Below are 57,144 nucleotides of genomic sequence, written 5' to 3' on the forward strand. Positions count from 1 at the left end.
TACTCCTAGGCGGGGTGGGAGTATCGGACTACATGGCACTGGCGCCGGGAGGCCGAAGACGCACGGTCGCATGCTGTTCAACGCGCGCCTGCCGTATTCGGCTGCAGCCTCTTCCCGGCATCGGTTGCCTGACTTAATATACTCTCCAGTACAAATATTGAATGTGCCCTCCGCGAAAGGATTCATCATGTTGCGCCATGCCTTGTCCATCGCTCTGTCCGCCGCTGCCGTGCTGTTGCTGGTGGCGTGCGGCCAGGAAGCCGCCCCACCTGCTGCGCCGCGCCCGGCGCTGGTGGTGCAGCCGCAGCCGGCCGAAGCCGCTGCCGACAGTTACCCCGGCGAAGTGCGGGCGCGCTTCGAGCCGGAACTGGCTTTCCGCATTGGCGGCAAGGTCAGCAAGCGCCTGGTCGAGGAAGGGCAGCGGGTCAAGGCCGACCAGCCGCTGGCCGAGCTGGACCCGCAGGATGTGCGCCTGCAACTGGAAGCCAACCGTGCCCAGCTGGCGGCCGCCGAGGCCAACCTGTCGCTGGTGCGCGCCGAGCGCGATCGCTACCAGAAGCTGCTGGACCGGCAGATGGTCAGCCATTCCCAGTTCGATAACGCCGAAAACCTCTACCGCGCCGGCCTGGCCCGGCTGAAACAGGCCAAGGCCGAGTTCGACGTGGCTGGCAACCAGGCTGAATATGCTGTGCTGCGCGCACCCCAGGCCGGGGTGATCGCCAAGCGCCAGGTGGAAGTGGGCCAGGTGGTCGCCGCAGGGCAGACCGTGTTCACCCTGGCCGCCGATGGCGAGCGGGAAGTGGCCATCGGCCTGCCGGAGCAGCAGTTCGCCCGCTTCGCCGTGGGCCAGCCGGTGAGCGTGGAGCTGTGGTCGCACCCGCAAGAGCGCTTCCAGGGGCGTATCCGCGAGTTGTCACCGGCCGCCGACCCGCGTTCGCGCACCTTCGCTGCCCGCATCGCCTTTACCACGGCCGCCACGCCGGCGGAGCTGGGCCAGAGCGCCCGGGTGTTCATCGCCCACGAAGGGCTGATCCCGCTGGCGGTGCCGCTGTCGGCAGTCACTGCGGAAAACGGCCAGGCCTACGTCTGGCGGGTCAACAAGGACAGCCGCCTGGAGCGGGCAGTGGTGCGCCTGGGGCCCTACGGCGCCGACAGCGTGCCCGTGCTCGAAGGCCTCGCCCCCGGCGACTGGGTTGTCGCCGCAGGTGGCCATGTATTGCGCGAGGGCCAGGAGATACGCCCCGTGGACCGTACCAACCGCGTAGTGAACCTGACGGCCAAGGAGTAAGTCCCGATGGGTTTCAACCTTTCTGCCTGGGCGCTGCGCAACCGCCAGATCGTCCTGTTCCTGATGATCCTGCTGGCGGCCATTGGCGCCATGTCCTACACCAAGCTCGGCCAGAGCGAGGACCCGCCGTTCACCTTCAAGGCCATGGTCATCCGTACCCTGTGGCCCGGTGCCACTGCCGAGGAAGTGTCGCGCCAGGTCACCGAGCGCATCGAGAAGAAGCTGATGGAAACCGGCGAGTACGAGCGGATCGTCTCGTTCTCCCGCCCGGGCGAATCGCAGGTCACCTTCATGGCCCGCGACTCGCTGCATTCCAAGGACATCCCCGAGCTGTGGTACCAGATCCGCAAGAAGGTCGCGGACATCCGCCACACCTTGCCGCCGGAAATCCAGGGCCCGTTCTTCAATGACGAGTTCGGCACCACCTTCGGCAATATCTATGCGCTGACGGGTGAGGGCTTCGACTACGCGGTGCTCAAGGACTATGCCGACCGTATCCAGATCCAGTTGCAGCGGGTCAAGGACGTGGGCAAGGTCGAGCTGATCGGCCTGCAGGACGAGAAAATCTGGATCGAGCTGTCCAACCTCAAGCTGGCCACCCTCGGCGTGCCGCTGGAGGCCGTGCAGCAGGCCCTGCAGGAGCAGAATGCGGTCAGCACCGCCGGCTTCTTCGAAACGCCCAGCGAGCGCCTGCAACTGCGGGTGAGCGGGCGCTTCGACAGCGTCGAGCAGATTCGCCAGTTCCCCATCCGCGTGGGGGACCGCACCTTCCGTATCGGCGATGTGGCCGAGGTGCACCGCGGTTTCAACGACCCACCCGCACCGCGCATGCGCTTCATGGGCGAGGATGCCATTGGCCTGGCGGTGTCGATGAAGGACGGCGGCGACATTCTGGTGCTGGGCAAGGCATTGGAAAGCAAGTTCGAACGCCTGGCGCGCAGCCTGCCGGCCGGCATGGAGCTGCGCAAGGTCTCGGACCAGCCGGCGGCGGTCAAGGCTGGCGTGGGCGAGTTTGTCCAGGTGCTGGTCGAGGCGCTGGTCATCGTGCTGCTGGTGAGCTTCTTCTCGCTGGGCCTGCGCACGGGGTTGGTGGTGGCGCTGGCCATCCCGCTGGTGCTGGCCATGACCTTCGCCGCCATGCACTACTTCGGCATCGGCCTGCACAAGATCTCCCTTGGCGCGCTGGTGCTGGCCCTGGGCTTGTTGGTCGATGACGCGATCATTGCCGTGGAGATGATGGCGATCAAGATGGAGCAGGGCTACGACCGCCTCAAGGCGGCCAGCTACGCCTGGAGCAGCACCGCCTTCCCGATGCTCACCGGCACCCTGATCACGGCGGCGGGCTTCCTGCCCATCGCCACGGCAGCCTCCAGTACGGGCGAATATACCCGTTCGATCTTCCAGGTGGTGACCATTGCCTTGCTGACCTCCTGGGTGGCCGCAGTGGTATTCGTGCCTTACCTGGGCGAGCGCCTGCTGCCGGACCTGGCCAAGCTGCATGCCTCCCGTCATGGCAAGGACGGCCATGCGCCAGACCCTTACGCCACACCGTTCTACCAGCGTGTACGGCGTGTGGTGGAGTGGTGCGTGCGGCGGCGCAAGACGGTGATCCTGCTGACCATTGCCGCCTTTGTCGGCAGTATCCTGCTGTTCCGTTTCGTGCCCCAGCAGTTCTTCCCGGCCTCAGGGCGCCCGGAGTTGATGGTCGACCTGAAACTGGCCGAGGGTGCCTCGCTGGCCAACACTGCCGAGCGGGTCAAGCAACTGGAGGCGTTGCTCAAGCAGCAGGAAGGTATCGACAATTACGTGGCCTACGTGGGCACCGGTTCGCCGCGTTTCTACCTGCCACTGGACCAGCAGCTGCCGGCGGCCAGCTTCGCCCAGTTCGTGGTACTGGCCAAGTCGATGGAAGACCGCGAGCGCCTTCGCAGCTGGCTGATCAGCACCATGGACCAGCAGTTCCCCGACCTGCGTGCCCGGGTCACCCGCCTGGAAAACGGCCCGCCCGTGGGTTACCCGGTGCAGTTCCGGGTGACTGGCGAGCACATCGAGAAGGCCCGTGCGCTGGCCCGTGAAGTGGCCGACAAGGTGCGCCAGAACCCGCATGTGGTGAACGTGCACCTGGACTGGGAAGAGCCGAGCAAGGCGGTGTTCCTCGAGATCGACCAGGACCGCGCCCGCGCCCTGGGCGTGAGCACCGCTCACCTGTCGAGCTTCCTGCAAAGCTCGCTGACCGGCACCACGGTCAGCCAGTATCGCGAGGACAACGAGTTGATCGAGATCCTGCTGCGCGGCACCCGGCAGGAACGCAGCGAGCTGGGCAACCTCGGCAGCCTGGCACTGCCGACCGACAATGGCCAGAGCGTGGCGTTGTCGCAGGTCGCGACTCTGGAGTACGGCTTCGAGGAGGGCATCATCTGGCACCGTAACCGCTTGCCGACGGTGACCGTGCGCGCCGATATCTACGACAAGGAGCAGCCGGCGACGCTGGTGAAACAGATAGAACCGACCCTGCGTGACATTCGTGCCAAGCTGCCGGATGGATATTTGCTGGAAGTGGGCGGCACGGTCGAGGACTCCGAGCGCGGGCAGAAGTCGGTGAATGCCGGCATGCCGCTGTTCGTGGTGGTGGTGCTGAGCTTGCTGATGATCCAGCTGCGCAGCTTCTCGCGCACGGTGATGGTGTTCCTCACTGCGCCGCTGGGGCTGATTGGCGTGACCTTGTTCTTGCTGGTATTCCGCCAGCCGTTCGGCTTTGTCGCCATGCTTGGCACCATTGCCCTGGCGGGGATGATCATGCGCAACTCGGTGATCCTGGTGGACCAGATCGAGCAGGACATCGCGGCGGGGCTGGATCGCTGGCAGGCGATCATCGAAGCCACGGTGCGGCGCTTCCGCCCGATCGTGTTGACCGCACTGGCAGCGGTGCTGGCGATGATTCCTTTGTCGCGCAGTGTGTTCTACGGGCCGATGGCGGTGGCGATCATGGGCGGGTTGATCGTGGCCACGGTGCTGACCCTGCTGTTCTTGCCGGCGTTGTATGCGGCTTGGTTCAGGGTGAAGAAGGGCTGAACGTCGCAGGGGAGGGCTTCGCCCTCGAATCGCCGGCAAGCCAGCTCCCACAGAACTGCACATAACTCATTAGCAGGGACACTGTGGGAGCGGCTTTAGCCGCGAACACCGGCGCAGCCGGTGCCATACACCGCGTTGGATTCTTCGCGGCTAAAGCCGCTCCCACCTCGACCGCATTGTCCTCAAGCCATGCGCTATCTCTGTGGGAGCTGGCTTGCCGGCGATGGGCTGCAAAGCAGCCCCCAGGGCCATCACAGGGCGCCGAAGACCTTCTTGGCCAGGCTTGTAGCCGCTTCGGCCGGGTTCTGGCGAATGCTCTGCTCCTGCTTGGCAATCATTTCGAACAGGCCATCCAGTGCCTTTTCAGTCACGTAGTTCTCGATGCTGGCGCTCTTGGCATCGACCACACCCAACGCCACGGCCTGCCCGGCAAAGTTGTTGTACTGCTGAGCCAGGCCAACCTTGTCGGTAGCCTGCTTGACGATCGGCAGGAACTTGGCGCGGATCTGCTCGCGGCTGCTCTTGTTCAGGTACTGGGTGGCCGAGTCGTCACCGCCGCTGAGGATGCCCTTGGCATCGGTCACGCTCATGTTCTTCACGGCATCTACCAGAATCGCCTGGGCCTGCGGCACGGCAGCCTCGGCGGCCTTGTTCATGCTGGTTTCCAGGGCTTCGACCTGTTCACCCTTGCCGAACATCTTCATCGCCTTGGCGGCCTTGCCCAGGTTGCCAGGCAGTTCGATGCGCACGTCGGGGTTGTCGCTGAAGCCGCCCGGGGTGCTCAGCTGCTTGACGGCCAATTGTGCGCCTTGGGTCAGGGCATCCTTCAGGCCGCCGGTGGCGTCTTTCTGGGTCAGGTCGCCCAGCGACAGGGCCAGGGCACTGGCCGACAGCAGCAGGCCGGCGCACAGGGTGGTGAAACGCAGGGAAGTGCGGATCATGAAGCTTTCCTTGTAGACAGATGAATACGGGTATCAGCGAACCGGATCGACCTTGATCCGCACGGGCTGTGGGTCACTGCCGTCGAGCATGACGCCGTGGTGTTCGGTGTTGATGAACAGCAGCTTGCCGTCCAGCTCGATGCGCGCGCTTACCGCATAGCGGTGGCCGGGCTTGACCTGGGCCGGGTCGTAGGTGAGGTGAAACGGCAGCGGTACGTTGCCTTTGACTGGGCCGGCCTGGCGGGCCAGGGTCATCGCCGGGGCGTCCATCAGCGAGACGTCCTGCAGTTCCACGCTGAGGGTGGCGGCAGGTGGCAGGGCGCTGCGCTGCAGGTAGAAGACTTCGCCATCCAGGCTGGCCTGGTTGGACGGGGTGTGGCTGGAACAGGCTGCGAGCAAGGATGCGCAACACAGCATAAAGAGCTTTTTCATGGTATCTCCGAAGTCCTTGGCGTTGGCTTTTGGCCAACCCCAGGGACTTTAGCGGATTTTCCCGGCTGATAAAGCCTCAGATGGTGGAAGTTTCCAGCCCGTCTTCACGGTGCAATGCCACCTGGCGGATCGACAGGCGCAGTTCCGCCGACAGCACGCGCTTGGCCACGCCTTCGGCCAGCTCGCCGAGCTTGTCGTGATAACCCAGCTTGCCCTGGGCATCTGCATGCAGCACGCCTTGCTCGAGCAGGGTCTGGATGAAGTGGCGGAACAGGGTCTTGTCGAAGAACTCCGGGGCGTTCAGGCCGTGCAGGATCGACAGGCGCTGGGCCATCATCACGCACAGGTCTTCCAGTTCTTCGGCGCTGAGGCTGTTCTGGCCGCTGTTCAGCAGCAGCGAGGTGGCCATGTAGAAGCGCTGCAGGGTCTGGGTGATGGTGCGGGCGAGCAGGGTCAGCAACACGAACTGCCGCGAGCTGGGTGCCGGGCGAATGTAGGTGTCGTTGTCCTGGCGCAGCAGCCCTTGCTCGACCAGTGCGGTCAGCCACTGGTCGATCACCGCATCCAGTTGCTCCGGCGTCCAGCGCAGGAACAGTTCGGCCTGCAGGTAGGGGTACAGCGCGTGCACATACTGGCCCAGCAGTTCGCGGCTCATGCGCGAACTGCTGAGGAAGAAGCTGGCCAGCAGCGCCGGCAGGGCGAAGATGTGCAGCACGTTGTTGCGGTAATAGGTCATCAGTACCGCGTTGCCTTCATCCAGGTACAGGATGCGGCCCAGGGCGTCCTTCTGCTCGGCCACCAGGTTCATCCCGCGCACGTGTTCGATCAGCGCCTGGCCGTCGCCGTCCGGCAGGGTGGTGTGCGGTGAGTAGGGCACCTGGCGTAGCAAGGCCAGGTACAGGTCGAGCACGCGGGTCAGGGCGCGCTCGTCCAGGGCCAGGCGGCTGGTGGACAGCAGCGCCAGGGCCACCAGGTTGACCGGGTTGATCGCGGCCGCCTCGTTGAGGTGGCGGGCCACGGTTTCACCCAGGCGGGTGGTAGTGGCGTTGAGCCAGGCCGGGCGGTACTGCGGGCCGTGGTCCTGTTCACGCCAGCCGGGCTGTTGCTGGTCGAGGAAGCCGGCCAGGCGGATCGGCTCACCGAAGTTCACGTATACCTGGCCAAAGCGCTGCTTGAGCGCGCCGAACACCTTGAAGATATCGAAGATCGACTCTTTCTTCTTGCTGGCACCGCGCAGCTCGCCCAGGTAGGTGCGGCCTTCGAGCACGCGCTCGTAGCCGATGTACACCGGCACGAACACGATCGGCGTGCGCGACGAACGCAGGAAGCTGCGCAGGGTAATGGCCAGCATCCCGGTGCGCGGCTGCAGCATGCGCCCGGTGCGCGAGCGGCCGCCTTCGACGAAGTACTCGACCGGGAAGCCCTTGGTGTACAGGGTGTGCAGGTACTCGTTGAACACCGCGGTGTACAGCGGGTTGCCCTTGAACGTGCGGCGCATGAAGAAGGCACCGCCACGGCGCAGCAGGTTACCCACCAGCGGCATGTTGAGGTTGATGCCCGCGGCCACGTGCGGCGGTGTCAGGCCGTTGCGGAACAGCAGGTACGACAGCAGCAGGTAGTCGATATGGCTGCGGTGGCACGGCACATAGATCACTTCGTGGCCGGGGGCGATGCCTTGTACCTGCTCGATGTGGTTGACCTTGATGCCGTCGTAGATCTTGTTCCAGAACCAGCTCAGCACCACTTCGAGGAAGCGGATGGCGGTGTAGGTGTAGTCCGAGGCAATTTCGTTGCCATAGCGCAGAGCCAGGGCTTCGGCCTTGGCCAGCGGCAGGTTTTCGCGCTGCGCCTCATCGACGATGGCCTGGCGCACCTGGGGCGCGTGGATCAGGCCCTTGACCAGGTTGCGCCGGTGCGAGATGTCCGGGCCGATGACGGCGGTCTTGAGGTTGCGAAAGTGCACGCGCATCAGGCGCTGGGCCATGCGCACGGTGCGCTCGTGGCCCTTGTTGTGCTGTACCAGTTCGCGCAGGTGGATGGGCGCGGAGAACTGCACCCGGGTCTTGCGCCCGAGGATCAGCACGGTCAGCAGCCGGCGCAGGCGCCCGGTAACCGCCCAGCTGTCGGCGAACAGCAACTTCCACGGGCTGGATTCACTCGCCGGGGTCTGGCCCCAGAACACACTGACCGGAATGATCTGCGCATCCTCTTCGGCGTGCTGGCTGACGGCGGCGACCAGGCGCTCCAGGGTAGGCGGGGCGCCGCGCTTGTCATGGCGGCCGAGCCAGTCCGGGTCCGGGGTCAGGTAGAAGAACGCCGCCGGTTCCTGCAGCGGGCCAACCGCCACCGGCAGCACCGGGCGCGGCAGGCCTGCCTTGGTGCATTCATGGTCGAGCACGGCCAGGTCGGTGAGCGCGGGCGAGGGCAGGGCATAGAACACCGGGCGGCTGCGGTCGAGCTTGAGGGTGAGGGAGGACTGGTTGATGGTCTCGGAGCGCACCCACAGGTACAACAGGCGACGCAGGGCGCCGAAGATCAGGCGGCGCAGGGGGGAACGGGTCATGGGGTGTGTGCCCTGGGTGTGATTTTCAGGTGGGTATCCAGCCAATTAGTCTGCCGTATCCGCGCAAGTTCAGCAAAAATCGCCGAACGGCGCGACGGTCATCAAATTTTTTTGTTCTGTGTCATATACTCGGCCTGCCACTTGCAAGATATTTGCGCAAGCGGCGTCGACACAGGGAGGGACTCTGTGTCTGCAAGGCGATCTTCACAATAAAAATCCGGAGTAGTTCAGATGTCGTCTCGTGAGACTGGGAATGTAAAGTGGTTCAACGATGCCAAGGGTTATGGCTTCATTCAGCGCGAAGGTGGTGCGGATGTATTCGTCCACTATCGGGCGATCCGCGGTGAGGGGCATCGTACCCTGGTCGAAGGACAGCGGGTGGAATACGCCTGCGTGCAGGGCCAGAAAGGCCTGCAAGCCGAGGACGTGGTAGGCCTCTGAGCCTCTGCTGTAATGGCCGGCTGACGCGGCCTGTGTAGGAGCGGCCTTGTGTCGCGAAAGGGCTGCGTAGCGGCCCCGGCAACAGGTGCCGTGCCGCCATTGTCAGGGGGCCGCTTTGCGGCCCTTCGCGACACAAGGCCGCTCCTACAGGAATCAACCTCCGGTGCGCCAGGTGATTTCCTCTTCACCGTCGGCACTGATGCGGACCCAGCGGTCGGCATCTTCTTCCCCATCTTCCTCCACCCAGCCACCTGGCGCGCAGCGCACTTCCACGCCCAGTGCGGCGAATGCGGCGCGGGCGCAGGCAACGTCATCGGCCCACGGCGTCTGGTCGCTTTCCAGGTACAGGCTGTTCCATTTCCCTACAGCCTTGGGTAACCAGGTGACCGGAATGTTACCGGCCTGGCATTTGAAGGTATGGCCTTTCTGCTTCCATTCGCTGCATGGGCCGATTGCCTGGGCGAGCCACTCGGCAATCTGCTTGTGGTCGACGTCGGCGTCCTTCAGGTAGATCTCGATATCAGGTTGGCGCATAAGGGCTCCGGGTGTGCTCAGTCTTGGCGCACGAAATAGTCATAACGCATGGAAACCGTGACCTCGAACGGCTCGGGCTGGTCGATCACCCGGGCACGCTTTTCGGCACTGGCACGCCAGCCGTGCGGGGTCATGGCCAGCAGGTCGGCGCGGGCCTTGGGCGCGGCCAGGCTCAGGCGGAACTCCAGGGTTTCGCTGTGGGCATGGGCCATGCCTTCGGGGACCAGGGCCAGGTGTTTGTCGTCGGCGTAAGGGCGTACTTCATCGTAGAGCACTTCGCGCAGCTCCATCAGGTGGCCGCTGGTGGGGCCGACCCGCATCAGGCCGCCGCCGGGGCTGAGCAGGCGCTTGGCCTCGGCCCAGTCCAGCGGGCTGAACACGCTGGCGATGAACTGGCAGCTGGCGTCGGCCAGCGGCACGCGGGCCATGCTGGCGACCATCCAGGTAACCTCGGGCGCGCGGCGGCAGGCACGCTTGACCGCCTCACGGGAGATGTCCAGGGCGTAGCCGTCGGCGGCCGGCAGCGCCTGGGCGATCTGCGCGGTGTAGTAACCCTCGCCACAGCCGATGTCCAGCCAGGCACCGGGCTGGCGCTCGGCGGCCAGCTCGGCCAGGCGGCGCGCCACCGGCGCGTAGTGGCCGGCGTCGAGGAAATCGCGGCGGGCTTCGACCATGGCCTGGTTGTCACCCGGGTCGCGGCTGTTCTTGTGCTGCACCGGCAGCAGGTTCAGGTAACCCTGGCGGGCGCGGTCGAAGCGGTGGCCGGCCGGGCACACCACACCGTTGTCGAGCCGGCTCAGCGGTGCCTGGCAAAGAGGGCAGGCGAGCATCAGGCGAGCAACCGGACCAGGGTCTGGTAATAGATTTCGGTCAGCAAATCGAGGTCGCTGGCCAGGATCCGCTCGTCCACCTGGTGGATGGTGGCGTTGACCGGGCCGAGCTCGACCACCTGGGTGCCCATGGTGGCGATGAAGCGGCCATCGGAAGTACCACCGCTGGTGGACGGCTGGGTGTCGCGGCCGGTGACGCCCTTGATGCTGGCCGAGACGGCGTCCAGCAGTTCGCCCGGTTCGGTGAGGAACGGCAGACCCGACAGCGCCCAGTCGATCGACCAGTCCAGTTCATGCTTGTCGAGGATCGCCGACACCCGCGCCTGCAGGCCTTCGACGGTGGACTCGGTGGAGAAGCGGAAGTTGAACAGTGCGGTCAGCTCGCCCGGTACCACGTTGGTGGCGCCGGTACCGGAGTTGAGATTGGAGATCTGGAAGCTGGTCGGCGGGAAGAACGCATTGCCTTCGTCCCAGTGCTCGGCCGCCAGTTCCGCCAGGGCCGGTGCGGCCAGGTGGATCGGATTGCGCGCCAGGTGCGGGTAGGCCACATGGCCCTGCTTGCCGCGCACGGTCAGCTTGGCGCCCAGCGAGCCACGGCGGCCGTTCTTGACCACGTCACCCAGCAGGGTGGTGCTGGAGGGTTCGCCGACGATGCACCAGTCCAGGCGCTCGTTGCGTGCTTTCAGGCGCTCGACCACGGCCTTGGTGCCATGGTGGGCCGGGCCTTCCTCGTCGCTGGTGATCAGGAACGCGACCTTGCCGCGGTGGTCCGGGTAGTCCTGCACGAAGCGCTCGCTGGCAATCACCATGGAGGCCAGGCTGCCTTTCATGTCGGCGGCGCCACGGCCGCAGAGCATGCCGTCGGCGTCGATCAGCGCTTCGAACGGCTCATGCTGCCATTGCTGCACCGGGCCGGTCGGTACCACGTCGGTGTGGCCGGCAAAACACAGCACCGGGCCATCCTGGCTGCCGTGGGTGGCCCAGAAGTTGTCGACGTCCTCGAAGCGCATCGGCTCGAGCTGGAAGCCCACGGCGCCCAGGCGGTTCATCATCTGCGCCTGGCAGTCGGCGTCGACGGGGGTGACCGAGGGGCGGCGGATCAGGTCGCAGGCCAGTTGAAGGGTAGGCGAGAGCTCGGCAGGGGCCGTCATGGGGGACTCCGGGGCAAGGCAAGGCGGGGAAATCTGAGGGGCGTTATCTTATATCAAACCGTCAGGCCGATGGGGCCGCTTTGCGGCCCATCGCGACACAAGGCCGCTCCTACAGGCGATCTCGCCATATCTGACGGGATGCGATCCCCTGTAGGAGCGGCCTTGTGTCGCGATAGGGGCGCAAAGCGCCCCCCCGCCATTCTCAAGCCTGCTGCGCCTCGACGGCCTTTTCCCCTGGCTTGGGCAGCGAAGACAGGAACGCCATCACCAGCGCCGCCACATAAGGCAACGACTGCACCAGCAACATCGCCACCCAGAAGCGCATGTCCGAGCTCGGCAGCCCCTGTACCAGGTAGATGCCCAGCGCTGCGCCCCACAGCAGCAACATGATGAACAGCTCTTCCCGCGCCTCGGAAATCGCCACCAGCAGCCCGTGGCTGTCGGCGTTCTTCGGTGTGCGGAAGAACGGCATGCTGCTGGTGAAGAACCCGTACAGCACCGCCTTGGCAATGGTATGCGACAGCGCCAGCCCGGCCAGCGCCGCAGCAAAGGCATCCTTCAGGTTCACCCCTACCGCGCGGCGGTAGAGGAAGATGATCTTGCCGACCTTGAAGAAGAACAGTGCCAGCGGCGGAATGGCAAAGATCATCAGCGGCGGGTCGACCCGGTGCGGCACGATGATCATCGCCGCCGACCACAGCAGCGCGCCGATGGTAAAGAAGATGTTCATGCCATCGGCGATCCATGGCAGCCAGCCGGCCAGGAAGTGGTAGCGCTGGCCGCGGGTCAGCTCGCTGCCCTTGCCGCGCAGCAGGGCGCTGGCGTGGTGCTTGATGATCTGGATGGCGCCGTAGGCCCAGCGGAAGCGTTGCTTCTTGAAGTCGATGAAGGTGTCGGGCATCAGGCCCTTGCCGTAGCTGTTGTGGGCATAGGCGGCCGACAGGCCCTTCTCGAATACCCGCAAGCCCAGTTCGGCGTCCTCGCAGATGCACCACTCGGCCCAGCCCAGCTCTTCCAGCACGCTGCGCCGGGTCATGGTCATGGTGCCGTGCTGGATGATCGCGTCACGGTCGTTGCGGGTGACCATGCCAATGTGGAAGAAGCCCTTGTACTCGCTGTAGCACAGCTTCTTGAAGGCGCTTTCGTGCTGGTCGCGGTAGTCCTGCGGCGACTGCACCACGGCAATCTTCGGGTCGGCGAAGTGCGGCACCATGTGCTTGAGCCAGTTGCGGTCGACGCAGTAGTCCGAGTCGATCACCGCGATCACTTCGGCGTCCTTGGCGGTGTGCGGGATCAGGTAGTTCAGCGCGCCGCCCTTGAAACCGGCCAGGGGCGCGACGTGGAAGAACCTGAAGCGCTCGCCGAGCTTCTCGCAATGGGCCTTGAGCGGCTCCCACACGGCCGGGTCCTTGGTGTTGTTGTCGATCACCAGCACTTCGTAGTCGGGGTAGTCCAGCGCGGCCAGGGCATCTAGGGTCTGTTTGACCATCTCCGGCGGCTCGTTGTAGCACGGCACATGCACCGACACCTTGGGCCGGTAGGCGCTGTCGGCCTGCACCGGCAGGAATTCGCGCCGGCGCTTGTGTATCCATACCGCCTCGGCCAGTTCGTGGGCCTCGGTCAGCAGCACGATGAACACGCCCAGCGCGCCGAGGGCCAGCAGCACGCCCACGGTCAGGCTGAACCAGGTGCTGTATTGCTGGCTGTAGTCGTAGGCGATCCATACCAGCACCGACCCGCACAGGAAGGTGATGAAGGTCAGGAAGGTGCGGCCGCGCTGGCGCAGGGCCGAACCGTCGATGAACAGCACCATCAGGGCAATCATCGCCAGCACCACCGAGGCCACCGCCAGGGCGCGCCATTGCGGGATCGCCACCACCGGGCCGTCAAAGTTGAATTTTTGCTGGCGCTCGGCGTTGTACACGCCCCAGTAGGCGCCGACCGAGCCTTCGTCACTGGCCTTCCACGGCTGGTCGTAGGCCTCGATGACGAAGTAATTGTAACCACGGCGGTTGAGGGTGTTGACCAGGGTACGCAGGTAGATGGCCTGGTCGGCCTGGGTGGCATCGGCGCCGCCGCGCATGCGGCCGTTGCTCGGCCAGCCGACTTCCGACAGCAGCAGGGGTTTGCGCGGGAACTGGTGCTTCAGTTCGCGGGCGCGGTCGAGCACGAACTCGACCGAATCCTTCATCGGCACGAACTCCCAGTACGGCAGGATGTGCGCGGCAATCAGGTCGACGTGCTTGGCCAGCTGCGGGTTTTCCTTCCAGATGTGCCACTGCTCACTGGTGGTCACCGGCACCTTGACCGCTGCGCGTACCCGGTCCAGGTACTTGATCAGGTTTTCCGGGGTGACTTCTTCGCGGAACAGTGCCTCGTTGCCGACCACAACCCGCACCACGCTGCGCGAGGTGTTGGCCAGCTGGATGGCTGTGGCGATTTCGCGTTCGTTGCGCTCCAGGTCCGGGCTGATCCAGATGCCCAGCGTCACCCGCAGGCCGAATTCCTCGGCCAGGCGCGGGATATCCGCCTGGGTACCCTCCACGGTGTAGATCCGGATGCTGTCGGTCAGTTTGCTCAACTGCTCCAGGTCCTGGCGCATCTCGTCGTCACTGGGGTACTGGCCCTTCTGCGGGCTTTCGCCCAGACGGAACGGTGAATACGAGAATCCAGAGATCTGTTCTGGCCAGGCGGGGGCGGAGACCGGGCGGTTGATCAGCGCCCAGAACCCGGTGAACAACGCGGCGATGGCCAGGACCACGACCAGGTTCAGGCCGAATTTACGTGAAGACATTGTCGTCCATATGTGTCGAAGTGATAGGACATTAAAGCAGGGTTGATAGTCTCTTTCCTAACGATGCAGGCCATGGGCCCGCTGGCATATAATGCGCGCCGGTTTTTTGGGGTATGAACATGAGCACAGAAGATCCACGCTTCGCCGGCGTTGCCCGGCTGTATGGCGACCAGGGGTTGCACCGTCTGGGCCAGGCCCATGTGGCCGTGGTCGGTATTGGCGGGGTAGGCTCGTGGGCGGCGGAAGCGCTGGCCCGCAGTGGCGTGGGCGAGATCACCCTGTTCGACCTCGACGACGTGTGCGTCAGCAACACCAACCGCCAGGCCCATGCGCTGGATGGGCAGGTGGGGCGGCCCAAGGTCGAGGTCATGGCCGAGCGCCTGCGGGCGATCAACCCGGCGTGCACGGTGCATGCAGTGGCCGACTTCGTCACCCGCGACACCATGGTCGAGTACATTACCGAGAACCTCGACTGTGTGATCGACTGCATCGACAGCGTCATGGCCAAGGCGGCGCTGATTGCCTGGTGCCGGCGGCGCAAGATCGCCATCGTCACCACGGGTGGCGCCGGTGGGCAGATCGACCCGACACAGATCCAGATCGCCGACCTGAACAAGACCTTCAACGACCCGCTGGCCTCGCGAGTGCGTTCCACCCTGCGCCGCGACTACAACTTCTCGCGCAATGTCAGCCGCAACTATGGCGTGCCATGCGTGTTCTCCAGCGAACAGCTGCGCTACCCCAAGGGCGATGGCAGCGTTTGCCTGCAGAAAAGCTTCGTGGGTGAGGGCGTGCGGCTGGACTGCTCGGGTGGCTTTGGCGCGGTGATGATGGTGACCGCGACCTTTGGCATGGTGGCGGCGAGCAAGGCGGTGGAAAAACTGGTAGCGGGGGCGCGGCGACCTTCGGAGCGGGTCAAGCCTGAATAACTGCTTCTGGCCCACTCGGTCCTTGTAGGAGCGGCCTTGTGTCGCGAAAGGGGCGCGTAGCGGCCCCAGGTTCCCAGTTCCACCACAGAGATTGATGGGGCCGCTTTGCGGCCCTTTCGCGACACAAGGCCGCTCCTACAGGTACAGCGCCAGCCAAAACGCCCCGCGATACCTGTGGGAGCGGGCGAGCCCGCGAAGAGGCCAGCACCGATTCAACGGTTGGACGCCAGCTCTGCCATCCGCTGCAACACCGCATGCAGCCCATTGCTGCGCGATGGCGAAAGCTGGCGCTCCAGGCCCAGCTGAGTGAACCACTCACGCAGATCGAGCCCGGCGAGCTCTTCACTGGCCAATCCCTGCACCCGCACCAGCAACAACGCCAGCAGCCCACGCAACAGGCGTGCATCGCTGCTGGCCTTGAACCGCCACAAGCCCTCGACCTGCTCGGCCACCAGCCATACCAGGCTTTCGCAGCCATGCACCCGGTTGGCCTCGGTCTTTTCAATGTCCGCCAGCGGTTCCAGCCGGTCGCCCCATTGCATTAGCAGCCGCGCACGCTGTTCCCAGCCCTTGCCCTGCTCGAAAGCTTCCAGCGCCTGGCGCGCCTGATCCGGCAGGGTCATCGCAACAGCTCCAGGCCTTGATCCAGCGCCGCGAAGAAACGCTGCAAGTCATCGCTGTCGTTATACAGCCCCAATGACACGCGGATTGCGCCCTCCAGGCCCAGGCCCTGCAGCAGCGGCATGGCACAGTGGTGCCCGGCACGCACGGCAATGCCTTGCTCGGTCAGCAGGTGGGCGATGTCGGCGTTGTGCACGCCGTCGATGACGAAACTGGCAAGGGCCGCCTGTGGCGTGCCCAGGATGCGCACGCCATCGCGGTCCGCCAGGCCGCGCAGCAGGTACTGGTGCAGGCTGGTTTCATGGGCTTCGAGCGCCTGGGCATCGAGGCTGGCCAGGTAGTCCAGGGTTGCACCCAGGCCGATCACCCCGGCGATCGGCGGCGTGCCTGCCTCGAACCCCAGCGGCGCCGGGCGGAAGCTGGCGCTGTGGTATTCGGCCAGTTGCACCATCTCACCGCCGAACTGCCAGTGGTGCAGCAGTTCCAGCGCCTGGCTGCGGCCGTACAGCACACCGACGCCTTCCGGGCCGTACAGCTTGTGGCTGGAGAACACATAGAAGTCGCAGCCAAGCTGCTGCAAATCATGGCGGCCATGCACCACGCCCTGGGCACCGTCGACCACGGTCAGCGCGCCTTGGGCGCGGGCATGGGCCAGCAGCGTCGGCAGCGGCTGCCAGGTACCCAGTACGTTGGACAGCTGGCTCACCGCCAGCACCCGGGTGCGCGGGCCGATCAGTTGCAGCGCCTGGTCCAGGTCGATGCGGCCATGGGCATCCAGCGGCAGCACCACCAGGCGCAGGTTGCGCCGGCGCGCCAGCTGTTGCCAGGGCAGCAGGTTGGCATGGTGCTCCAGGGCACTGACGGCAATTTCGTCACCGGCCTCGAAGCGGTGTTCCAGGCCATAGGCCAGCAGGTTCAGCGCCGAAGTGGCACCGTGGGTGAAGATGATCTGCCGCGAGTCTGCCGCATTGAGCCAGGCGGCAACCTTGTCGCGGCTGGTTTCGAAGGCCTGGGTCGCCAGTGCGCCGGGCAAGTGCTGGGCTCGGTGCACGTTGGCCGCGCCATGGCCGTAGTAATGGCTCAGGGCATCGAGCAGGGCTTGCGGCTTCTGGGTAGTGGCGGCGCTGTCCAGGTAGGTCTGGTGCTGCCGTTGCAGGGCGGCGATGGCGGGAAAATCGGCACGCCAGGGGGAGGGCTGAAACATGGTCGCGGGGCCTGGAATGAAAATCGGGTCTGGCGTGGTGCCAGACCCGATCTTAACATTTCAAACGCTGAGAATCCGCTGTTCGCGAGCAAGCTAGCTCCGGCAGCGGTTGAAGGGTTCTCAGTTGTGCGCGTGCAGCGCCTCGTTCAGCTCGATGGCCGACTTGTGGGTCTTGCACTCCACCGCGCCGTTCAGCGAGTTGCGGCGGAACAGCAGGTCGGTCTGGCCGGCCAGGTCGCGGGCCTTGACCACTTTGACCAGCTGGTTGTTCTCGTCCAGCAGGTTCACCTTGGTACCGGCGGTGATGTACAGGCCGGCTTCGACGGTGTTGCGGTCGCCCAGCGGAATGCCGATACCGGCATTGGCGCCGATCAGGCAGCCTTCGCCAACCTTGATGACGATGTTGCCGCCACCGGACAGGGTGCCCATGGTCGAGCAGCCGCCGCCCAGGTCCGAGCCCTTGCCGACGAATACGCCAGCGGAAACGCGGCCTTCGATCATGCCCGGGCCTTCGGTGCCAGCGTTAAAGTTGACGAAGCCTTCGTGCATGATGGTGGTGCCTTCGCCGATGTAGGCGCCCAGGCGCACGCGGGCGGTGTCGGCGATACGCACGCCGGCCGGGACCACGTAGTCGGTCATTTTCGGGAACTTGTCCACCGAGAACACTTCCAGCAGCTCGCCCTTCAGGCGCGCTTCCAGTTGCAGTTCGGCGAGTTCGGCCAGGTCGACCGCGCCCTGGTTGGTCCAGGCCACGTTCGGCAGCAGTGGGAAGATGCCGGCCAGGCTCACGCCGTGCGGCTTGACCAGGCGGTGCGACAGCAGGTGCAGCTTGAGGTAGGCCTCTGGGGTCGAGGTCAGCGCGGCGTCTTCGGCCAGCAGGGTGGCGACCAGCGGCTTGTGGCTTTCGGCCAGGCGGGTCAGCAGGGCGGCCTGGGCGGCATCCACGCCTTTCACGGCTTCGGCCAGTTGCGCGGCCTGGGCGTTGCTGAAGGCGATGGCCTGGTTGCCACCTTGGTAACCGAGAACAGGGGCTACTGCAGCGACCAGTTCGGCGCTCGGGTTGAGCAGCGGTTGTGCGTAGAACACTTCCAGCCAGGCGCCCTGGCGGTTCTGGGAGCCGACACCGAAGGCCAGGCTGAACAGGGTATTGGACATGTGATTACCTCGTGCGAAATAGGGTAGGGCTCAGGCCAGGGCAGCGGCGTACAGGTCGGGCTTGAAGCCGACCAGGGTACGCGCGCCAAGGTCGAGCACCGGGCGCTTGATCATCGACGGCTGGGCCAGCATCAGCTCGACGGCCTTGGCCTGGTCGAGGTCGGCCTTGCTGGCGTCGTCCAGCTTGCGGAAGGTGGTGCCGGCACGGTTGAGGATGACTTCCCAGCCGTGTTCGTCGCACCAGCGGTTCAGGCTGTCACGGTCGATGCCTTGGGCCTTGTAGTCGTGGAATTCGTAGGCGATGGCCTGGTCTTCGAGCCAGGTACGTGCCTTTTTCATGGTGTCACAGGCTTTGATGCCGTAGAGCGTGTAGGTCATTGTGTGCATTGGGGATCACAGGCTGCCCCAATCTCTCCGTTTTCCGATTTCAGTCGCGGGATTATGCGGGAACGATCCTCGCGGCGCCACGCCCGTGGCGCCCATGTTTACTGATCAAGGTATGTCTCAAGCGACCAGGCGCTGTACCGAACCGATGATCTCATCACCGTGTTGCTGTTCGGCGGTGCGCAGATCGAAGGCGGTCTGCAGGTTGAGCCAGAACTCGGGGGTGGTGTCCAGGCAGATGGACAGGCGCAGCGCCATGTCGGCGGAAACACCGCCCCGTTCACGCAGGATGTTGTTGACGGTTGGCGTGGCAACGCCTAGCGCCCGGGCCAGTGCCGCGGCGCTGAAACCCATTTCTTTCTGGAAGTCCTCACGCAGGACTTCTCCGGGATGAATCGGACGCATACCGTTCTTGAGCATGATGCACCTCAGTGGTAATCGACAATTTCAACGTTAATCGGCCCGTTGTCGGTCCAGATAAAGCACAGGCGCCATTGGTCATTGACACGGATACTGTGCTGGCCTGCACGGTTGCCGCTCAATGCCTCGAGACGGTTGCCAGGTGGCGACCGAAGGTCTCGCAGCTCTGTTGCGGCATCGAGCATGGCCAGTTTGCGTTCCGCAACTGACTTGATATCTGACCAACGCCGTGTCTTTCCATGAGTAAAAAGTGCTTCCGTGTCGGCACAGCTAAAGCTTCGAATCATGAGGCTGAATGCTTAACGTTATTCGTTAAGGTTGATTATACGACGGGATTCCAGCAATTCAAGCCTGATTAGCGCACGATGCTCGCCAACGTCAGTCACGATTGCTGGGTATCATCATGTTACATATTCATCCGCCACCTGCGACTATCGTGCAGCGGCCCCGAATCCCCCATCGCCGCTAACATATTGTTTCAATGGCGATGTTTCGCCCTGTTGTCGTTTCTGGTTCACAAAGGAAGCTTTCCCGGATGCAGTCCGCCTACACCGTCCTCATCCTGCTGACGCTGGTCAGCGTGTCGAAGCTGGTCGGCCGCATGATTCCGCTGCCCTTGCCGCTGGTACAGATCGCCGCCGGCGCCTTGCTTGCGTGGCCGACACTGGGCCTGCATGTGGCACTGGACCCCGAGCTGTTCCTGTTCCTGTTCCTGCCGCCGTTGCTGTTCGCCGACGGCTGGCGCATTCCCAAGCGCGAGTTGTGGCGCATTCGTGGGCCGGTGGTGGCGCTGGCCGTGGGTCTGGTGCTGTTTACCGTGGTCGGGGCCGGTTACTTCATTCACTGGCTGCTGCCGAGCATCCCGCTGCCCGTGGCCTTCGCCCTGGCCGCAGTGTTGTCGCCAACCGACGCCGTGGCGGTTTCGGCCATTACCCAGGACCGCCTGCCCACCCCGCTGATGCACATGCTCCAGGGCGAGGCCCTGATGAACGATGCCTCGGGCCTGGTGACCTTCAAGTTCGCCCTGGCGGCGGCGATCACCGGGGTGTTCTCGCTGACCGACGCAAGCTTCAGCTTCGTACTGGTCGCCCTGGGCGGCCTGGCGGTGGGCGTGGCCCTGAGCTGGCTGATCGGCCGCCTGCGTGCCTGGATGATCGCCCGCGGCTGGGACGACCCGGCCACCCACGTGGTGTTCATGTTGCTGCTGCCGTTCGCTGCCTACGTGCTGGCCGAGCGCCTGGGCGTGTCGGGCATCCTTTCGGCGGTAGCGGCTGGCATGATGCAGAGCTGGCTCGACCTGCTGCCACGGCAGACCAGCACGCGCCTGCTCAACCGCAGCGTGTGGTCACTGCTGGAGTTCGCTTTCAACGGCCTGATCTTCCTGCTGCTGGGCCTGCAGTTGCCGGACATCATCAAGGCCGTGGTCAGCCATGAACCCACCGTCTGGCCGACCCTGGCCTGGCGCTGCCTGGACGTGGTGGCGATCTTTGTGGCGCTGATCTTGCTGCGGTTCATCTGGGTCCAGAGCATCTGGCGCTCGATCGGTGTGGTACGCCGCTGGCGCGGCAAGCCGGCGCTGGTGCTGATGCCCACGGCGCGCTCCTGCTGGTTGCTGACCCTGGGTGGTGTGCGCGGTGCGGTCACCCTGGCCGGTGTGATGTCGATCCCGTTGCTGATGGGAGCAGGCAAGGCCTTCCCGGAGCGTGACCTGCTGATCTTCATTGCGGCCGGGGTGATCCTGCTGTCGTTGATCAGTGCCTGTATCGCGTTGCCGCTGTTGCTGCGCGGGGTGACCAAGAGCCCGGACGAGCGCTTGCACCAGGAGGTGCAGGAGGCCTGGCGACGCACGGCCGAGGCGGCGATCCATGCGCTGGAGGCAGAGGAAGTGATCGACAGCAATGCGCCGCAGGATGCCGCGCAGGCGACCCTGGCGACCGAGTTGAAGGCGCGCTTGATGGCGGAATACCGCGATGAGCTGGATAGCTACAACGACAGTGCCGAGGCCAAGGCGCTGGCCGAGCAGATGGACCTGCTGGAGCGGCGTTTGCGCTTGCGGGCGCTGCGGGCGCAGCGGCTGGAGCTGTATGAGCTGCATCGCCAGCATCTGGTGGGGGATGAAGTGGTGCGGCAGGTGCTGGGTGAGCTGGATATGAGTGAAGCGAACCTAGGGTCAGTCAGGTAGACCGCAGGGGGCCGCTTTGCGGCCCTGTGGGAGCGGGTTTACCCGCGAATCAGGCGATGCGGTGCATGGCACCGGCTGTGCCGGTGTTCGCGGGTAAACCCGCTCCTACAGGTACTGCACAACACTCGAGAGTTGTACGGCCCCTGTCGAATCAGCGGTTTTGCAGGAACTCGCGAATCCGCTCCGCCGCCTCGATGCACTCGGCCAGCGGTGCAACCAGTGCCATGCGCACGCGCCCGGCGCCCGGGTTCACGCCATCCACTTCGCGCGACAGGTACGACCCCGGCACCACCGTCACATGCTGGGCCTCGAACAGGTCGCGGGTGAACTCGGCATCGCCGCCGGGTACCTTGGCCCACAGGTAGAAGCTGCCATCCGGTCGCTGCACGTCCAGCACCGGCTGCAGGATATCCAGCACGGCATCGTACTTGGCGCGGTACTGGTCGCGGTTCTCGCGCACATGCGCCTCGTCCTGCCAGGCAGCGATGCTGGCCAGCTGGGTTTGTACCGGCATGGCGCAACCGTGATAGGTACGGTACAGCAGGAACGGCTTGATGATCTCGGCGTCACCGGCGACGAAGCCCGAGCGCAGGCCCGGCAGGTTGGAGCGCTTGGACAGGCTGTGGAATACCACGCAGCGCTTGAAGTCGTTGCGGCCCAGTTCCGCACAGGCAGTCAGCAGGCCTGGTGGCGGGGCATCCTCGTCGAAGTACAGCTCGCTGTAGCACTCGTCGGCGGCAATCACGAAGTCGTGCTCGTCGGCCAGGGCAATCAGCTTCTTCAGGGTGTCCATCGGCACCAGTGCGCCGGTGGGGTTGCCCGGCGAGCACAGGAACAGGATCTGGCAACGCTTCCACACTTCAGCCGGCACGGCGTCGAAGTCGGGGTTGAAACCGTTGCTTTCCAGGCACGGCAGGTAGTGCGGGGTGGCACCGGCCAGCAGCGCTGCGCCTTCGTAGATCTGGTAGAACGGGTTGGGGCTGACCACCAGGCCGTCATCGGCGCGGTTGACCACGGCCTGGGTGAAGGCGAACAGCGCTTCACGGGTACCGTTGACCGGCAGGATGTGGCGGTCGGCATCCAGCCATCCGGCCGGTACGCCGAAGCGCCGCTCGCACCACTGGCCGATGGCCTGGCGCAGGGCGGGCAGGCCGATGGTGCTCGGGTACACCGCCAGCTTGTCGAGGTTGTCGGCCATGGCCTGGGCGACGAACGCCGGCGATTCGTGCTTCGGCTCACCGATCGACAGGGCGATGGCGCGCTTGTCCGCCGCAGGTGCAACGCTGCCCAGCAGGGCGCGAAGTTTCTCGAACGGGTAGGGCTGAAGCTGGGTCAAGGCATGGTTCATCGGCGCAAGGTCTCGTCAATCGTCTAGTCGTTAAAAGGTCACGCGGGTGGGGCTGGCATCGCTGGCCTGGCCGGCCTGCAGCTGCTGGACGATGGCCTCCTGCAGTCGGCTGCACAGCTGTGGGTCGGACAGCGGCTGGTTGTCGGCATCGGTGATGAAGAACACGTCTTCCACCCGCTCGCCAAGGGTGGCGATCTTGGCGTTCTGCAGCGACAGGTCGAACTCCAGGAAGATTCGCCCCAGCCGGGCCAGCAGGCCTGGGCGGTCGGGCGCGGTGATTTCGAGGATGGTCACCGGCCGCTGGGCATCGTTGAGGATGGTCACCTGTGGCGGGAAGTCGAAGTGCTTGAGCTGGCGCGGTACCCGGCGCTGGATGATGGTCGGGTAGTCCTCGGGGTTGCGCAGCGCTTCGGTCAGGCCGTCGCGAATCTGCTTGACCCGCTGCGGGTTGTCGCCGATCGAGCCGCCGTCGTTGTCCAGCACGATGTAGGTGTCGAGGGTGAACTGGCTGCTCGAGGTGATGATTCGCGCGTCATGAATGTTCAGGTTCAGCTGCGACATGGCCGCCACCGTCACGGCGAAGAAGTCGTGCTGGTCGGGGGCATAGATGAAGATCTGCGTGCCACCCTCGAACTCGCGCTGGGTGGTTTCCTTGATCAGCACCAGCGGCCCGCCATCGGCCGGCTGCTGGAGGATCGCGTCACTGTGCCAGGCCACGTCGGCGGCGGTGTGCTTGAGGAAGTAGTCATCGCCCAGCTGCGACCACAGCTGCTCGACGTCGTCCGGGTCGGTGCCTTCGCGCACCAGGATATCCAGCGCCGCCGATTGGGTCTGGCGAATCTGCTCCTCGCGGTCCAGCGGGTTTTCCAGGCCACGGCGCAGGGCGCGCTTGGTCTCGGTGTACAGCTGGCGCAGCAGGCTGGCGCGCCAAGAATTCCACAGACTGGGGTTGGTGGCGTTGATATCGGCCACGGTCAGCACGTACAGGTAGTCCAGGCGTGTCTCGTCGCCCACGTGCAGGGCAAAATCGTTGATCACCTGAGGGTCGGACAGGTCCTTGCGCTGGGCGGTGGTCGACATCACCAGGTGGTTCTGCACCAGCCAGACGATCAGCCGGCTGTCCCAGGCCGGCAACTGGTGGCGCTCGCAGAACTTCTGCGCATCCACGGCGCCCAGCTCGGAATGGTCGCCCTGGCGGCCCTTGCCGATGTCGTGGTACAGGCCGGCCAGGTAGATCAGTTCGGGCTTGGGCAGGCGGCCCATGAGCTTGCTGGCCAGCGGGAATTTTTCGGACACCGGCGTGTATTGCAGCTTGCGCAGGTGCTTGATGAGGTTGAGGGTGTGCGCATCGACCGTATAGATGTGGAACAGATCATGCTGCATCTGCCCGACGATCAGGCCGAACTCCGGCAGGTAGCGACCGAGGATGCCGTAGCGGTTCATCCGCCGCAGGTTGCGGTGGATGCCGATTTCGCACTTGAACAGCTCGATGAACAGGCTGGTGTTGCGGATATCGGTGCGGAAGGTATCGTCGATCAGGTGCCGGTGCTCGCGCAGCAGCCGCACGGTATCGGCGCGTACGCCCTTGATCTCGGGGTGCTGGGCCATCAGCACGAAGATTTCCAGCATGGCGAACGGCGTGCGCTTGAACACGTTCGGCCTGGCCGCTTCTATGTAGCCGTCATGCAGGCGGAAGCGCGCGTTCAGCGGCTGGGTGGTGCCGCTGTCGTCATCGGCGAGGATGACCTCCTCGAAGTGCTGGATGATCAGGTCGCACAGCTGGCTGATGCTCATCACCACCCGGTAGTACTGCTGCATGAACTGCTCGATCGCCCGCTTGGGGTTGTCGTCGCTGTAGCCCAGCAGCGCGGCGATGCTGCGCTGGTGGTCGAACAGCAGGCGGTCCTCGGCGCGCCCGGCCAGCATGTGCAAGGCGTAGCGCACCCTCCACAGGAAGTCCTGGGACGAGGCCAGCAGCTCGTTCTCGCTTTCCAGCAGGAAACCTTCGCCGGCCAGCGCGTGCAGGTTGAGGGTGCCGTACTGGCGGCGGGCCACCCACAGCACTGTCTGGATGTCGCGCAGGCCGCCGGGTGAACCTTTCACATTGGGTTCGAGGTTGTACTCGGTGTCGTTGTACTTGTGGTGGCGGGCCTTGAGTTCGGCTCGCTTGGCCAGGAAGAAGTCCTTGCTCGGCCACATGTGCGCAGTGCTGGTCACCTCCAGCATGCGCTGGCGCAGGGCCTCGGGGCCGGCAATGGTGCGGCTTTCCATCAGGTTGGTGATGACCGTCAGGTCGGCACGGGCCTGCTCGGCGCACTCGTCGACGGTGCGCACGCTCTGGCCCACTTCCAGGCCGATGTCCCACAGCAGGGTGAGAAACCGCTCGATGGCATCGCGATACTGCTCGTGTTCGGCAGCACCCAGCAGGATCAGCAGGTCGATGTCCGAATGCGGGTGCAGCTCACCGCGCCCGTAGCCACCCACCGCGACCAGGGCGATGCCGCTCTGGTCGCCCCAGTCGAACTGGTTCCAGGCCTGTTGCAGGATGTTGTCGACGAGCCAGGCGCGGGCCTCGATCAGTGGGCGGATTTCGCAGCCACTGCGGAAACGCTTGTCGAGCACCTCGCCGGCCTGGCGGATGGCTTTCTTGAAGGCGGCGATGGGGCTCGCCTTGAGGGCCAGTTCCGCCTGGAACTGGCCGCGGTCGAACAGCTCGGGGTCCACCTGGGGCATCGCGTCACGTTCCTGTCGTGGGGGTGGCCTGTGGGAGTGCGGTCAGGCCGAGGTGCGCGGGATGGTGTCGTCCTTGCGCAGGGTGAAGATCTCGTAGCCGGTCGCGGTCACCACCAGGGTGTGCTCCCACTGGGCCGAGAGCTTGCGGTCCTTGGTGATGGCGGTCCAGCCGTCGCCCAGCACCTTGGTGTCGGCCTTGCCCTGGTTGATCATCGGCTCGATGGTGAAGGTCATGCCTTCCTTCAGCTCCATGCCGGTGCCAGCGCGGCCGTAGTGCAGGATCTGCGGCTCTTCGTGGAACACCTTGCCAATGCCGTGGCCGCAGAACTCGCGCACCACCGAGAAGCCGTTCTTTTCAGCGTGCTTCTGGATCACTTCGCCGATGTCGCCCAGGCGGCAGCCCGGCTTGACCAGTTCGATGGCCTTGTACATGCACTCCTGGGTGACCTTGGACAGGCGCTCGGCCCATACCGGCACGGTGCCGACGTGGAACATGCGGCTGGTGTCGCCGTGGTAGCCGTCCTTGATCACGGTGACGTCGATGTTCAGCGTGTCACCGTCCTTGAGCGGCTTGTCGTTGGGGATGCCGTGGCAGACCACATGGTTGATCGAGGTGCAGATCGACTTCGGGTAGCCCTTGTAGTTGAGCGGTGCCGGGATGGCCTGCTGGACGTTGACGATGTAGTCGTGGCACAGGCGGTCCAGCTCTTCGGTGGTGACACCGGGCTTGACGTGTTCCTCGATCATTTCCAGCACGTCGGCGGCCAGGCGGCCAGCGATGCGCATCTTCTCGATGTCTTCTGCGGTCTTGATGGTGACGGTCATTACAGGCTCTCTACAGCGCCGCATGCGGCGCGAACAAACGGGAAAGGCCGGATTCTAGCAGAGCAGGGCGCCGATCGGTCGGGATAAAGGCGGCCATGCTGCTGTCTACAGCTGGCATTCTGGCGCGAAAGCCGGGGTGCTGCAAAAACCGCTGACGGACGCAACAGTATCCGGGTTCCGTTCGGCCGCGGTCTGTGGTATAAAATGCGCCGCTTTCGGGGACGACCCCGTCAGCACTTAACCCACACACGTGTCGACACGATGACCTGGGTGCCCCGAGTTGCAGAATTCGCGGGTTGGTCATTGGGATACGTGGAGGCCCAACCCGACTTATCAAGGAACTATCATGTCCCAAGTCAACATGCGCGATATGCTGAAGGCCGGTGTGCACTTCGGCCACCAGACCCGTTACTGGAACCCGAAAATGGGCAAGTACATTTTCGGCGCGCGTAACAAGATCCACATCGTCAACCTGGAAAAAACCCTGCCAATGTTCAACGACGCTCTGTCGTTCGTAGAGCGCCTGGCCCAGGGCAAGAACAAGATCCTGTTCGTCGGCACCAAGCGTTCCGCCGGCAAGATCGTCGCCGAGCAAGCTGCTCGTTGCGGTTCGCCGTACGTTGACCACCGTTGGTTGGGCGGCATGCTGACCAACTACAAGACCATCCGCGCTTCGATCAAGCGGCTGCGCGACCTGGAAACCCAGGCCGAAGACGGCACTTTCGCCAAGCTGACCAAGAAAGAAGCCCTGATGCGCTCCCGCGACCTGGAAAAACTGGATCGCAGCCTGGGCGGCATCAAGGACATGGGCGGTCTGCCAGACGCTCTGTTCGTTATCGACGTTGATCACGAGCGCATCGCGATCACCGAAGCCAACAAGCTGGGCATCCCGGTTATCGGCGTTGTCGATACCAACAGCAGCCCGGAAGGTGTTGACTACATCATCCCAGGTAACGATGACGCCATCCGCGCTATCGAGCTGTACATGACTTCGATGGCTGACGCAGTCATCCGCGGCCGTAACAACGTTGCCGGCGGCACCGAAGTTTACGCTGAAGAAGCGGCTGCACCTGCTGCCGAGTAATTAGACGCTAGCGTCGACTTGGCACGCAAAAAGGGGGCTCTGCCCCCTTTTTGCCACCTTGAAATCCTGCTGTCAGCATCGGCCCCGCATCATGGGCTCGCTGAGATAAACACAGCGGATTTGCAGAATTGAACGCCCGTGACGAACGGGTGGAATGGTTGAAAAACTTTCCAAGAGGATTTTGAAATGGCAGCAATTACTGCAGCGCTGGTCAAAGAACTGCGCGAGCGTACCGGCGAAGGCATGATGGATTGCAAGAAGGCCCTGGAAAAGGCCGGCGGCGACATCGAAAAAGCCATTGACGACATGCGTGCCTCGGGCGCCATCAAGGCCGCCAAAAAGGCTGGCAACGTCGCTGCTGAAGGCGCTATCGCCGTCAAGACCGACGGTAAATCCGCCGTCCTGCTGGAAGTGAACTCGCAGACCGACTTCCTGGCCCTGCAAGACGACTTCAAGAACTTCGTTGCCGACAGCATCGAAGAAGCCTTCGCCCAGAAGCTGACCGACGCTGCTCCGCTGATCGCCTCGCGTGAAGCTGCTCGTGAAGCCCTGGTTGCCAAGTGCGGCGAGAACGTCAACATCCGTCGCCTGGTGCGCGTTGAAGGTGACGTTGTCGGTGCCTACCTGCACGGCAACAAGATCGGCGCTGCCGTTGTCCTGAAAGGCGGCGACGTCGATCTGGCCAAGAACATCGCCATGCACGTTGCAGCTTCGAACCCTGAGTTCCTGCTGCCGTCGGAAGTATCGGCCGAAGCCATCGAGCGCGAGAAGGGCGTCTTCCTGCAGCTGAACGCTGACAAGATCGCCGGCAAGCCGGAAAACATCGTCGAGAACATGATCAAAGGTCGTATCTCGAAGTTCCTGGCCGAAGCCTCGCTGGTCGAGCAAGCCTTCGTCATGAACCCGGAAGTCAAGGTTGGCGAGCTGGCCAAGAAAGCCGGTGCTGAAATCGTTTCCTTCACCTACTTCAAAGTAGGCGAAGGCATCGAGAAGCCAGTCGACGACTTCGCTGCTGAAGTTGCCGCTCAGGTAGCTGCTGCCAAGCAGTAAGACAGCCCCGTCTGTCGCCCCGAAGAGGCTGCCCGCTCACGCGCGCAGCCTCTTTGTCAAAACGGCGAAGGGTTTATAAAACCTGCCGCCGCTGGCACCAAAACGGTGCCACGCTACAGTTAGCAGGCTGCAAACAGCCCGCACGAATTTTCTAAAAGTACGCCGCAGGAGAGACTTGCAATGGCTCAGCAGGTGAGTGGTCGCCAACCTCGCTATAAACGCATTTTGCTCAAACTTAGCGGCGAGGCCCTGATGGGCTCGGAAGACTTCGGGATCGACCCGAAAGTGCTGGATCGCATGGCCCTCGAAGTTGGCCAGCTGGTAGGGATCGGTGTCCAGGTCGGCCTGGTGATCGGTGGTGGCAACCTGTTCCGCGGTGCCGCGCTCAGCGCAGCCGGCATGGACCGCGTCACCGGTGACCACATGGGCATGCTGGCCACCGTGATGAACGGCCTGGCCATGCGCGACGCGCTGGAGCGCTCGAACATCCCGGCCCTGGTCATGTCGGCCATTTCCATGGTCGGTGTCACCGATCATTACGATCGTCGCAAAGCTATTCGCCACCTCAACTCCGGGGATGTGGTAATTTTCTCCGCCGGTACCGGCAACCCGTTCTTCACCACCGACTCCGCGGCCTGTCTGCGCGCCATCGAAATCGATGCCGACGTTGTGCTGAAAGCGACCAAGGTCGATGGTGTGTACACTGCCGATCCATTCAAGGACCCGCATGCCGAGAAGTTCGATCACCTGACCTACGACGAGGTCCTGGATCGCAAGCTGGGTGTGATGGACCTGACCGCAATCTGCCTGTGCCGTGACCACAAGATGCCATTGCGGGTATTCAACATGAACAAGCCTGGCGCCCTGCTGAACATCGTGGTGGGTGGCGCTGAAGGTACTCTGATCGAGGAAGGCCAAGCATGATCAACGACATCAAGAAAGACGCGCAGGAGCGCATGACCAAGTCCCTCGAGGCCCTGGCCCGCAACCTGGCGGCAATCCGCACCGGTCGCGCCCACCCGAGCATCCTGGACAGCGTCAAGGTCCCGGCCTGGGGCAGCGAGATGCCGCTGAACCAGGTGGCCGCGATCACCGTCGAAGATGCCCGCACCCTGAAGATCGTCGCCCACGACAAGAACCTCAGCGCCGCCATCGAGAAGGCCATCCTCACCTCCGACCTGGGCCTGAACCCGTCCAGCGCCGGCACCACCATCCGTGTGCCGATGCCGGCCCTGACCGAGGAAACCCGCAAGGGCTATACCAAGCAGGCCAGCGGCGTTGCCGAGGATGCCAAGGTAGCCGTGCGCAACGTGCGCCGTGACGCCCTGGCCGACCTGAAGAAGCTGACCAAGGACAAGGAAATCAGCGAAGACGAAGAGCGTCGTGCCGCTGACGAAATCCAGAAACTGACCGACAAGTACGTTGCCGAAGTCGATGCCGCCTTCAAAGCCAAGGAAAAGGACCTGATGGCCGTCTAAGGCCGGGGTTTTTTAATGGAAAAGACCAAGCCAGCGGCGCCGTCCTCGGTGCCGCGTCATGTCGCGATCATCATGGATGGCAACAACCGCTGGGCGAAAAAGCGCCTGTTGCCCGGCGTTGCCGGGCACAAGGCGGGTGTCGACGCCGTTCGCGCGGTCATCGAAGTCTGTGCCGAGTCCGGGGTCGAGGTGCTGACCCTGTTCGCCTTCTCCAGTGAGAACTGGCAGCGTCCCGCCGAAGAGGTCGGTGCGCTGATGGAGCTGTTCTTCTCGGCCCTGCGCCGCGAGGCCAAGCGCCTCAACGAGAACAACATCAGCCTGCGTATCATCGGTGACCGTTCGCGTTTCCATCCCGAGCTGCAAGCCGCCATGCGCGAGGCCGAGGCGCTGACCGCCGGCAACAACCGCTTCATTCTGCAGATCGCGGCCAACTACGGTGGCCAGTGGGACATCGCCCAGGCCGCCCAGCGGCTGGCGCGGGAAGTGCAAGCCGGGCACCTGCGCCCGGAAGACATCACCCCGGGCCTGCTGCAGACCTGCCTGGCAACCGGCGAGCTGCCGCTGCCGGACCTGTGCATCCGCACTGGTGGCGAGCACCGCATCAGCAACTTCCTGTTGTGGCAGCTGGCCTACGCCGAGCTGTATTTCTCCGACCTGTACTGGCCGGACTTCAAACACGAGGCCATGCGCAACGCCCTGGCCGATTTCGCTTCGCGCCAGCGCCGCTTCGGTAAGACCAGCGAGCAGGTCGAGGCTGGAGCTCGTGCTTAATGCTTAAACAACGCATCATTACCGCGCTGATCCTGCTGCCGATCGCGCTGGGTGGCTTCTTCCTGCTCAATGGTGGGGATTTCGCCCTGTTCATCGGCTTCGTGGTGACCCTCGGCGCCTGGGAGTGGGCGCGCCTGGCCGGGCTCATGGCCCAGCCACTGCGCATCGCCTATGCCGTGGTCGTCGCCGGAGCGCTGATGTTGCTGTACATCCTTCCGGAGCTGGCGCCTTGGGTGCTGGGCGCTGCGGTGATCTGGTGGGGGTTGGCCACCTGGCTGGTGCTTACCTACCCGCGCAGCAGCGAGCTGTGGGCCAGTGCCGCCTGCCGGTTGCTGATCGGCCTGCTGGTATTGCTGCCGGCCTGGCAGGGGTTGGTGCTGCTCAAGCACTGGCCGCTGGGTAACTGGCTGATCCTGTCGGTCATGGTGTTGGTGTGGGCTGCCGATATTGGCGCGTACTTCTCCGGCCGTGCCTTCGGCAAGCGCAAGCTGGCGCCTCAGGTCAGCCCTGGCAAGAGCTGGGAAGGCGTGTATGGCGGCCTGGCGGTCAGCCTGGTGATCACCCTGGTGGTCGGTATCAGCCGCGACTGGGGCTTCGGCCAGATCCTGCTGGGCCTGCTGAGTGCCGCGCTGGTGGTCATGTCTTCGGTGGTCGGTGACCTGACCGAAAGCATGTTCAAGCGCCGTTCCGGCATCAAGGACAGCAGCAACCTGTTGCCCGGCCATGGTGGGGTGCTCGACCGCATCGACAGCCTGACTGCGGCGATCCCGATTTTCGCCGTGCTGCTGTGGGCTGCCGAATGGGGTGTTATGTGAGCCGCCCGCAGCGTATTACCGTGCTCGGGGCCACCGGCTCCATCGGCCTGAGCACGCTGGATGTCATCGCGCGCCATCCCGACCGCTACCAGGTGTTCGCCCTGAGTGGCTATTCGCGTATCGACGAATTGCAGGCCCTGTGCGTGCGCCATCGCCCGGCATTCGCCGTGGTGCCGAGTGCCGAGGCGGCCGCGCGACTGCGCGAAAGCCTGGTAGCGGCGGGCTGCGCCACCGAGGTGCTGGAAGGCGAGGCCGGGCTGTGCCAGGTGGCTTCTGCGTCGGAAGTGGACGCAGTGATGGCGGCCATCGTCGGCGCCGCCGGCCTGCGCCCCACCCTGGCGGCGGTCGAGGCGGGCAAGAAGGTGTTGCTGGCCAACAAGGAGGCGCTGGTGATGTCCGGCGCGCTGTTCATGGAGGCGGTGCGGCGCAGTGGCGCCGTGCTGCTGCCGATCGACAGCGAGCACAATGCGATCTTCCAGTGCATGCCCGGCGACTACGCGCGCGGCCTGAGTGCCGTCGGCGTACGCCGGATCCTGCTCACCGCCTCCGGTGGCCCGTTCCGCGAGACCCCCGTCGAGGCGCTGCTGGATGTCACCCCGGAACAGGCCTGCGCGCACCCCAACTGGTCCATGGGGCGCAAGATTTCCGTGGATTCGGCCAGCATGATGAACAAGGGCCTGGAGCTGATCGAGGCCTGCTGGTTGTTCGATGCCGCACCGGCCAAGGTCGAGGTGGTGGTGCACCCGCAGAGCGTGATCCACTCCCTGGTGGATTATGTCGACGGTTCGGTGCTGGCGCAGCTGGGTAACCCGGACATGCGCACACCCATTGCCAACGCCCTGGCCTGGCCCGAGCGGATCGATTCCGGGGTGGCGCCGCTGGACCTGTTCGCCATCGCCCGTCTGGATTTCCAGGCGCCCGACGAACAGCGCTTCCCTTGCCTGCGCCTGGCGCGGCAGGCTGCCGAGGCCGGCAACAGCGCACCGGCCGTGCTCAATGCGGCCAACGAGGTTGCGGTCGAGGCATTTCTCCAGCGGCGTATCCGCTTCCCGGAGATCGCGGGTATGATCGAACAGGTGCTCGATCAGGAGCCCGTCGTACCGCTGCCGTCGCTGGACGCGGTGTTCGCCGCCGACCAGCGTGCCCGGGAGCTTTCCCGTGAGTGGCTGAGGCGTCACGGTCGCTGATGCAGGCCCGCCACGGTTCACGAGGGGGCTGGGCATGATGCCAGCCCGCTGAACATCATTCGGAGATGGATATGACAGCGCTCTACATGATTATCGGCACCCTCGTAGCCTTGGGTGTACTGGTCACTTTCCATGAATTTGGCCACTTCTGGGTGGCACGCCGCTGCGGTGTCAAGGTGCTGCGCTTCTCGGTGGGCTTCGGCACGCCGCTGCTGCGCTGGCATGACCGCCATGGCACCGAATTCGTGGTCGCTGCGATCCCGCTGGGTGGTTACGTCAAGATGCTCGACGAGCGCGAGGGTGACGTGCCGCCGGCGCTGATCGAGCAGTCGTTCAACCGCAAGTCCGTGCGCCAGCGCATCGCGATCGTCGCGGCGGGCCCGGTTGCCAACTTCCTGCTGGCCATCCTGTTCTTCTGGGTGCTGGCGATGCTGGGTACCCAGCAGATCCGCCCGGTGATCGGTGCGGTCGATGCGGGCAGCCTGGCAGCATCGGCAGGCCTGACCGCAGGTCAGGAAATCGTCTCCATCGACGGCAAGCCGACCAATGGTTGGTCTGCAGTCAACCTGCAACTGGTTCGCCGCCTGGGCGAGAGCGGCACCCTGCAGGTTGGCGTGCGTGAAGAGGGCGCCAGCGCCGAGCGCCAGCTGCAGGTGAAGCTGGACAGCTGGCTCAAGGGTGCCGACGAGCCGGACCCGATCCAGTCCCTTGGGCTGCACCCTTGGCGCCCGGCGATCGTGCCGGTGTTGGCCGAGATCGATCCGAAGGGGCCGGCTGCCGCTGCGGGCCTGAAAACCGGTGACAAGCTGCTGGCCCTCGATGGCGTGGCAGTGAGCGAATGGCAGCAGGTGGTCGATGCCGTGCGGGCCCGCCCGCAAGCCAAGGTTGTGGTGCGTGTCGAGCGCGATGGTGCTGCGCTGGACGTCCCGGTCACCCTGGCGCGCAAGGGCGAGGGCAAGGCGGCCGGCGGCTATCTTGGCGCCGGGGTAAAAGGTGGCGAATGGCCTGCCAACATGCTCCGCGAAGTCAGCTACGGCCCGCTGGATGCGGTGGGTGAGGGCTTGTCACGCACCTGGAACATGAGCGTCCTGACCCTTGAATCGCTGAAGAAAATGCTGTTCGGGGAGCTCTCGGTAAAAAACTTGAGCGGACCGATAACCATTGCTAAAGTGGCGGGCGCTTCAGCCCAGTCCGGCGTGGGGGATTTCCTGAATTTCCTGGCCTACCTGAGCATAAGCCTGGGGGTTCTTAACCTGCTGCCCATCCCGGTTCTGGATGGGGGGCATTTGCTGTTTTACCTGGTCGAGTGGGCGCGCGGTCGTCCGCTGTCGGATCGGGTGCAAGGTTGGGGGGTCCAGATCGGTATCAGTTTGGTCATAGGGGTGATGTTGCTCGCCCTGATCAACGATCTGGGTCGACTATAAAGCTTCGCTCAATTGCGAAACCTGCCGTCTTGTCGCGGCGGGCTGTTTATTGCCAGTTGGAATAAAAGGACTTCATGAAACGTCTGCTGCTAACTGCGGTCATGTCCGCACTGATGATCGCTGAAGTTCACGCCGAGTCCTTCACCATCTCCGATATCCGCGTCAACGGCCTGCAGCGGGTTTCCGCCGGCAGTGTCTTCGGTGCCTTGCCGCTGAACGTCGGCGACCAGGCCGATGACCGCCGACTGGTGGAGTCGACCCGTTCCCTGTTCAAGACCGGCTTCTTCCAGGACATCCAGCTGAACCGCGATGGCAATGTCCTGATCATCAACGTGGTCGAGCGCCCGTCGGTGTCGAGCATCGAGATCGAAGGCAACAAGGCCATCAGCACCGAAGACCTGATGAAGGGCCTGAAGCAATCGGGCTTGGCCGAAGGCGAGATCTTCCAGCGTGCCACCCTCGAAGGTGTGCGTAACGAACTGCAGCGCCAGTACGTGGCCCAGGGCCGCTACTCGGCCGAGGTCGACGCCGAGGTGGTGCCGCAGCCGCGCAACCGTGTGGCACTGAAGATCAAGATCAACGAAGGCACCGTCGCCGCCATCCAGCACATCAACATCGTTGGCAACAACGTGTTCGACGACGAGACCCTGGCGCAGCTGTTCGAGCTGAAGACCACCAACTGGCTGTCGTTCTTCAAGAACGACGACAAGTACGCCCGCGAAAAGCTCTCCGGTGACCTGGAGCGCCTGCGTTCCTACTACCTGGACCGCGGCTACATCAACATGGACATCGCCTCCACCCAGGTGTCCATCACGCCGGACAAGAAACACGTCTACATCACCGTCAACATCAACGAAGGCGAGAAGTACACCGTTCGCGACGTGAAGCTGTCCGGTGACCTGAAGGTGCCGGAAGACCAGGTCAAGTCGCTGCTGCTGGTGCAGCCAGGCCAGGTGTTCTCGCGCAAGGTGATGACCAGCACTTCCGAGCTGATCACCCGCCGCCTGGGTAACGAAGGCTACACCTTCGCCAACGTCAACGGCGTGCCGCAGCCGAACGATGAAGACCACACCGTCGACATCATGTTCGTGGTCGACCCGGGCAAGCGTGCCTACGTCAACCGCATCAACTACCGCGGCAACACCAAGACCGAAGACGAAGTGCTGCGTCGCGAAATGCGCCAGATGGAAGGCGGCTGGGCCTCGACCTACCTGATCGACCAGTCCAAGACCCGTCTGGAGCGTCTGGGCTTCTTCAAGGAAGTGAACGTCGAGACCCCGCCGGTGCCGGGCACCGACGACCAGGTCGACGTCAACTACAGCGTCGAGGAGCAGGCTTCCGGCTCGATCACCGCCAGCGTCGGTTTCGCCCAGAGCGCCGGCCTGATCCTCGGTGGTTCGATCAGCCAGAGCAACTTCCTCGGTACCGGTAACAAGGTGTCCATCGGCCTGACCCGTTCGGAATACCAGACCCGCTACAACTTCGGCTTCGTTGACCCCTACTTCACTGCCGATGGCGTGAGCCTGGGCTACAACGCCTTCTACCGCAGCACCGACTACGACGACCTCGACGTCGACGTGGCCAGCTACGCGGTGGACAGCTACGGTGCGGGCGTCAGCCTCGGCTACCCGATCAGCGAGACCTCGCGCCTGACCTATGGCCTGAGCGTGCAGCAGGACAAGATCAAGACCGGCAAGTACACCGTTGACGAGATCTTCGATTTCCTCGAAGAGGAAGGCGACAACTTCCTGAACTTCAAGGCCTCGATCGGCTGGTCCGAGTCGACCCTGAACAAAGGTGTGCTGGCAACCCGTGGTCACTCCCAGAGCCTGACCCTGGAATCCACCATTCCGGGCAGCGACCTGTCGTTCTTCAAGCTCGACTACCGCGGCCAGCTGTTCAAGCCGATCACCAACGACTACACCCTGCGCCTGCACACCGAGCTGGGTTATGGTGACGGTTATGGCAGCACCTCGGGCCTGCCGTTCTACGAGAACTACTTCGCGGGTGGCTTCAACTCCGTCCGTGGCTTCAAGGACAGCAGCCTGGGCCCACGCAGTACCCCAAGCCGCGGCGAGGCCAACGGTGGCAAGCCAGGCACCATCGCCGACCCGGACCAGGATCCGTTGCCGTTTGGTGGCAACGTGCTGGTACAAGGTGGTGTCGAGCTGCTGTTCCCGCTGCCGTTCGTCAAGGACCAGCGTTCGCTGCGCACCTCCGTGTTCTGGGACGTGGGTAACGTGTTCGACACCAATTGCGGCAACCAGCCGGATTGCGAGAAGGTCGGTTTCTCGGGCATGGCCAGTTCGGTCGGCCTGGGCGTGACCTGGATCACCGCACTGGGCCCGCTGAGCTTCAGCCTGGCAATGCCGGTCAAGAAGCCGGACGATGCCGACACCCAGGTGTTCCAATTCTCTCTGGGCCAGACCTTCTGAGGTCGGCCCTCGCTTAATGACAACGGTTTATCCAGGAGTGCATCGTGCGTAAGTTGACCCAACTGGCCGTAGTGGCCGCGGCGCTGGTCGCCACCCCGGCTTTCGCCGAAATGAAGGTTGCCGTCCTGAACTATCAGATGGCCCTGCTGGAGTCGGATGCCGCCAAGAAATACGCGGTGGATGCCGAGAAGAAGTTCGGCCCGCAACTGACCAAGCTGAAAAGCCTGGAAAGCAGCGCCAAGGGCATCCAGGACCGTCTGATCAAGGGCGGCGACAAGATGCAGCAGCAGGAGCGCGAGCGCCTGGAGCTCGAGTTCAAGCAGAAGGCCCGTGACTTCCAGTTCCAGTCCAAGGAACTGAACGAAGCCAAGGCCGTTGCTGACCGCGACATGCTCAAGCAGCTGAAGCCGAAGCTGGATGGCGCTGTCGAGGAAGTGATCAAGAAAGGCGGTTACGACCTGGTCCTCGAACGTGGCGCGGTCATTGATGTCAAGCCTCAGTACGACATCACCCGCCAGGTCATCGAGCGCATGAACCAAGCCCGTTGATATGACCGTGACCATGACGCTAGGCCAGTTGGCCGAGGCCCTCGGCGCCACCCTCAAGGGGCCCGAGGCGCTGCAGATTACCGGGCTGGCCACCTTGCAGGAGGCTGGCCCAGGTCAGTTGAGCTTCCTCGCCAACCCGCAGTACCGCAAATTCCTGGATAGCAGCCAGGCGGCCGCGGTGCTGCTGAAGGCGGCGGACGCCGAAGGCTTTGCCGGCAATGCGCTGATCGTCGCCGATCCGTACCTGGCCTACGCGCGCATTTCCCACCTGTTCGACCCCAAACCCAAGGCTGTGGCGGGTATTCATCCCAGCGCCGTGGTGGCCGAGGACGCGCAGGTGGACGCCAGTGCCAGCATCGGGCCGTTCGCGGTCATCGAAAGCGGTGCGCGCATCGCGGCTAATGTCAGTGTGGGTGCACACTGCGTGGTCGGTGCCCGTTGCGTGATCGGAGAGGGCGGCTGGCTGGCCCCACGGGTCACCCTGTACCATGATGTGACCATCGGCAAGCGTGTGGTCATCCAGTCGGGTGCGGTGATCGGCGGTGAAGGTTTCGGCTTTGCCAACGAGAAGGGCGTGTGGCGCAAGATCGCCCAGATCGGTGGCGTGACCATCGGCGACGACGTGGAAATCGGTGTCAATACCGCGGTCGATCGTGGCGCGCTGTCGGATACGCGGATCGCTGATGGGGTCAAGCTCGACAACCAGATCCAGATCGCCCACAACGTGCAGATCGGTGAGCACACGGCCATGGCCGCCTGCGTCGGAATTTCCGGCAGCACGCGCATCGGCAAGCATTGCACCATTGCCGGAGGTGTCGGCATGGTGGGTCATATTGATGTCTGTGATAACGTTTTCGTGTCCGGGATGACCATGGTGACCCGTTCGATCACCGAACCGGGTGCCTATTCTTCCGGCACTGCCATGCAGCCACTGGCTGAATGGCGCAAGAGCGCCGCGCGTATCCGCCACCTGGACGACATGGCCAAGCGTCTCCAGCAGCTGGAAAAACGCGTCGATACCGTGACCTCAGGTGGCCAGCCGACATCAGAAGGCTGATACCATTCCCTGAGCAAGAGTGAACAGTCGCTAGCTGGCTCCTCTTTGGACTGCAAAAGGAGCGTGTGGTCAGCACCTGCGCTCCCTATTCTTATTACAGGCTTCCCCCCCGAAATGATGGACATCAACGAGATTCGCGAATACCTGCCTCACCGTTACCCGTTCCTGCTGGTGGACCGCGTGACGGAGCTGGACTACGAGGCCCAGAGCATTCGTGCCTACAAGAATGTCAGCATCAACGAGCCGTTCTTCAACGGCCATTTCCCGGCTCACCCGATCATGCCGGGCGTCCTGATCATCGAAGCCATGGCACAGGCCGCGGGTATCCTCGGTTTCAAGATGCTCGACGCCAAGCCGGCCGATGGCACCCTGTACTACTTCGTCGGCTCCGACAAGCTGCGTTTCCGTCAGCCGGTACTGCCGGGTGACCAGTTGGTGCTGGAAGCCAAGTTCCTCAGCCGCAAGAGCATGATCTGGAAATTCGAGTGCCGCGCCCTGGTCGACGGCAAGCCGGTCTGCTCGGCAGAAATCACCTGCGCGGAACGCTCCCTATGAATTCGATTGATCCTCGGGCCATTATCGACCCGTCGGCCAAGCTGGCCGATGGTGTCGAGGTCGGCCCCTGGTCGATCGTTGGCCCCGATGTGGAAATCGGGGAGGGCACCGTTATCGGCCCGCATGTTGTGCTCAAAGGGCCGACCCGCATCGGCAAGCACAACCGTATCTTTCAGTTTTCCTCGATCGGCGAAGACACCCCGGACCTCAAGTACAAGGGTGAGCCGACGCGCCTGGTGATCGGCGATCACAATGTGATCCGCGAAGGGGTGACCATTCACCGCGGCACCGTCCAGGACCGTGCGGAAACCACCGTGGGCGACCACAACCTGATCATGGCCTATGCCCACATCGGCCACGACAGCGTCATCGGCAACCACTGCATCCTGGTCAACAACACGGCCCTGGCCGGCCATGTGCACGTGGGGGACTGGGCGATCCTGTCCGGCTACACCCTGGTGCACCAGTACTGCCATATCGGTGCCCACGCGTTTTCCGGCATGGGCACGGCGATCGGCAAGGATGTCCCGGCCTTCGTCACCGTGTTCGGCAGCCCGGCCGAAGCCCGCAGCATGAACTTCGAAGGCATGCGCCGCCGGGGTTTCAGCGACGAGGTGATCCATGTGCTGCGCCGTTGCTACAAGATCGTCTATCGCCAGGGCCTGACCGTCGAAGACGCGCTCAAGGAGCTGGACGAACTGGCTGCGAAGCACCCTGAGGTCGATCTGTTCCGTCAGTCGATCGTGAACTCCGCCCGCGGCATCACCCGCTGACATGGCCCAGCTTTGCGTAGCCTTGGTCGCAGGTGAGGCCAGCGGCGACATTCTCGGTTCCGGCTTGATGCGTGCCATCAAGGCACGCCACCCCGACGTACGGTTCATCGGCGTTGGCGGCCCCTTGATGGAAGCCGAAGGCCTGCAATCCTATTTCCCCATGGAGCGCCTGGCCGTCATGGGCCTGGTCGAAGTGCTGGGGCGCCTGCGCGAGCTGCTCAAGCGCCGCAAGCTGCTGATCGAGACCCTGATCGGCGAAAAGCCCGATGTGTTCATCGGCATCGATGCCCCCGACTTCACCCTCAACATCGAACTGAAACTGCGTCAGGCCGGGATCAAGACCGTGCACTACGTCAGCCCGTCGGTCTGGGCCTGGCGGCAGAAGCGTGTGCTGAAGATTCGCAAAGGCTGCGACCTGATGCTGACGCTGTTGCCATTCGAGGCGCGGTTCTATGAAGAGCAGGGCGTACCGGTGCGCTTCGTCGGCCACCCGTTGGCCGACACCATCCCGCTCGAAGCCGACCGCCCTGCCGCACGTGCCGCGCTGGGCCTGGGCGAAGGGCCGGTAGTAGCGTTGATGCCGGGCAGCCGGGGCGGCGAAGTAGGGCGCCTGGGCGCACTGTTCCTGGATGCTGCCGAACGGCTGCGCCAGCAGGTACCGGGCGTGCGTTTCGTGCTGCCTTGCGCCAATGCCGCGCGTCGCGCCCAGGTCGAGCAGATGCTCGAAGGGCGCCAGCTGCCGCTGACCTTGCTCGATGGCCAGTCGCACCAGGCCCTGGCGGCCTGTGACGCGGTGCTGATCGCCTCGGGTACCGCCACCCTCGAAGCACTGCTGTACAAGCGACCGATGGTGGTGGCCTATCGCCTCGCGCCCCTGACCTACTGGATCCTCAAGCGCCTGGTAAAGAGCCCCTACGTGTCGTTGCCGAACCTGCTGGCCCAGCGGGCGCTGGTACCCGAGTTGCTGCAGGACGACGCCACCAGCGAAGCCCTGGCCAACACCCTGGCGCCGCTGGTGGCCGATGGCAGCCAGCAGACCGAAAGTTTCGACGAAATTCACCGCACCCTGCGCCGTGACGCCTCCAACCAGGCGGCCGAGGCGGTACTGGCCTTGCTCAAGGACCGCTGACATGCAAATTGGACTGGACTTCAACCTGGTCGAAGACCTGGTCGCTGGCGTCGACGAAGTGGGCCGTGGCCCGCTGTGCGGCGCGGTGGTGACCGCTGCGGTGATCCTCGACCCGGCGCGCCCGATCCTCGGCCTGAACGACTCGAAGAAGCTCACCGAAGCCAAGCGCGAGGCGCTGTTCGACGAGATCTGCGAAAAGGCCCTGAGCTTCTGCATCGCCCGCGCCGAGGTCGAGGAAATCGACCGCCTGAACATCCTGCACGCGACCATGCTGGCCATGCAGCGCGCCGTGGAAGGCCTGCACATTACACCGAAGCTGGCCCTGATCGACGGCAACCGCTGCCCGAAACTGGCCGTACCGGCGTCGCCGGTAGTCAAGGGCGACAGCCAGGTGCCGGCCATCGCGGCGGCGTCGATCCTGGCCAAGGTGACCCGCGACCGGGAGATGAGCGCATTCGAGCTGATCTACCCAGGTTATGGCATTGGCGGGCACAAGGGCTACCCGACCCCGGTGCACCTCGAGGCGCTGGCACGCTTGGGGCCTACACCTATTCATCGGCGTTCCTTTGCCCCTGTGCGGGCCGCGTGGGATGCACGTGAAGGCGTCACCGACTCCCTGATCTGAGCTATTAGTTCGTTGCTGCAGGTGTCACGCTATCCTCTGTGGGAGCGGCTTTAGCCGCGAACACCGGCGCAGCCGGTGCCATACACCGCGTTGGATTCTTCGCGGCGGTTCGACGCCTCGGTGAACCCGCTCCCACAGGGGCGGCGGTGCGCGCACATTCTTTATTCTCTGGCCGACACCGCAATCCCAAATCCTATCCTCATTTAAGCTACAATCCCGCCCTTGTCGTTCAGCACTGCTACAGGATCTTCCATGTCGGTTCCCTTCGTTCACCTGCGCGTCCACTCCGAATTCTCGCTGGTCGACGGCCTGGTGCGGATCAAGCCGCTGGCCAAGGCGCTGGCCGGGATGAACATGCCGGCGGTGGCGATCACCGACCAGAGCAACATGTGCTCGCTGGTAAAGTTCTACAAGACTGCCATGGGCGCCGGCATCAAGCCGATCTGCGGCGCCGACCTGTGGCTGGCCGCTGCCGACCCGGAAGCACCGCTGTCGCGTATCTGCCTCCTGGCCATGAACCCCAAGGGCTACCGCAATCTCACCGAGCTGATCTCGCGCGGCTGGACCGACGGCCAGCGTAACGGCCTGGTCATCCTCCAGCGTGAATGGATCGCCCCCGCCAGCGAGGGCCTGATCGCCCTTTCCGCAGGCAAGGAAGGCGATATCGGCATGGCCTTGCTGGCCGGCAAGGACGATGAAGCCGAGGCCCTGCTGCAAGACTGGATGGGCATGTTCCCCGAGCGCTTCTACGTCGAAGTGCAGCGTACCAACCGTGCCCGTGACGAAGAGTACGTGCACGCCGCCGTGGCGTTGGCTGACAAGTTCGGCGCTCCGCTGGTCGCAACCAACGACGTGCGTTTCATCAAGCAATCGGACTTCGATGCCCACGAAACCCGCGTATGCATCGGTGAGGGGTGGACCCTCGACGACCCGCGTCGGCCAAGGATGTACAGCGACCAGCAGTACCTGAAGTCGGCCGAGGAAATGGCCGAGCTGTTCAGCGACCTGCCCGATGCCATCGCCAACACTGTCGAGATCGCCAAGCGCTGCAACATCCAGGTGCAGCTGGGCAAGTACTTCCTGCCCGACTTCCCAACGCCCAACGGCATGGGCATCGATGACTACCTGCGGCATGTGTCCCACGAAGGCCTGGAAGAGCGCCTGGCGGTGCTGTGGCCGAAAGAGACCACACCCAATTACGAAGAGAAGCGCCAGGTTTACCTGGACCGCCTGAAGTTCGAACTGGACATCATCATCCAGATGGGCTTCCCCGGTTACTTCCTGATCGTCATGGACTTTATCAAGTGGGCCAAGAACAACGACGTACCGGTTGGCCCGGGCCGAGGATCGGGTGCCGGCTCGCTGGTGGCGTACGTGCTGAAGATCACCGACCTCGACCCGCTGGCCTACGACCTGCTGTTCGAGCGCTTCCTCAACCCTGAACGTATTTCCATGCCCGACTTCGACGTCGACTTCTGCATGGATGGCCGTGACCGGGTGATCGACTACGTGGCCGAAGCCTATGGCCGCAACGCGGTCAGCCAGATCATCACCTTCGGTACCATGGCGGCGAAGGCGGTGGTGCGAGACGTGGCGCGGGTACAGGGCAAGTCCTACGGCCTGGCCGACCGCCTGTCGAAGATGATCCCCTTCGAAGTGGGCATGACCCTGGAGAAGGCCTACGAGCAGGAAGAGATCCTGCGTGACTTCCTCAAGGGCGACGAAGACGCCCGCGAGATCTGGGACATGGCCCTGAAGCTCGAGGGCGTGACGCGCGGTACCGGCAAGCACGCCGGTGGTGTGGTCATCGCCCCGACCAAGCTCACCGACTTCTCGCCGATCGCCTGTGACGAAGAGGGCGGCGGCCTGGTAACCCAGTTCGACAAGGATGACGTCGAGGCTGCCGGCCTGGTGAAGTTCGACTTCCTCGGCCTGCGGACCCTGACCATCATCAAGTGGGCGATGGAGATCATCAACCGCGAGCAGGCCAAGAAGAACCTGCCCGACGTCAACATCGACTTCATCCCGCTGGACGACCGCAAGACCTACGAGCTGTTGCAGAAGGCCGAAACCACGGCGGTGTTCCAGCTTGAATCGCGTGGCATGAAGGAGCTGATCAAGAAACTCAAGCCCGACTGCCTGGAAGACCTTATCGCACTGGTGGCGCTGTTCCGCCCGGGCCCGCTGCAGTCGGGCATGGTGGACGACTTCATCAACCGCAAGCACGGCCGCGCCGAGCTCGCCTACCCCCATCCGGACTACCAGTACGAAGGCCTGAAGCCGGTGCTGGCACCGACCTATGGCATCATCCTGTATCAGGAACAGGTGATGCAGATCGCCCAGGTGATGGCTGGCTATACTCTCGGCGGCGCCGACATGCTGCGCCGTGCGATGGGTAAGAAGAAGCCCGAGGAGATGGCCAAGCAGCGCGGTGGTTTCATTGAAGGTTGTGCCAACAACAATATTGATGCAGACCTGGCTGGTAACATCTTCGACCTGGTGGAAAAGTTCGCCGGTTACGGCTTCAACAAGTCCCACTCCGCCGCCTATGGCCTGGTTTCGTACCAGACCGCATGGCTGAAAACCCACCACCCGGCGCCGTTCATGGCTGCGGTGTTGTCGGCGGATATGCACAACACCGACAAGGTGGTGGTGCTGGTCGAGGAAGTGCGCAGCATGAAGCTGCGCCTCGACGCGCCCGATGTGAACTTCTCCGACTTCAAGTTCACCGTCAACAATGACGGGCGCATCGTCTACGGCCTGGGCGCCATCAAGGGCGTCGGCGAGGGCCCGGTGGAGGCGATCGTCGAGGCCCGCGCCCAGGGTGGCCCATTCAAGGACCTGTTCGACTTCTGTGAGCGCATCGACCTCAAACGGGTCAACAAGCGCACCCTCGACGCGCTGATCCGCAGTGGTGCGCTGGACCGCCTGGGCCCGCACTTCCATGACGAGATCAAGGCCTACCACGCCAATATCGACATCAACCGTGCAACCCTGCTCTCGGCGCTGGGCGAGGCCATCAAGGCTGCCGAGCAGGCCGCCCACACAGCTGACAGTGGCCACGTCGACCTGTTCGGCGGCATGTTCGAAGAGGCGGATGCCGACGTCTACGCCAACCACCGCAAGGTGCGCGAACTGACCCTCAAGGAACGCCTGAAGGGCGAGAAGGACACCCTCGGCCTGTACCTAACCGGGCACCCGATCGACGAGTACGAGACCGAGATCCGCCGCTTCGCCCGCCAGCGCATCATCGACCTCAAGCCGTCACGCGAAACCCAGACCATCGCCGGCATGATCATTGCCCTGCGGGTGATGAAGAACAAGAAGGGCGACAAGATGGGCTTCGTCACCCTGGACGACCGCTCCGGGCGCATCGAGGCGTCGCTGTTTGCCGATGCCTTCATGGCGGCACAGTCCTTGCTGCAGACCGATGCCATGGTGGTGGTCGAAGGCGAGGTCAGCAACGACGATTTCTCCGGTGGCCTGCGCCTGCGGGTGAAGCAGGTGATGACCATGGAGGATGCGCGCACCAAGCTGGCCGAGAGCCTGCGCCTGAAGGTGGCACACGAAGCGCTCAAGGGCGACCGGCTGAAGTGGCTGGGCGAGCTGATTACCCGCCATCGCGGCGCTTGCCCGATCACCCTCGAGTACACCGGCAGCGACGCCAAGGCCATGCTGCAGTTCGGTGAGCAGTGGGCGATCGACCCGGCCGATGGGCTGATTCAGGCGCTGCGTGACCAGTTCGGGCGTGAGAACGTCTTCCTGCAATATCGTTGAACCGACAAAAATTTAATCTCGACCTGAATGCGCCTGATCCCTTAAGGTAGGGCGCCAAACGGATCAACCGGCCGGCCGCCTGGCCGTAGACCCAAGACGGATGACTATGAACCCGAATTTTCTCGATTTCGAACAGCCGATTGCCGACCTGCAAGCCAAGATCGAAGGCCTGCGCCTGGTAGGCAACGACAACTCGCTGAACATCAGCGATGAAATTGCCCGTCTGCAAGACAAGAGCAACACCCTGACCGAAAGCATCTTCGGCAACCTGACCAGCTGGCAGATCGCCCGCCTGGCCCGTCATCCGCGTCGTCCTTACACCCTGGACTACCTGGAGCACATCTTCACCGAGTTCGAAGAGCTGCACGGCGACCGCCACTTCTCCGACGACGCTGCCATCGTCGGTGGTACCGCGCGCCTGGACGGCAAGCCGGTCATGGTCATCGGCCACCAGAAGGGCCGTGAAGTGCGCGAGAAGGTACGCCGCAACTTCGGCATGCCGCGCCCTGAAGGCTACCGCAAGGCCTGCCGCCTGATGGAAATGGCCGAGCGCTTCAAGATGCCGATCCTGACCTTCATCGACACCCCGGGCGCCTACCCGGGCATCGACGCCGAAGAGCGCAACCAGAGCGAGGCCATCGCCTGGAACCTGCGCGTGATGGCGCGCCTGAAAACCCCGATCATCGCCACCGTGATCGGCGAGGGTGGTTCCGGCGGTGCGCTGGCCATCGGCGTGTGCGACCAGTTGAACATGCTGCAGTACTCCACCTACTCGGTGATCTCGCCGGAAGGCTGTGCCTCGATCCTGTGGAAGACTGCCGACAAGGCAGCCGACGCAGCCGAGGCCATGGGCATCACTGCCGAGCGCCTGAAGAGCCTGAACATCGTCGACAAGGTCATCCAGGAGCCGCTGGGCGGCGCCCACCGTGACCCGGCGAAGATGTCGGAAAGCATCCGTGCCGACCTGGTACAGCAGCTGGACATGCTCGGCAAGCTCGACCATGACGCGCTGCTGGCCCGCCGTTACGATCGCCTGATGAGCTACGGTCTCTGATAGCGAGATGAATGGCACCGGCTTCGCCGGTGTTCGCGGGTGAACCCGCTCCCACAGGTATTGCGCAGCCCTCTGAAACGGCGCGATCCCTGTGGGAGCGGGTTCACCCGCGAATGCATTCTCGAATTGAGTGCGGGTTCGATGATCAACCTCACAGCTTGGCTCAACGCCCCCACCTGGTACATCGCCTTCTCCGGCGGCCTCGATTCCACCGTTCTCCTGCACCTGCTGGCCGACTACGCCCGTAATCACGCATCCCCTCCACTGCGCGCCATCCACGTCCACCACGGCCTGCAATCCGCCGCCGATGCCTGGCCCGCCCACTGCCAAACCATCTGCGACAATCTCGGCATCGAACTCCAGGTCATCCACGTCCAGGTCACCCCCGGCGCCAGCCTCGAACAGGCCGCCCGCGACGCCCGCTATGCTGCCTTCAGGCAAGCCCTCGGCCCGGGTGACATCCTGTTCACCGGCCAGCACCGCGATGACCAGGCCGAAACCCTGCTGTTCCGCCTGCTGCGCGGCGCAGGCCTGCGTGGCCTGGCTGCAATGCCGGGGCAGCGGGCGCTAGGGCAGGGCAGCCTGGTCAGGCCATTGCTGGGCTGTTCCCGCCAGCAACTGCAGGACCATGCCCAGGCCAATGGGCTGGCCTGGATCGAAGATCCGTCAAACGCTGACACACAATTTGCCCGCAACTACCTGCGCAGCGAAGTGTTTCCGCTGCTTCAGCAACGTTGGCCGCAGGCCAGCCAGAACCTGGCTCGCGCCGCCGAGCACCTGGGCGAAGCCCAAGGCCTGCTGGACGAGCTGGCCCAAGACGACCTGGCGCTCGCCGGGGAGGGCGCGCCGGTGGCTTGGCCGGGGCTGGACTCCCTCGACCTGGCTACTCTGGTGGCGCTGTCGCCGGCCCGTCAGCGCAATGCCTTGCAATACTGGCTGAGCCACCGTACCCGCCTGCCCGACACCCGGCACTGGGCCGGCTGGGCCGACCTGCGCGATGCCGCCGCCGATGCCCAGCCCGCCTGGCAACTTGCCGATGGGCAATTGCTGCGCAGTCATGGGCGCATCTGGTGGTTGAGCGGTGACTGGCTGCAGCTGCCCGTCGGCGAACTGGCCTGGGCCGATCCCGCCAAGCCTTTGCCGTTGCCGGGTAACGGCAGTGTGCGTCTTGTTGGCGCAGCGCCGCTGCACGGCTTGCGCATTGCCTACCGTCAGGGCGGTGAAGTGCTGGACCTCCCTGGCCGCGGCCGACGCGACCTCAAGCGCCTGCTCAACGAGTTGCAGGTGCCGCTTTTCCTGCGCCCGCGCCTGCCACTGCTGTACCAGGGCGAGCGCCTGCTGGCGGTGGCCAACCTGCCCGGGCTGGTGCAGGCTGATTGCCAGCTGTCCTGGCAGTTGCCGACGAACGCGCAAGGTTTGAGCTGAAGGGTACATTCGGGTAGACTACCCTCCCTTCTTGATACAGCTTCTGTGGGTTCCGCGAAAACACAGGAGTTGCCGATTACCAAGCAGTTTTTTGCTGGGCTGATTCTGGAAATGACGAGCGAGCTCCATGCCGGGGATACCCCTGGTCTGTACAGACGCGGCAGTTTTTCGAGATGCACTGTGATTGACGCAGGTGATCGGGGGCTTCGGCCTTCCTTCGCTTTCTCCGGCGGCGCTGGCCGCCTTAACGCAGACTTCTAGGGTTTTTCATGACGCGCTACATATTCGTCACGGGCGGTGTTGTTTCTTCATTGGGGAAAGGCATTGCCTCGGCTTCCCTGGCGGCCATCCTGGAAGCGCGGGGCCTGAAGGTCACCATGCTCAAGCTGGATCCGTACATCAACGTCGATCCGGGCACCATGAGCCCGTTCCAGCACGGTGAAGTGTTCGTCACCCACGATGGCGCCGAGACCGACCTCGACCTGGGCCACTACGAGCGGTTCATCCGCACCACCATGACCCAGAACAACAACTTCACCACCGGCCGCATCTACGAGCACGTACTGCGCAAGGAGCGTCGTGGTGACTATCTGGGCGCGACCATCCAGGTCATCCCGCACATCACCGACGAAATCAAACGTCGCATCATCAAGGGCGCCGGCGATGCCGACGTGGCCCTGGTGGAAATCGGCGGTACCGTGGGTGACATCGAGTCGCAGCCGTTCCTCGAGGCCATCCGCCAGCTGCGCGTCGAAGTGGGCTCCAAGCGCGCCATGCTGATGCACCTGACCCTGGTCCCGTACATCGCCACCGCTGGCGAGACCAAGACCAAGCCGACCCAGCACTCGGTCAAGGAGCTGCGCTCCATCGGCCTGCAGCCTGACGTGCTGATCTGCCGCTCCGACCACCCGGTCGATGCTTCGTCGCGTCGCAAGATCGCGCTGTTCACCAACGTTGAAGAGCGTGCGGTGATTTCGCTGGAAGACGTCGACACCATCTACAAGATCCCGGGCGTGCTGCACGCACAGGGCCTGGACGACTTCGTCGTCGAGCGTTTCGGCCTGCAGTGCAATGGCGCCGACCTGTCCGAGTGGGACAAGGTGGTCGATGCCAAGCTCAACCCCGAGCACGAAGTGACCATCGCCATGGTCGGCAAGTACATGGAGCTGCTGGATGCGTACAAGTCGCTGATCGAAGCGATGAGCCACGCCGGCATTACCAACCGCACCAAGGTCAACCTGCGCTACATCGACTCGGAAGACATCGAGAACCAGGGCACCAGCCTGCTCGAAGGCGCCGATGCCATTCTGGTACCGGGCGGTTTCGGCCTGCGCGGCGTGGAAGGCAAGATCACCGCGGTGCAATACGCCCGTGAGAACAAGGTGCCGTACCTGGGTATCTGCCTGGGCATGCAGGTGGCCGTGATCGAATTCGCCCGTAACGTGATGGGCTGGAAAGACGCCAACTCCACCGAGTTCGACCGCAACAGCGGCCACCCGGTAGTCGGCCTGATCACCGAGTGGGCCGATGCCACCGGTGCCGTCGAAACCCGCAGCGAAGCCTCCGACCTGGGTGGCACCATGCGCCTGGGTGCACAGGACTGCCAGCTGGCCGCCGGCTCCAAGGTGCACGACTGCTACGGCAAGGACGTGATCACCGAGCGTCACCGTCACCGCTACGAAGTGAACAACAACCTGCTGCCACAACTGGTCGACGCCGGCCTGGTGGTTTCCGGCCGTTCCGAAGACGGTGCGCTGGTGGAAGTGGTCGAGTCCAAGGACCACCCATGGTTCGTCGCCTGCCAGTTCCACCCGGAATTCACCTCGACCCCGCGTGACGGCCACCCGCTGTTCAGCGGCTTCGTCAAGGCAGCCCTGGCTCAGAAGAACAAGGCCTGATCAATGACCCAGAAGATCATTCGCGTCGGTAACATCGAGATCGCCAACGACAAGCCGTTCGTCCTGTTCGGCGGCATGAACGTCCTGGAGTCCCGTGACCTGGCAATGAAGGTCTGCGAGGAGTACGTGCGGGTGACCGAGAAGCTCGGTATCCCGTACGTGTTCAAGGCCAGTTTCGACAAGGCCAACCGTTCGTCGGTAACCTCGTACCGTGGCCCGGGCATGGAAGAGGGGCTGAAGATCTTCGAAGAGATCAAGCGCACCTTCAACGTGCCGGTCATCACCGACGTGCACGAGCCTTACCAGGCCGAGCCTGTAGCCAAGGTGTGCGACATCATCCAGCTGCCGGCCTTCCTGTCGCGGCAGACCGACCTGGTGGTGGCCATGGCCAAGACCGGCGCGGTGATCAACATCAAGAAGGCCCAGTTCCTCGCACCCCAGGAAATGAAGCACATCCTGACCAAGTGCGAGGAGGCCGGTAACGACCAGTTGATCCTCTGCGAGCGTGGTTCGAGCTTCGGCTACAACAACCTGGTGGTGGACATGCTCGGCTTCGGCATCATGAAGCAGTTCGAGTACCCGGTGTTCTTCGACGTGACCCACGCCCTGCAGATGCCGGGTGGTCGCGCCGATTCCGCCGGTGGTCGCCGCGCCCAGGTCACCGACCTGGCCAAGGCCGGCATGAGCCAGGGCCTGGCCGGGCTGTTCCTCGAAGCCCACCCCGATCCGGACAACGCCAAGTGCGATGGCCCATGCGCCCTGCGCCTGGACAAACTGGAGCCGTTCCTGGCCCAGCTCAAGCAACTGGACGACCTGGTGAAAAGTTTTCCGACGGTAGAAACCGCGTAAAGCTCGATTCTCGGGTAAAGTACCGTCCGATCCACCCCTGACCAGTCGGTCAGGGGTTCCCTTCACCCGGCCTGCCCACTGCAAGTCCGCCCGGTGAACGGCAAGAATTTCCTAAGCTAAGTTGTTTTCGTCAATTCTGGAGTGCTTACAACAATGGCAAAAATCGTCGACATCAAAGGTCGTGAAGTTCTCGATTCGCGTGGCAACCCCACCGTGGAAGCCGATGTACTGCTCGACAACGGCATCATCGGTAGCGCCTGCGCGCCGTCCGGTGCTTCCACTGGCTCGCGCGAAGCGCTGGAGCTGCGTGATGGCGACAAGAGCCGTTACCTGGGCAAGGGCGTGCTGAAGGCCGTCGCCAACATCAACGGCCCGATCCGTGACCTGCTGCTGGGCAAGGACCCTGCTGACCAGAAGGGCCTGGACCGCGCCATGATCGAACTGGACGGTACCGAGAACAAGGCCAAGCTGGGCGCCAACGCCATCCTGGCCGTTTCCCTGGCTGCCGCCAAGGCCGCTGCCCAGGACCAGGACCTGCCGCTGTACGCGCACATCGCCAACCTGAACGGCACCCCGGGCCAGTACTCGATGCCGGTACCGATGATGAACATCATCAACGGTGGCGAGCACGCCGACAACAACGTCGACATCCAGGAGTTCATGGTTCAGCCAGTTGGCGCCAAGACCTTCTCCGACGGCCTGCGCATGGGTACCGAAATCTTCCACCACCTCAAAGCCGTGCTGAAGGCCCGTGGCCTGAACACCGCTGTTGGTGACGAGGGTGGTTTCGCCCCTAACCTGGCTTCCAACGAAGACGCTCTGGGCGCCATCGCCGAAGCTGTCGAGAAAGCCGGCTACAAGCTGGGCACCGACGTGACCCTGGCCCTGGACTGCGCGGCTTCCGAGTTCTACGAAGACGGCAAGTACAACCTGTCTGGCGAAGGCAAGTCGTTCGACGCCGAAGGCTTTGCCGAGTACCTGAAAGGCCTGACCGAGCGCTTCCCGATCATCTCGATCGAAGACGGCCTGGACGAGTCCGACTGGGCTGGCTGGAAGATCCTCACCGACAAGATCGGCACCAAGGTGCAGCTGGTTGGCGACGACCTGTTCGTGACCAACACCAAGATCCTCAAGGAAGGCATCGAGAAGGGCATCGGTAACTCGATCCTGATCAAGTTCAACCAGATCGGCTCGCTGACCGAAACCCTGGAAGCCATCCAGATGGCCAAGGCTGCTGGCTACACCGCGGTGATTTCGCACCGTTCCGGTGAAACCGAAGACTCGACCATCGCCGACCTGGCCGTGGGTACTGCTGCTGGCCAGATCAAGACTGGTTCGCTGTGCCGTTCCGACCGCGTTTCCAAGTACAACCAGCTGCTGCGCATCGAAGAGCAACTGGGTGCCAAAGCGGTTTACCGCGGTCGTGCCGAGTTTCGCGGCTAAGCAAGAGATGGTAAAAAGACAGCAGCCGGAGTTGTAGGAACGTTCGTACTGTTCTTTCCTACATTCCAACGGGTTTCTGTCGACGAAGCCTGGCCTCGGCCAGGCTTCGTGCTATTCGAGGCCCCGAAGTAAAAAGTACCCGGCAGCCTTTTTAACCTGGATAACGTGATGCGCAGTCCCTATTGGTTGTTCCTCGTCCTGCTCCTGCTGCTGGGTGGCCTGCAGTACCGCCTGTGGGTGGGTAATGGCAGCCTGGCGCAAGTGACCGAGCTGAAGCAGCAGATTGCCGAGCAGCATGCCGAAAACGAGCGCTTGCTCGAGCGCAACCGCGTGCTCGATGCCGAAGTGCTGGAGCTGAAAAAAGGCATGGAGACCGTTGAAGAGCGGGCTCGCCACGAATTGGGGATGGTCAAAGAGGGCGAAACCCTCTTCCAGTTGCCACAGAAATGATCGAAACCTTACCGGCCTTCTGGGCCGTGATTCCTGCTGCGGGCGTAGGTGCCCGCATGGCTGCCGACCGCCCCAAGCAGTACCTGGAGCTGGCCGGGCAGACCATTCTCGAGCACAGCCTCGACTGTTTTCTTGGCCACCCGATGCTCAAGGGCGTGGTGGTCAGCATTGCCGAAGATGACCCGTACTGGCCTCGCCTGCGCTGTGCCAGCGACCCGCGCATCCAGCGCGCCGCAGGCGGCCGCGAGCGTGCCGACTCGGTGCTCAATGCCTTGCTGATGCTGCATGCCCAAGGGGCGGCGGACAGCGACTGGGTGCTGGTGCATGATGCCGCGCGACCGAACCTGGCGCGCAGCGATCTGGACAAGCTGTTGTCGGAGTTGGCGGACGACCCGGTGGGTGGTCTGCTGGCGGTGCCGGCGCGCGATACCCTCAAGCGGGCCGATGCCGATGGCCGGGTGGGCGCTACCGTCGACCGCAGCACCATCTGGCAGGCCTATACGCCGCAGATGTTCCGCCTGGGGGCGTTGCATCGGGCGCTGGCCGAGTGCCTGGTGTCGGATGTGCTGGTAACCGACGAGTCCTCCGCCATCGAGTGGTCCGGCCAGGCGCCGCGGCTGGTCGAAGGGCGCAGCGACAACATCAAGGTGACCCGGCCGGAAGACCTGGAGTGGTTGCGCCAGCGTTGGGCAGGGCGCCGCTGAGGCTTTGACCAGTGCTGGTTTCTTCGCGGGCATGCCCGCTCCCACAGGTACAGCGCCAGCCTGAAGGTATGCGCAGGACCTGTGGGAGCGGGCGAGCCCGCGAAGAGGCCGGCACAGCCAACACCCCCCTTCAGCCTTGCCGATACTCCGGCAACCCCGCCAACCCTTCCTTCAGGTAATCCACCAGCCGCCGTACCTTCGGCGACAGGTGCCGTTGCTGCGGATACAGCGCCCACACCGCGGTATTCGGTGGCTGGTGCGCCTCCAGCAACGACACCAGAGCACCACTGTTCAAGTGCTCCAGCACGTAATAATCCGGCAACTGGCACAACCCCATCCCCTGCAGCGCCGCGTCCAGCACCGCCTGCCCGCTGTTGCAACGCCAGTTGCCCTGCACTCGCTGGCTGATCTCGCGGCCGTCCTGCTGCAGCGCCCACAAATCCGAGCTGCCCACCAGGCAATTGTGCCGCGCCAGTTCCGACAGGCTGTGTGGCCGACCGTAACGTTCCAGGTAGGCCGGCGAAGCGCACAGGTACATGCGCCGGGGCGCCAGGCGGGTTGCCACCAGTCGTGAATCGGCCAACCGGCCCAGGCGGATGGCCAGGTCCATGCCTTCATGCACAAGGTCGAGGGTATGGTTGCTCAGTTCCACATCCACCCGCAGCTGCGGGTACAGCGCCATGAACCGTGTCACCAGCGGCACGATGAAGCGCTCGCCATAAGCCACCGCGCAGGTCATGCGCAGCAACCCCTTGGGCTCGCTGGCCAGGTCGCCCATGGCGCGCAGGGCTTCCTCGCGGCCATCCTGCAGGCGCTGGCAGTGCTGCAGGAATGTCTGCCCGGCCTCGCTCAGGGTCACCCGCCGGGTACTGCGGTACAGCAAGCGCGTCTGCAGCCGTTCCTCCAGCCGGGCGATCTGCCGGCTGATGTGCGATGAGGAAACCCCCAGGCGCTCGGCGGCCGCGGTGAACTGGCCCGACTCGGCCACGGCGACGAACTCGTCGATGCCTTCCCAGCGGCTGCTCATTGATTATCCCTGTATGGCAATAATGTTTTGTCTTTGGCCGGATTATTCATCAAAAGGCGGTGAATTACACTGCCAAACTGAATCGACCCTCTGTCTGGAGACCTTTGATGATCAAGTCCCGTGCTGCCGTAGCCTTCGAAGCCAAGAAACCTCTGGAAATCGTCGAAGTCGACGTGGCCATGCCCAAGGCCGGTGAAGTGCTGCTGCGCGTGGTCGCCAGCGGTGTCTGCCACACCGACGCCTACACCCTGTCCGGTGCCGACCCGGAGGGCATCTTCCCGTCGATCCTCGGCCACGAAGGTGGCGCGATCGTCGAGGCGGTAGGCGAGGGCGTCACCTCGGTCGCCGTCGGTGACCACGTCATCCCGCTGTACACCCCGGAATGCGGCAAGTGCAAGTTCTGCCTCTCGGGCAAGACCAACCTGTGCCAGGCCATCCGCGCCACCCAGGGCAAGGGCCTGATGCCGGACGGCACCACGCGCTTCTCCTACAAAGGCCAGCAACTGTTCCACTACATGGGTACCTCGACCTTCTCCGAGTACACCGTGCTGCCGGAAATCTCCGTGGCCAAGATCCAGAAAGAAGCGCCGCTGGAAAAGGTCTGCCTGCTGGGTTGTGGCGTCACCACCGGTATCGGCGCGGTGCTCAACACCGCCAAGGTCAAGCCGGGTGACACCGTGGCCATCTTCGGCCTGGGCGGCATCGGCCTGTCGGCAGTGATCGGTGCGGTCAAGGCCAAGGCGTCGCGCATCATTGCCATCGACATCAACCCGGCCAAATTCGAAATCGCCCGCCAGCTGGGTGCCACCGACTGCATCAACCCGAAAGACTACGACCGCCCGATCCAGGAAGTGATCGTCGACCTCACCGACGGCGGCGTGGACTTCTCCTTCGAGTGCATCGGCAACGTGCAGCTGATGCGTGCTGCGCTGGAATGCTGCCACAAGGGCTGGGGCGAGTCGGTGATCATCGGCGTGGCCGGTGCCGGCCAGGAAATCGCCACTCGTCCGTTCCAGCTGGTCACCGGCCGTGTATGGCGTGGTTCGGCGTTCGGTGGCGTACGTGGCCGCAGCGAGCTGCCAAGCTACGTGGAAATGTCCGAGAAGGGCGAGATCCCGCTGGATACATTCATCACCCACACCATGGGTCTGGAAGACATCAACAAGGCCTTCGACCTGATGCACGAAGGCAAGAGCATTCGCAGCGTGATCCACTTCTGAGGTTTGCCATGAGCCTGGATAACATCTCCTGCCAGAAGAGCTTTGGCGGCTGGCACAAGCGTTACCGGCATCACTCCAAGGTGCTGGGCTGCGACATGGTGTTCGCCGTCTACCTGCCGCCGCAGGCCGAACAGGGCGAGAAGCTGCCGGTGCTGTACTGGCTCAGCGGCCTCACCTGCACCGACGAGAACTTCATGCAGAAGGCCGGCGCCCAGCGCCTGGCCGCGGAGCTTGGGTTGATCATCGTCGCCCCCGACACCAGCCCGCGTGGCGAGCAGGTGCCGGGCGACCCGGACGGTGCCTGGGACTTCGGCCTGGGTGCCGGCTTCTACCTCAATGCCACTCAGCAGCCTTGGGCCCAGCACTATCGCATGCACGACTATGTGGTGGAGGAGTTGCCCGCGTTGATCGAGGCGCACTTCCCGGCTTCGGGCGAGCGCAGCATCAGTGGCCACTCCATGGGTGGGCATGGCGCGCTGGTGTGCGCCTTGCGCAACCCGGGGCGCTACCGCTCGGTGTCGGCGTTTTCGCCGATCAGCAACCCGATGGATTGCCCGTGGGGCGAGAAAGCCTTCAGCCGCTACCTGGGTGAAGACCGTGCGCGCTGGCGCGAGTGGGATGCCAGCGTGCTGCTGGCCGAGACCCCGGCCGGCGAATGCCCGCCGTTGCTGGTGGACCAGGGCGACCGCGACGACTTCCTCGAGAAGCAGCTCAAGCCTGAAGCCCTGGAGCAGGCGGCACGCAAAGGTGGGCATGAACTGACCTTGCGCCTGCAGCCTGGCTATGACCACAGCTACTACTTCATCGCCAGCTTCATCGAGGAGCACCTGCGTCATCATGCGGTGGCCTTGGGGCGGGTGTAAGGCGTAGCTGTGGTGCTTGCTTCATCGCTGGCAAGCCAGCTCCCACCTCGACCGCATGGGCCTCGGGCCTGTGCCGTACCTGTGGGAGCTGGCTTGCCGGCGATGGGCTGCGAAGCAGCCCCAATGCCTCAAAAGCAGGTAGAATCACGCCCTGACTCATTCAGGGCGTTTTTCTATGCGTATTGGCCACGGCTACGATGTGCACCGTTTCTGCGACGGTGATTTCATTACCCTGGGCGGGGTGCGTATCCCCCACAAATACGGCCTCCTGGCCCACTCCGATGGCGACGTGCTGCTGCACGCCCTGAGCGATGCCTTGCTTGGCGCGGCGGCGCTGGGTGACATCGGCAAACACTTCCCCGACACCGATCCACAGTTCAAGGGCGCCGACAGCCGGGTGCTGCTGCGCCATGTAGTCGGCATCGTCCAGGCCAAGGGCTGGAAGGTCGGCAACATCGACGCCACCATCGTCGCCCAGGCCCCGAAGATGGCCCCGCACATCGAGACCATGCGCAAGCTGATCGCCGAAGACCTGCAGGTCGAACTCGACCAGGTCAACGTCAAGGCTACCACCACCGAGAAGCTCGGCTTCACCGGCCGCGAGGAGGGCATCGCCGTGCATTCGGTAGCCCTGCTGCTGCCAGCATGACCGAGTTGGAACTGCTGGGCCCGCGCGCATCGGGCGAACCACTGGGTACCGCCGTCCTCAAGGCGGTGGCCGAGGATTTCCAGGTCGACGAAGTACTGGACATCCCCCTGTCGGGCCAGGGCGAGCACCTGTGGCTGTGGGTCGAGAAGCGTGATCTGAACACCGAGGAGGCGGCCCGCCGCCTGGCCCGTGCCGCTGGGGTGCCGGTGCGCACGATCAGCTACGCCGGCCTCAAGGACCGCCAGGCCCTGACCCGCCAGTGGTTCAGCCTGCACCTGCCCGGCAAGGCCGACCCGGACCTGTCTCGTGCCGAGGATGCCAGCCTGCGTGTGCTCAAGCAGGTGCGCCACCAGCGCAAGCTGCAGCGCGGTGCGCATTCGGCCAACGGCTTCACGCTGCGCCTGACTGCCCTGGCTGCCGATCACCAGGCGGTGGATGCGCGCCTGGAACAGCTCAAGCAGCACGGTGTGCCGAATTATTTCGGCACCCAGCGCTTCGGCCACGGTGGCGGCAACGTGCACGACGCTCTCGATTGGGCCGCACGCAAGGCCCTGCCCGAACAGCGCAACGTGCGTTCGCGGTTGCTCTCGGCCGGGCGCAGCTACCTGTTCAACCAGGTGCTGGCAGCCCGTGTTGCCGACGGCAGCTGGGCGCGTGCGCAGGTGGGCGACCTGTTGGCGTTCACCACGAGTCGTAGCTTCTTTCCTGCTGGGGAGTCGGAATGTTCCGATCCTCGGCTGGCGATCCTTGACCTGCATCCGACCGGCCCGCTGTGGGGGGCAGGCGATTCGCCGGCTACGGGGAGTACTGCGCAACAAGAGGATGCGATCGCCGCACGGCAGCCGGCACTTTGCCAGTGGCTGGCCTTGGCGGGCATGGATCACGAACGACGCATTCTGCGGCTCCCTATTGGCGGTCTTACGTGGCATTATCCGGAGCCTGATATCCTGCAACTGGAATTCGTCCTTCCGGCCGGATGCTTCGCCACCGTGGTGGTGCGCGAAGTC

Annotated in this window: 49 protein-coding genes (1 of these 49 running past the window's edge); 32 read left to right on the forward strand and 17 right to left on the reverse strand. The window is 64.0% G+C overall.

The annotated features are described in order from the left end of the window. Nucleotides 1-187: 187 nt before the first annotated feature. Both ABNP31_RS05660 and ABNP31_RS05665 read left to right on the forward strand, forming a co-directional pair. On the forward strand, nt 188-1,288 hold the full coding sequence (locus ABNP31_RS05660) for an efflux RND transporter periplasmic adaptor subunit (protein WP_350013082.1): 1,101 nt from the start codon (nt 188-190) through the stop codon (nt 1,286-1,288). 6 nt (nt 1,289-1,294) lie between these two features. Further along, nucleotides 1,295-4,360, forward strand: coding sequence for an efflux RND transporter permease subunit (locus ABNP31_RS05665; RefSeq protein ID WP_350013083.1), 3,066 nt, complete (start codon nt 1,295-1,297; stop codon nt 4,358-4,360). Between the two features lie 251 nt (nt 4,361-4,611). On the opposite strand, the gene ABNP31_RS05670 is transcribed toward ABNP31_RS05665, so the two are convergent. From ABNP31_RS05670 to plsB, 3 genes are all read right to left on the reverse strand, one after another. Continuing rightward, entirely contained in the window at nt 4,612-5,301 is a 690-nt protein-coding gene (locus ABNP31_RS05670) for a DUF4197 domain-containing protein (RefSeq protein WP_085664586.1), read from the reverse strand. Between the two features lie 33 nt (nt 5,302-5,334). After that, nucleotides 5,335-5,733: a YbaY family lipoprotein gene (locus ABNP31_RS05675; protein ID WP_238067343.1), complete on the reverse strand. Its 399-nt coding sequence runs from the start codon at nt 5,731-5,733 to the stop codon at nt 5,335-5,337. Nucleotides 5,734-5,809: 76 nt separating this feature from the next. Further along, nucleotides 5,810-8,296 (reverse strand): glycerol-3-phosphate 1-O-acyltransferase PlsB, encoded by a 2,487-nt coding sequence (gene plsB, locus ABNP31_RS05680; protein WP_350013084.1) that lies wholly within the window; start codon nt 8,294-8,296, stop codon nt 5,810-5,812. Between the two features lie 231 nt (nt 8,297-8,527). Here plsB and ABNP31_RS05685 point away from each other — a divergent pair, with 231 nt between their 5' ends. Beyond that, nucleotides 8,528-8,737 carry a cold-shock protein gene (locus ABNP31_RS05685; protein WP_003252255.1) on the forward strand — a complete coding sequence of 70 codons (210 nt, stop codon included), beginning with the start codon at nt 8,528-8,530 and terminating at the stop codon, nt 8,735-8,737. 153 nt (nt 8,738-8,890) lie between these two features. Here the strand turns inward: ABNP31_RS05685 and ABNP31_RS05690 are convergent, their stop codons facing one another. From ABNP31_RS05690 to ABNP31_RS05705, 4 genes are all read right to left on the reverse strand, one after another. Continuing rightward, nucleotides 8,891-9,271 carry a hypothetical protein gene (locus ABNP31_RS05690; RefSeq protein ID WP_039614802.1) on the reverse strand — a complete coding sequence of 127 codons (381 nt, stop codon included), beginning with the start codon at nt 9,269-9,271 and terminating at the stop codon, nt 8,891-8,893. Nucleotides 9,272-9,288: 17 nt separating this feature from the next. After that, a complete protein-coding gene (locus ABNP31_RS05695; protein WP_025337963.1) occupies nt 9,289-10,101 on the reverse strand; it encodes a putative RNA methyltransferase in 813 nt (270 codons plus the stop codon). Then, on the reverse strand, nt 10,101-11,252 hold the full coding sequence (dapE, locus tag ABNP31_RS05700) for a succinyl-diaminopimelate desuccinylase (RefSeq protein ID WP_085587666.1): 1,152 nt from the start codon (nt 11,250-11,252) through the stop codon (nt 10,101-10,103). Before dapE ends, ABNP31_RS05695 begins: the two co-directional genes overlap by 1 nt. Nucleotides 11,253-11,454: 202 nt before the next feature. Beyond that, nucleotides 11,455-14,046 carry a glycosyltransferase gene (locus ABNP31_RS05705; protein ID WP_075043974.1) on the reverse strand — a complete coding sequence of 864 codons (2,592 nt, stop codon included), beginning with the start codon at nt 14,044-14,046 and terminating at the stop codon, nt 11,455-11,457. A 119-nt stretch (nt 14,047-14,165) separates the two neighbouring features. On the opposite strand from ABNP31_RS05705, the gene tcdA reads away from it, so the two are divergent. Further along, a complete protein-coding gene (tcdA, locus tag ABNP31_RS05710) occupies nt 14,166-14,975 on the forward strand; it encodes a tRNA cyclic N6-threonylcarbamoyladenosine(37) synthase TcdA (RefSeq protein WP_162276773.1) in 810 nt (269 codons plus the stop codon). 212 nt (nt 14,976-15,187) lie between these two features. Here the strand turns inward: tcdA and ABNP31_RS05715 are convergent, their stop codons facing one another. The 6 genes from ABNP31_RS05715 to ABNP31_RS05740 form a co-directional block, all read right to left on the reverse strand. Further along, nucleotides 15,188-15,598, reverse strand: a complete 411-nt coding sequence (locus ABNP31_RS05715; RefSeq protein ID WP_274119684.1) for a SufE family protein — start codon at nt 15,596-15,598, stop codon at nt 15,188-15,190. Further along, nucleotides 15,595-16,800 (reverse strand): cysteine desulfurase, encoded by a 1,206-nt coding sequence (locus ABNP31_RS05720; protein WP_350013085.1) that lies wholly within the window; start codon nt 16,798-16,800, stop codon nt 15,595-15,597. Before ABNP31_RS05720 ends, ABNP31_RS05715 begins: the two co-directional genes overlap by 4 nt. 120 nt (nt 16,801-16,920) lie before the next feature. After that, nucleotides 16,921-17,955, reverse strand: a complete 1,035-nt coding sequence (dapD, locus tag ABNP31_RS05725; protein ID WP_025337969.1) for a 2,3,4,5-tetrahydropyridine-2,6-dicarboxylate N-succinyltransferase — start codon at nt 17,953-17,955, stop codon at nt 16,921-16,923. A gap of 30 nt (nt 17,956-17,985) precedes the next feature. Further along, the gene (locus ABNP31_RS05730) at nt 17,986-18,333 is read right to left on the reverse strand and encodes an ArsC family reductase (RefSeq protein ID WP_025337970.1); all 348 of its coding nucleotides are present in this window, start codon (nt 18,331-18,333) and stop codon (nt 17,986-17,988) included. Between the two features lie 126 nt (nt 18,334-18,459). After that, nucleotides 18,460-18,759 (reverse strand): type II toxin-antitoxin system antitoxin GraA, encoded by a 300-nt coding sequence (gene graA, locus ABNP31_RS05735; RefSeq protein ID WP_004375387.1) that lies wholly within the window; start codon nt 18,757-18,759, stop codon nt 18,460-18,462. A gap of 8 nt (nt 18,760-18,767) precedes the next feature. Then, nucleotides 18,768-19,046, reverse strand: coding sequence for a type II toxin-antitoxin system RelE/ParE family toxin (locus ABNP31_RS05740; protein WP_082810539.1), 279 nt, complete (start codon nt 19,044-19,046; stop codon nt 18,768-18,770). 248 nt (nt 19,047-19,294) lie between these two features. Between ABNP31_RS05740 and ABNP31_RS05745 the strand changes: the two genes are divergently transcribed. Further along, nucleotides 19,295-20,941 (forward strand): Na+/H+ antiporter, encoded by a 1,647-nt coding sequence (locus ABNP31_RS05745; protein WP_013971247.1) that lies wholly within the window; start codon nt 19,295-19,297, stop codon nt 20,939-20,941. A 151-nt stretch (nt 20,942-21,092) separates the two neighbouring features. Here ABNP31_RS05745 and dapC read toward each other — a convergent pair whose 3' ends face one another. The 3 genes from dapC to map are packed head-to-tail and all read right to left on the reverse strand — an operon-like array spanning nt 21,093 to nt 25,847. Then, nucleotides 21,093-22,289: a succinyldiaminopimelate transaminase gene (gene dapC / locus ABNP31_RS05750; protein ID WP_085664592.1), complete on the reverse strand. Its 1,197-nt coding sequence runs from the start codon at nt 22,287-22,289 to the stop codon at nt 21,093-21,095. A gap of 30 nt (nt 22,290-22,319) precedes the next feature. After that, entirely contained in the window at nt 22,320-25,022 is a 2,703-nt protein-coding gene (locus tag ABNP31_RS05755) for a [protein-PII] uridylyltransferase (protein WP_085664593.1), read from the reverse strand. A gap of 42 nt (nt 25,023-25,064) precedes the next feature. After that, complete coding sequence (map, locus tag ABNP31_RS05760) at nt 25,065-25,847, reverse strand: type I methionyl aminopeptidase (protein WP_025337973.1); 783 nt, start codon at nt 25,845-25,847, stop codon at nt 25,065-25,067. Nucleotides 25,848-26,193: 346 nt separating this feature from the next. Here map and rpsB point away from each other — a divergent pair, with 346 nt between their 5' ends. From rpsB to ispD, 23 genes are all read left to right on the forward strand, one after another. Next, a complete protein-coding gene (rpsB, locus tag ABNP31_RS05765) occupies nt 26,194-26,931 on the forward strand; it encodes a 30S ribosomal protein S2 (RefSeq protein ID WP_003252287.1) in 738 nt (245 codons plus the stop codon). 186 nt (nt 26,932-27,117) lie between these two features. Continuing rightward, on the forward strand, nt 27,118-27,981 hold the full coding sequence (gene tsf, locus ABNP31_RS05770; RefSeq protein ID WP_013971250.1) for a translation elongation factor Ts: 864 nt from the start codon (nt 27,118-27,120) through the stop codon (nt 27,979-27,981). A gap of 180 nt (nt 27,982-28,161) precedes the next feature. Beyond that, nucleotides 28,162-28,905, forward strand: coding sequence for a UMP kinase (gene pyrH, locus ABNP31_RS05775; RefSeq protein WP_003252294.1), 744 nt, complete (start codon nt 28,162-28,164; stop codon nt 28,903-28,905). Then, complete coding sequence (frr, locus tag ABNP31_RS05780; protein ID WP_025337974.1) at nt 28,902-29,459, forward strand: ribosome recycling factor; 558 nt, start codon at nt 28,902-28,904, stop codon at nt 29,457-29,459. The genes pyrH and frr overlap by 4 nt, the downstream gene beginning before the upstream one ends. Before the next feature lie 15 nt (nt 29,460-29,474). Further along, nucleotides 29,475-30,230 carry a polyprenyl diphosphate synthase gene (uppS, locus tag ABNP31_RS05785; protein ID WP_015269194.1) on the forward strand — a complete coding sequence of 252 codons (756 nt, stop codon included), beginning with the start codon at nt 29,475-29,477 and terminating at the stop codon, nt 30,228-30,230. After that, the gene (locus tag ABNP31_RS05790; RefSeq protein ID WP_013971253.1) at nt 30,230-31,045 is read left to right on the forward strand and encodes a phosphatidate cytidylyltransferase; all 816 of its coding nucleotides are present in this window, start codon (nt 30,230-30,232) and stop codon (nt 31,043-31,045) included. Before uppS ends, ABNP31_RS05790 begins: the two co-directional genes overlap by 1 nt. Then, complete coding sequence (gene ispC / locus ABNP31_RS05795; RefSeq protein ID WP_085587678.1) at nt 31,042-32,232, forward strand: 1-deoxy-D-xylulose-5-phosphate reductoisomerase; 1,191 nt, start codon at nt 31,042-31,044, stop codon at nt 32,230-32,232. The genes ABNP31_RS05790 and ispC overlap by 4 nt, the downstream gene beginning before the upstream one ends. A 71-nt stretch (nt 32,233-32,303) precedes the next feature. Continuing rightward, nucleotides 32,304-33,656, forward strand: a complete 1,353-nt coding sequence (gene rseP / locus ABNP31_RS05800) for an RIP metalloprotease RseP (RefSeq protein WP_085587702.1) — start codon at nt 32,304-32,306, stop codon at nt 33,654-33,656. A gap of 74 nt (nt 33,657-33,730) precedes the next feature. Beyond that, nucleotides 33,731-36,091, forward strand: a complete 2,361-nt coding sequence (bamA, locus tag ABNP31_RS05805; RefSeq protein WP_025337978.1) for an outer membrane protein assembly factor BamA — start codon at nt 33,731-33,733, stop codon at nt 36,089-36,091. Between the two features lie 44 nt (nt 36,092-36,135). Further along, the gene (locus tag ABNP31_RS05810) at nt 36,136-36,639 is read left to right on the forward strand and encodes an OmpH family outer membrane protein (RefSeq protein ID WP_015269197.1); all 504 of its coding nucleotides are present in this window, start codon (nt 36,136-36,138) and stop codon (nt 36,637-36,639) included. Nucleotide 36,640: 1 nt separating this feature from the next. Next, on the forward strand, nt 36,641-37,696 hold the full coding sequence (lpxD, locus tag ABNP31_RS05815; RefSeq protein ID WP_013971258.1) for a UDP-3-O-(3-hydroxymyristoyl)glucosamine N-acyltransferase: 1,056 nt from the start codon (nt 36,641-36,643) through the stop codon (nt 37,694-37,696). Nucleotides 37,697-37,810: 114 nt separating this feature from the next. Beyond that, entirely contained in the window at nt 37,811-38,251 is a 441-nt protein-coding gene (gene fabZ / locus ABNP31_RS05820) for a 3-hydroxyacyl-ACP dehydratase FabZ (RefSeq protein WP_004375427.1), read from the forward strand. Next, complete coding sequence (gene lpxA / locus ABNP31_RS05825; protein ID WP_025337980.1) at nt 38,248-39,024, forward strand: acyl-ACP--UDP-N-acetylglucosamine O-acyltransferase; 777 nt, start codon at nt 38,248-38,250, stop codon at nt 39,022-39,024. The genes fabZ and lpxA overlap by 4 nt, the downstream gene beginning before the upstream one ends. 1 nt (nt 39,025) lies before the next feature. Next, on the forward strand, nt 39,026-40,153 hold the full coding sequence (gene lpxB, locus ABNP31_RS05830; protein ID WP_085665690.1) for a lipid-A-disaccharide synthase: 1,128 nt from the start codon (nt 39,026-39,028) through the stop codon (nt 40,151-40,153). Between the two features lies 1 nt (nt 40,154). Beyond that, nucleotides 40,155-40,778, forward strand: coding sequence for a ribonuclease HII (gene rnhB, locus ABNP31_RS05835; RefSeq protein WP_013971261.1), 624 nt, complete (start codon nt 40,155-40,157; stop codon nt 40,776-40,778). 252 nt (nt 40,779-41,030) lie between these two features. Continuing rightward, nucleotides 41,031-44,555 carry a DNA polymerase III subunit alpha gene (gene dnaE / locus ABNP31_RS05840; RefSeq protein WP_350013086.1) on the forward strand — a complete coding sequence of 1,175 codons (3,525 nt, stop codon included), beginning with the start codon at nt 41,031-41,033 and terminating at the stop codon, nt 44,553-44,555. 106 nt (nt 44,556-44,661) lie between these two features. Beyond that, entirely contained in the window at nt 44,662-45,609 is a 948-nt protein-coding gene (accA, locus tag ABNP31_RS05845) for an acetyl-CoA carboxylase carboxyl transferase subunit alpha (protein ID WP_015269200.1), read from the forward strand. A gap of 141 nt (nt 45,610-45,750) precedes the next feature. Beyond that, nucleotides 45,751-47,034, forward strand: coding sequence for a tRNA lysidine(34) synthetase TilS (gene tilS, locus ABNP31_RS05850; RefSeq protein ID WP_085665689.1), 1,284 nt, complete (start codon nt 45,751-45,753; stop codon nt 47,032-47,034). Nucleotides 47,035-47,303: 269 nt separating this feature from the next. Next, on the forward strand, nt 47,304-48,932 hold the full coding sequence (locus ABNP31_RS05855; RefSeq protein WP_025337984.1) for a CTP synthase: 1,629 nt from the start codon (nt 47,304-47,306) through the stop codon (nt 48,930-48,932). Nucleotides 48,933-48,935: 3 nt separating this feature from the next. Next, nucleotides 48,936-49,781, forward strand: coding sequence for a 3-deoxy-8-phosphooctulonate synthase (gene kdsA / locus ABNP31_RS05860; RefSeq protein ID WP_025337985.1), 846 nt, complete (start codon nt 48,936-48,938; stop codon nt 49,779-49,781). Nucleotides 49,782-49,934: 153 nt separating this feature from the next. Then, the gene (gene eno, locus ABNP31_RS05865; RefSeq protein WP_025337986.1) at nt 49,935-51,224 is read left to right on the forward strand and encodes a phosphopyruvate hydratase; all 1,290 of its coding nucleotides are present in this window, start codon (nt 49,935-49,937) and stop codon (nt 51,222-51,224) included. A gap of 168 nt (nt 51,225-51,392) precedes the next feature. Next, nucleotides 51,393-51,674 (forward strand): cell division protein FtsB, encoded by a 282-nt coding sequence (gene ftsB / locus ABNP31_RS05870; protein ID WP_004375443.1) that lies wholly within the window; start codon nt 51,393-51,395, stop codon nt 51,672-51,674. Next, complete coding sequence (ispD, locus tag ABNP31_RS05875) at nt 51,671-52,378, forward strand: 2-C-methyl-D-erythritol 4-phosphate cytidylyltransferase (RefSeq protein WP_085619276.1); 708 nt, start codon at nt 51,671-51,673, stop codon at nt 52,376-52,378. Before ftsB ends, ispD begins: the two co-directional genes overlap by 4 nt. Before the next feature lie 130 nt (nt 52,379-52,508). On the opposite strand, the gene ABNP31_RS05880 is transcribed toward ispD, so the two are convergent. Then, a complete protein-coding gene (locus tag ABNP31_RS05880; protein ID WP_025337988.1) occupies nt 52,509-53,405 on the reverse strand; it encodes a LysR substrate-binding domain-containing protein in 897 nt (298 codons plus the stop codon). Between the two features lie 107 nt (nt 53,406-53,512). Here ABNP31_RS05880 and ABNP31_RS05885 point away from each other — a divergent pair, with 107 nt between their 5' ends. The 4 genes from ABNP31_RS05885 to truD form a co-directional block, all read left to right on the forward strand. After that, nucleotides 53,513-54,625: an S-(hydroxymethyl)glutathione dehydrogenase/class III alcohol dehydrogenase gene (locus ABNP31_RS05885; protein ID WP_016712915.1), complete on the forward strand. Its 1,113-nt coding sequence runs from the start codon at nt 53,513-53,515 to the stop codon at nt 54,623-54,625. Nucleotides 54,626-54,633: 8 nt separating this feature from the next. Next, nucleotides 54,634-55,488, forward strand: coding sequence for an S-formylglutathione hydrolase (gene fghA / locus ABNP31_RS05890; protein ID WP_025337989.1), 855 nt, complete (start codon nt 54,634-54,636; stop codon nt 55,486-55,488). A 175-nt stretch (nt 55,489-55,663) separates the two neighbouring features. Beyond that, the gene (gene ispF / locus ABNP31_RS05895; RefSeq protein WP_015269207.1) at nt 55,664-56,137 is read left to right on the forward strand and encodes a 2-C-methyl-D-erythritol 2,4-cyclodiphosphate synthase; all 474 of its coding nucleotides are present in this window, start codon (nt 55,664-55,666) and stop codon (nt 56,135-56,137) included. After that, nucleotides 56,134-57,144 carry the 5' portion of a tRNA pseudouridine(13) synthase TruD gene (gene truD, locus ABNP31_RS05900; protein WP_085593278.1) on the forward strand. 48 nt of this gene lie beyond the right edge of the window, so the window shows 1,011 of its 1,059 coding nt (coding positions 1-1,011); its start codon is at nt 56,134-56,136; its stop codon lies beyond the right edge, outside the window. The genes ispF and truD overlap by 4 nt, the downstream gene beginning before the upstream one ends.

Source organism: Pseudomonas asiatica, assembly GCF_040214835.1.
In the GTDB taxonomy this organism is placed as follows: domain Bacteria; phylum Pseudomonadota; class Gammaproteobacteria; order Pseudomonadales; family Pseudomonadaceae; genus Aquipseudomonas; species Aquipseudomonas putida_Z.

Bases quoted from the DNA above. Each gene is read 5' to 3' on its own strand.
- uppS (WP_015269194.1), top strand. From the start codon at position 29,475: ATGGAAAAGACCAAGCCAGCGGCGCCGTCCTCGGTGCCGCGTCATGTC.
- dapE (WP_085587666.1), bottom strand. From the start codon at position 11,252: ATGACGGCCCCTGCCGAGCTCTCGCCTACCCTTCAACTGGCCTGCGAC.
- ABNP31_RS05685 (WP_003252255.1), top strand. From the start codon at position 8,528: ATGTCGTCTCGTGAGACTGGGAATGTAAAGTGGTTCAACGATGCCAAG.
- fabZ (WP_004375427.1), top strand. From the start codon at position 37,811: ATGATGGACATCAACGAGATTCGCGAATACCTGCCTCACCGTTACCCG.
- eno (WP_025337986.1), top strand. From the start codon at position 49,935: ATGGCAAAAATCGTCGACATCAAAGGTCGTGAAGTTCTCGATTCGCGT.
- accA (WP_015269200.1), top strand. From the start codon at position 44,662: ATGAACCCGAATTTTCTCGATTTCGAACAGCCGATTGCCGACCTGCAA.
- ABNP31_RS05745 (WP_013971247.1), top strand. From the start codon at position 19,295: ATGCAGTCCGCCTACACCGTCCTCATCCTGCTGACGCTGGTCAGCGTG.
- ABNP31_RS05855 (WP_025337984.1), top strand. From the start codon at position 47,304: ATGACGCGCTACATATTCGTCACGGGCGGTGTTGTTTCTTCATTGGGG.
- bamA (WP_025337978.1), top strand. From the start codon at position 33,731: ATGAAACGTCTGCTGCTAACTGCGGTCATGTCCGCACTGATGATCGCT.
- ispD (WP_085619276.1), top strand. From the start codon at position 51,671: ATGATCGAAACCTTACCGGCCTTCTGGGCCGTGATTCCTGCTGCGGGC.
- ABNP31_RS05665 (WP_350013083.1), top strand. From the start codon at position 1,295: ATGGGTTTCAACCTTTCTGCCTGGGCGCTGCGCAACCGCCAGATCGTC.
- ABNP31_RS05690 (WP_039614802.1), bottom strand. From the start codon at position 9,271: ATGCGCCAACCTGATATCGAGATCTACCTGAAGGACGCCGACGTCGAC.
- tsf (WP_013971250.1), top strand. From the start codon at position 27,118: ATGGCAGCAATTACTGCAGCGCTGGTCAAAGAACTGCGCGAGCGTACC.
- ABNP31_RS05740 (WP_082810539.1), bottom strand. From the start codon at position 19,046: ATGATTCGAAGCTTTAGCTGTGCCGACACGGAAGCACTTTTTACTCAT.
- ABNP31_RS05715 (WP_274119684.1), bottom strand. From the start codon at position 15,598: ATGACCCTGCCGGATCAGGCGCGCCAGGCGCTGGAAGCTTTCGAGCAG.
- lpxD (WP_013971258.1), top strand. From the start codon at position 36,641: ATGACCGTGACCATGACGCTAGGCCAGTTGGCCGAGGCCCTCGGCGCC.
- ABNP31_RS05730 (WP_025337970.1), bottom strand. From the start codon at position 18,333: ATGACCTACACGCTCTACGGCATCAAAGCCTGTGACACCATGAAAAAG.
- pyrH (WP_003252294.1), top strand. From the start codon at position 28,162: ATGGCTCAGCAGGTGAGTGGTCGCCAACCTCGCTATAAACGCATTTTG.
- lpxA (WP_025337980.1), top strand. From the start codon at position 38,248: ATGAATTCGATTGATCCTCGGGCCATTATCGACCCGTCGGCCAAGCTG.
- dnaE (WP_350013086.1), top strand. From the start codon at position 41,031: ATGTCGGTTCCCTTCGTTCACCTGCGCGTCCACTCCGAATTCTCGCTG.
- lpxB (WP_085665690.1), top strand. From the start codon at position 39,026: ATGGCCCAGCTTTGCGTAGCCTTGGTCGCAGGTGAGGCCAGCGGCGAC.
- ABNP31_RS05880 (WP_025337988.1), bottom strand. From the start codon at position 53,405: ATGAGCAGCCGCTGGGAAGGCATCGACGAGTTCGTCGCCGTGGCCGAG.
- ABNP31_RS05695 (WP_025337963.1), bottom strand. From the start codon at position 10,101: ATGCTCGCCTGCCCTCTTTGCCAGGCACCGCTGAGCCGGCTCGACAAC.
- ABNP31_RS05885 (WP_016712915.1), top strand. From the start codon at position 53,513: ATGATCAAGTCCCGTGCTGCCGTAGCCTTCGAAGCCAAGAAACCTCTG.
- tcdA (WP_162276773.1), top strand. From the start codon at position 14,166: ATGAGCACAGAAGATCCACGCTTCGCCGGCGTTGCCCGGCTGTATGGC.
- ABNP31_RS05755 (WP_085664593.1), bottom strand. From the start codon at position 25,022: ATGCCCCAGGTGGACCCCGAGCTGTTCGACCGCGGCCAGTTCCAGGCG.
- fghA (WP_025337989.1), top strand. From the start codon at position 54,634: ATGAGCCTGGATAACATCTCCTGCCAGAAGAGCTTTGGCGGCTGGCAC.
- rseP (WP_085587702.1), top strand. From the start codon at position 32,304: ATGACAGCGCTCTACATGATTATCGGCACCCTCGTAGCCTTGGGTGTA.
- ABNP31_RS05705 (WP_075043974.1), bottom strand. From the start codon at position 14,046: ATGTCTTCACGTAAATTCGGCCTGAACCTGGTCGTGGTCCTGGCCATC.
- kdsA (WP_025337985.1), top strand. From the start codon at position 48,936: ATGACCCAGAAGATCATTCGCGTCGGTAACATCGAGATCGCCAACGAC.
- ispF (WP_015269207.1), top strand. From the start codon at position 55,664: ATGCGTATTGGCCACGGCTACGATGTGCACCGTTTCTGCGACGGTGAT.
- map (WP_025337973.1), bottom strand. From the start codon at position 25,847: ATGACCGTCACCATCAAGACCGCAGAAGACATCGAGAAGATGCGCATC.
- dapC (WP_085664592.1), bottom strand. From the start codon at position 22,289: ATGAACCATGCCTTGACCCAGCTTCAGCCCTACCCGTTCGAGAAACTT.
- graA (WP_004375387.1), bottom strand. From the start codon at position 18,759: ATGCTCAAGAACGGTATGCGTCCGATTCATCCCGGAGAAGTCCTGCGT.
- ABNP31_RS05660 (WP_350013082.1), top strand. From the start codon at position 188: ATGTTGCGCCATGCCTTGTCCATCGCTCTGTCCGCCGCTGCCGTGCTG.
- ftsB (WP_004375443.1), top strand. From the start codon at position 51,393: ATGCGCAGTCCCTATTGGTTGTTCCTCGTCCTGCTCCTGCTGCTGGGT.
- plsB (WP_350013084.1), bottom strand. From the start codon at position 8,296: ATGACCCGTTCCCCCCTGCGCCGCCTGATCTTCGGCGCCCTGCGTCGC.
- dapD (WP_025337969.1), bottom strand. From the start codon at position 17,955: ATGTCCAATACCCTGTTCAGCCTGGCCTTCGGTGTCGGCTCCCAGAAC.
- frr (WP_025337974.1), top strand. From the start codon at position 28,902: ATGATCAACGACATCAAGAAAGACGCGCAGGAGCGCATGACCAAGTCC.
- ABNP31_RS05720 (WP_350013085.1), bottom strand. From the start codon at position 16,800: ATGTTTCAGCCCTCCCCCTGGCGTGCCGATTTTCCCGCCATCGCCGCC.
- tilS (WP_085665689.1), top strand. From the start codon at position 45,751: ATGATCAACCTCACAGCTTGGCTCAACGCCCCCACCTGGTACATCGCC.
- rpsB (WP_003252287.1), top strand. From the start codon at position 26,194: ATGTCCCAAGTCAACATGCGCGATATGCTGAAGGCCGGTGTGCACTTC.
- rnhB (WP_013971261.1), top strand. From the start codon at position 40,155: ATGCAAATTGGACTGGACTTCAACCTGGTCGAAGACCTGGTCGCTGGC.
- ABNP31_RS05670 (WP_085664586.1), bottom strand. From the start codon at position 5,301: ATGATCCGCACTTCCCTGCGTTTCACCACCCTGTGCGCCGGCCTGCTG.
- ABNP31_RS05790 (WP_013971253.1), top strand. From the start codon at position 30,230: ATGCTTAAACAACGCATCATTACCGCGCTGATCCTGCTGCCGATCGCG.
- ABNP31_RS05675 (WP_238067343.1), bottom strand. From the start codon at position 5,733: ATGAAAAAGCTCTTTATGCTGTGTTGCGCATCCTTGCTCGCAGCCTGT.